Genomic DNA, 57671 nt, shown 5'->3' with positions numbered 1-57671 from the left:
GTCCGCGATGCAGGATGTATCCAGTCAGCTCGGCGAGCAGCTCGCCAGGGCCGGAGAACACCGGCACGTCGGGACCGACGAGTGCGACGGCCTCGTCGACGGTGCCCCCGAGGGCGAGCACCGAGCGGGGCTGATGCCCGGCACGCAGCGCCCGTTCGAGCACGAGCGCCGACTCAGCGAGGTACAGGCCGTGCTCGGTGCCACGCGCCTTCTTCAACGCAACATCGGTGAGATGCGAGTAGTCGGCCAGGCGCGGGTCACTGAGGTCAGAAATGTCGATCACGGGCATCCGTCAACCCTATCGACGGGCCGCCGCCTGCTCCTCGTTCTGCGTTGTGCCCTTGTCGGGGGCTGCACTAGTGCGACGCGATACGGAAGGATTACCCGAGAACGCGACAGGTCCACGTGTTCATAACTCAATACGAGAGGCCCCAATGCGCCATTCCAGCCGACGCCCACGCCCAGTGACGGCAGGAGGGGCATTGGCGCTTGCAGCGGCCATCGCCGTGCCGCTCGGATTCCTCGGCGCTGGGACGGCGACCGCTGCTCCAGGAACAGCTCTCTCGACGAGTGTGTCGACTACGGCCGTCGCATCGAATATCAACGTCAGGGCGCAGACGTCGCTGTGGGAGCTGCAGACCGGCTCCATCGACGCATCGCGCAACCGACTGTACGTGGGCATGGCGAGCCCCACGGCGCAGATGGCACAGATCGACCTCACCACAGGAGTGGCGACAGCAATTCCGCTCGGCGGCGCATATGCCGCGTCGGACACCGCGGTCTCTCCGCTCGACGGCACAGTGTATGTGTCCCACAACAGCTGGAACCAGGGCGTGTCGGTTCTCGACCCTGCACAGACGTACACCGCCACATCGCTGCCCCCGGTCATCACCAGCATGCCGGACAACCCTCAGCAGCTCGATGTCGGGAATGACGGCCGAGTCTACGCACTGCACTCATACGACGGCACCATCTCGGTGATTGGCGCGTCAACGGGAGCCGATCGGATGAACGTGGTGCAGAGCATCACCGGTCTGGCCAGCCGCGAGGGAGACATGGCAATCGACAAGGATCGTGATCGGCTGTACGTGGTGAGCCCGGTGTCTGGCACGCTCACAATCATTGATACCAAGGCCGTCCCTGCCGTCGAGCTTGGAGTGGTCACGCTCGCAGTCCCGCCCATGAGGATCGGCGTGGACGCCGCGACCGGCCAGGTACTGGTCACCAGCATCGTTACGAACTCCGTGTCCTGGCTCACTGTGGCCGGGGACTCGCGTTCTGCATCGGTGACCCGCACTGAGGCACTCTCCCCGCTGCCAGCCGGTGCCTCCGCTGAGTCACTGCCGTTGTCGCCCACCGTACGAGCTGATGGCACGACGTTCGTCGTGACCAGCGTTTACCCCTCAAATGTCATCAAATCGCAGGTAACGGTCATCCCGGCGGTCGTCTCCGCGACGCACCCGATCTCCACGATCCAGGTCAACTACGGAGCGAACGCGGGGATCCTCGACCCCCGCGCAGGCGGCACCCTGTACGTGACGAATGGCAGCTGGGGCACAGTCTCAGAGATCAGCGACGTCACCCTGACTGCGGATGCTACATCGACAGAGGTCGGCTCGACCGGAACGTTGCGGGCCACCCTCACCCGCTCAGACGCGCGCCCGATCGCGGGCACCGTCACGTTCTCAGACGCATCGACGAACGTACTCGGCGCAGTCCCCATCGATGCGTCAGGCACCGCCGAACTCGCGGGGGGCAACCGGCCCGTCGGAGACCTCGCCTTCACCGCGACCGTCACCACACCGAGCACCATTCCTCTTGCCACAACCGGCACGTTGACCACGAGGAAAGCGGCGTCGAAGACGACGCTCACTCTGGGGGCGGCAGCGGTCATCGAGGGCAGCTCAACGACGGCAAAGCTTGATGTCACAGGCGCGGCCGGCATCGCCGTGACCGGCAAGTTCACGATCGCCACGCGCACCGGCGACGTGCTGGCATCAGGGGCAGTTGCGGGTGGACAGGCCACAGCAACGTTCACCGTTCCGCCTGCGGGAACCACGCCGCTCGTTGCCCATTTCGACGGCGACGCCAACTACCGGGCATCCGTTTCGACGCCCGTTGACCTGGTCGTGACCGCACGCACTCCAGTAGCGACTGTGCCATCCGAATCCGGCACCATCGGCTCGAAGGGAAGCGTCTCCGTTTCCGGTTTCCTCCCTGGCGAGACGGTCACCGTCACGTTGCACTCCGATCCCGTTACCCTTGGCAAAATCCGGGCAGACAGCGCCGGCTCCGGCACCCTCAGTTTCACAATTCCAGTCGTGCCTGCCGGGGTGCACACGATCGTTGCAGTTGGCGCCACGTCAGGGCGCGAGTTCTCCATTCCTTTCCGTGTCACGGCCGCCGCAACACCTACGGCCGGTGAGACCGGCGATCTGGCCAGCGCCGGCGTCGACGCTCGTGGGGCCCTGTGGGCCTCTGGCCTTCTCCTGCTGCTCGGAGCCGGCGGGATCGTCACTGTGCGGGCGCGACGTGGTCGCCACCAGAGCAAGGTGATCAGCTAAGCCACGCGGTCGGGGCCCGGACGCACAGCACATCCGGGCCCCTGCGGCGACCTGCCCCACCCCTTGCCCGGACACGTTGGCCGATTCAGAATGAAATTTCTGGAAGGCGGCACACCATGGGTGAGCAATGGAACTATGCCTGGCGCACAATCGTCCCCGACCTGAATGACAAGCACGGCCCCCTCCCTCCTGTCATGCTGCTGCTGACCATCGTGACCGGGCTCGTTGATGCGTACAGCTACCTTCTACTGGGCCACGTCTTGGTCGCAAATATGACCGGCAATGTCGTCTTCCTGGCCTTCGCGCTTGCAGGGTCGACGGACTTCACCATCTGGGCGTCTGCCCTCGCACTGGTGGTGTTCTCGATTGGAGCCGTCATCGGCGGGCGAATCGCGCACGCACAGCACGCTCATCGTGGCCGGATGCTCCTGCTCGCTGTGAGCACGCAAACCGTGCTCCTGCTGGCCGCTCTCATTGTCTCGCTGGTTGTCGTCACTCCAACGGGCGCGGCCTCGCGTGCGGTTCTCATCACGATAATCGGCGTAGCAATGGGGATTCAGAATGCGATGGCGCGCGCTCTCGCCGTCACCGATCTGACAACGACGGTGCTGACACTCACGATCGCGGGGATCTCTGCGGACAGCCACCTGGCCAATGGGCCAAGCAGCCGCGCAGGGCGGCGGTTGCTCTCGGTGTTCAGCATGCTGCTCGGTGCATTGATCGGTGCCCTTTTCATCAACCTGGGCCTCGGTACCGTGACGCTCCTGCTGTCGGTCATCCTGATGGCCATCATCACTGCGATTGCAGCCGTGCTCGCTCGGTCGCAGCGACCGTGGGCCACGCCCTAGTCAAGAAAGGTCAGCGCGACCCGTTTGAACTCCCGCGACGTCAGCGCATTGATGTGCGTGCGCGCAGGCAGCTCAACATAGCTGGCGCCCGTTGCGGTCGCGAGCTCTTCGACGCCATCGGGGATGTGATCGGCGGCGCCTCTGACATATAGCGTCGGGATGCCAGGCGCAACGTCGAGGGCGGCCCCTCTCATGCCAAGGACGCAGGCTCCTAATGCCTCGCGGTCTTCGCCGGCAGCGATCGCGGCCGCCAACACGGCGGCAATCGTCGGGTCGTCCGGAAGCTGTCCATCGATCACGAAGCGATCGACAGACTCACCGTCCCATGTGGAGAAGTACTCGATTGGGCCAGCGCCGCCGAGCACCACCCGGCGCACCCTGGTCGGCGCCAGCTGGGTCAGCGCCGAAACGACTCGAACGCCCATCGAATAGCCGATCACGTCGACGGAGTCGAGTTCGCAGGCGTCGAGGACGGCCAGCAGGTCGCCCGCCAGTTCGGCCTGCGTATAAGCGCTCGCCTCGCGCGGTGCATCGCTCTGCCCGTGACCGCGGAGGTCTGGCGCAATGGAGCCGCGCCCCGCTTCCGAGATGGCGCGTACCCAACCGGTACCGCCCCAGGTGGCCGTGGCGCTCGACGCGAAGCCATGTACGAGAAGAATGGGTCGCTGCCCCTCAATGATGTCGCAAGCAATCCGTACGCCGCTATGTCCGGAGGCGACCAGCGTCACGCGTGGCCTGACCAGCCTGCATCGTCGTCTTCGGCGGCTCGCACGCCACCGACCGCCGCAGACGTTGCCAGGGTCGCCCCTGAGTGGGCGAGCTCTGCCAGTGCTGCGTCGCTCGAATCCGCGGCCACTCCTGCGATGAGGTCGGTGAGGATCCGCACGTGCTGCCCGTGCTCAAGCGCATCGAGGGCTGATGCGCGTACGCAGTGGTCGGTGGCAAGTCCCACGAGGTCGATCTCTGTCACGCCGTGCTCTGTGAGGAGGTCGCCCACCGTTTCACCGGCTTCGGTGTGTCCTTCGAAGATGGAGTACGCAGGTTTACCCTGGCCCTTCCGAATGTGGAAGGAGATGGCATCCGTCACCAGGGCGGGGTGGTACTCAGCACCGGTCGTGCCAGCCACGCAGTGCACCGGCCACGTGTCGACGTAGTCGGGGGCATCGTCCCGGGCGAAGTGGCCGCCATTGTCGTTGTCAATGTCGTGCCAGTCGCGTGAGGCGAAGACCCAGTCGTACGCATCTGGGTGGCCCGCAAGCAGGGCGCTCACGCCGGCGGCCACGCCGCGACCGCCGTCAACGGCCAGCGCACCTCCCTCGGTGAAGTCGTTCTGAACGTCGATGATGAACAGTGCGCGCGTCACGGATTCCCTCACTTAGTTGTTCGACAGGTTGTCTCCGCAGTTGAAGAAACCTGTGGTGATGGTGTCGATCGCTATCTTCGCATTGTCGCTCACATCATCGAGTGCGTAAACGGCAAAGGTGAGCGGGGTGCCGTCTGCGGCGTGAATGATGCCGGCGAGCGTGTAACCGGTGTCGATCCAGCCGGTCTTGGCGAAGACGGCGCCATCGGCAGCCGAGTTGGCCCCGGTGAATCGGTCGCTGTACGACAGCGAGCCGGAGTCGCCGCCGGCAACAGGGAGACCATCGAAAATGATGCCAAGGTCTCCCTCCCTGGCGTTGATCTTGACGAAGAGCTGGGTGAGGTACGACGGCGGCACAGCATTGTTGTCGCTCAGCCCTGAACCGTCGGCGATGACGATGCCCGTTGTGTCGATTCCGTATGGCTGGAGGCCGGCGACGGTGGACTGCTGCAGCGCGGCGAAGGTGTTCCCAGCGCCCGACTTCACCGCGACGAGTCTGGCCAGCATCTCCGCCAGCGCATTGTCGGAGACGAGCAGAGACTGCTTGATCAGCGTAGAGACGGGTTGCGATTGTGCGGCGGCGAGCGTGGGTGCGCCTGCGGGCGCCGTGCCGCGGGTCACCGTGACATCACCGCCCAGCTCGTCTGCGAATGCCTCACCGGCACGCCCAACGGGGTCGTCGCTCCGGGTCGAGGTGCTGCGCGCCGGATTGGCCCGGTCGCCGTCGACCTGGAGCGCCGTGATCTCCGGCATGTACCCGTCGTAGAGCTCCTTGGTGTTCCAGCTCGGCTCCCAGGCCGGGTCGCCGAACAGCGATGAATCGAGAACCAGGTTGGTGATCGGGTTGCCGGCATTGGCCGGGTCAGCGTCCCAGGCCGCAATCGTCTGGCTGGCCAGGGCGTCAAGGTGCGCCGCTCCCGCGTACGCAGAGTCTTCCCCTGATGGCAGTCGCGACAGCGTGATGTCGCCGCCGCCGACCAGCACGACGGTGCCGGGTTCTGCGCCCTTCACCACGGTGGTGATCGCCCGATAGTCGGGGCCAAGCACGCTGAGTGCTGCAGCGGATGTCAGGATCTTCAGCACGCTGGCTGTGCGGGCTGGCGTCGTGCCGCCGCGGTCGAAGAGCACCTCGCCCGTGTTCGCGTTGACGACCTGCGCCTGGAAACTGCCCAGCCGGCTGTCTGAGGCCAGCCCGGCAACGGAGCACGTGCGGAGACGGCTGGCCGCCGTGTCTGCCCCTGGCACTGGTCTGGCCGGGTCTGCTGTCGCATCCGGTGCCGCCGACGTCGACGTCGTCGCACCTGCGGCACCAGGAGCGGCCGTACTGCCGGCTGACGCGCCGGCGACAACGGCTCCGGTGCCGAGCAGGGCAAACGCCACCGCACCGCCGGTGATCAGCGCAGCGCGGCGGTGCCGGGAGAAGAACGATGCGATACCCGTCGCTGATCCGCCCTGTGGTTCGACGCCGGCGGCATCTGGCTCAGGGACAGTGCGGGGCGAATCATCGGAATCGTGCATTGGGGTATTTTAGCTGTCGCTGGTGAGAGAACCGCCGCGGTACCGGCTTATTCGCCCGGGTACACGAGGCCGATCTCGGCGCGAACAGCGTCGAGGGTCTTCATGATCGCGACAGACTGCGCCGGGCTCAGGATGTCGCTCACGATGTGTCCCTCACCGATGAGGCGCTCGGCCTCCGCGGCCTGGAAGTGCATGCCGCGGCCCCGAACGTTGGAGGCGTACGACTCAAGCACGTCACCCTCGCTCGAAACGACCCTGAACGACGTCGCTGAGTACCACACGGCGTCGATGTCGATCCTGGCATCCGTTCCCAGCACGGTCGCGGTGTTCGGCCCCTTGGTGTCGCTGGCCGACAGCGTCGAGGCGATCTGTCCACCGGCGTATCGGAAGATGGTGGCGACCTGCGCGTCGGCGCCGGTCTCCTTGAAAGTGGCGCTGGCAAGCACCGTCTCCGGGTCGCCGAACAGCTCGTGCGCGAAGGAGAGCGGGTAGATTCCGAGGTCGAGCAGCGCGCCGCCACCGAGCTCGAGGGCGTTGATGCGGTGAGCGGGGTCATCCGTCAGGTCCTGCGTGTGGTCGGCGATGAGCGTGTGAACGTTGCCGAGGGTGCCAGCGGCCAGGATCTCCCTGATGCGTACCATGTGGGGCAGGAACCTGGTCCACATGGCCTCCAGCACGAGCAGGCCCTTCTCGGCCGCCAGGTCGGCGATGACCTGAGCTTCGCCCGCGTTCACCGCGATCGGCTTTTCGATCAGGACATGCTTGCCGGCGTTGAGCATCAGCGCCGCATTGCTGGCATGCAGCGGATGCGGTGTTGAAATGTAGACGATGTCGACATCAGGGTCGTTCGCGAGCGCTTCATAGCTTGAGTGCGCGACCGGGATACCGAACTCGGCGGCGAACGCGTCGGCCGATTCTTGCGAACGGGAACCAACGGCCTGAACGGTGAAACCGTTCTCCAGGAGGTCGCTCGTGAATTGGTGGGCGATATTGCCCGTGGCCAGAATTCCCCATCGAAGTGCAGTCATGCAATGGAGCCTATCGGCTGCACACTGATGCCTCGGTCCTGAATGCAGAATGGCCACCAACCCTTTCGGGCTGGTGGCCAAGTGCGATGTGGGGCCGCCTATCAGAATCGAACTGATGACCTATTCATTACGAGTGAATCGCTCTACCGACTGAGCTAAGGCGGCGTGAGCGGTTCTTTTCAAAACCGCTCGGTGACACAGCAAACAAGCTTAGCGTGTCTCGAGAGCAATCTTGTACACATCACGGAATGAGCTCTTCACCCGATCGGCCAGTTTGGTCTCCCCCGCCGAATCCGCCCAGCATCTCCAGGCGTGCCGCATCGCGGCAACAGCGACCAAGGTGTAGAGCAATGCCTGTTCAGTCAGCAATTGTGAGTCTTCGGCCAGCTCTGGGTGATCGATGGCCAGGCGCCTCTCCAGCAGGTCTTGCATCCGACCTTCGAATCCTCGCAACGTCGACATTCTCATGCCGATCAACTGCGAATTGCCCAGCAACACCTCGTGCCTGAGCTGATGTAGTTCCTCGTCTTCTTCTAGGGGCTGGAGGTTGGTGATCAGGAGCTCCTCAAGCTGGACGAGGATTGGGCCGCCAGGCCCGGCATTCACGAATTTCTCCAGCGATTCTTCAGAGGCAAACCCGGGAATGTCTCCGACGAGGGCAGCATCTTTCGTCGGAAAGTAGTTGAAGAACGTGCGCGGGGAAATGTTCGCCATCCGACTGATCTCGTCGATCGTCGTGTGCTCGATACCGCGTTCCAGCACCAGCGACAATGCCGCATGCTGGATCTTCAGCTGTGTCGCCGCGCGTTTCCGCGCCCTCAGCCCGACTTCTGAATTATTCGACATGCTTTCATCTCACTGGCACATAGGCGTAGCTCGGCCCTACTGCCGGACCACGCCGCCCGCGCAGCCAACGATCAGCACATCGGGTCTTCAGCCGGAACCGTTCCCGAGAGCAGATAGTTGTCGACCGCGTCATTCACGCAGGCGTTTGATTTGTTGTAAGCAGTGTGCCCTTCACCGTCGAAGGTGACAAGGTGTCCGCTGTCGAGTTGGGCGGCCAAACTCTGCGCCCAGACGTAGGGTGTTGCGGGGTCATTCGTTGTGCCGATCACGAGAATGGGGGCAGCGCCTGCCGCGTGGATTTCTGAGCGCTCGCCCGTGAACGCGTACGGCCAGTTCGCGCAGCCGATGTCGCCAAAGCTCATATAGGTGCCGATCGTCGGCGCGGCGGCTTCAATCTCTGCCGCCTGCGCCCGCATGCTGGCCGGATCGTCGTTGTAGCTGTAGTCAACGCAGTTGATGGCGGTGAACGCTTCGGTGGAGTTGTCGAGGTACGTGCCGTCTGCATTCCGGCCGTTGTAGGCATCGGCGAACTGGAATGCGTACTCGGCATCGCCCTGCATCACGCTGGTCAGCATTTCGCTGAGGTAGCTCCAGGCATCCGCTTGGTAGAGCGGATAGATAATCGCCGTCAACAGGGCGCTTGAGCCGAGCTGGCGGCCATCCGCTGCACTGATCGGGTTCGCATCAACCGAGTCGAGCAGCGCCCGGATGGTGGCCATGGCGTCGTCGACCGTTCCGGAGAACGGGCATGACGTGCTGCTGAGGCAATCGGCCAGGTAGGCCCGCAATGCGCTCTCGAAGCCCTGGGCCTGGATGCGGGTCACGTCGAAGTTGCTGGTTGAGGGGTCGACGGCGCCATCGAGCACCATCCGACCGACCTTGTCGGGGTAGAGCTCTGCATAGGTGGCGCCCAGGAAGGTGCCGTACGAGTACCCGAGGTAGTTGAGCTGGGTGTCTCCGAGGATCGCGCGCATCAGGTCGAGGTCGTGTGCGGCATTCACCGTGTCAACGTGGCCGAGGAGGGGACCGGTCTCGTCCTGGCATGCCGCGCCGAATTCGGCCGCAGATGCCTCGAGCTCGCTGATCCACTCATCCGTTCCCCGCGCCGCGGTCGGGATGCCGTACAAGTAGTCATCCATCTGCTCTGCGTCGAAGCAGGCCACGGCACTGGACTTACCGACACCGCGCGGATCAAACCCGACGATGTCGTACGCCGCCTGCAGTTTCTCGTCTGTGGCGTAGTCGACGTTTTCCTTCACGAAGTCGTAGCCGGAGGCGCCGGGGCCGCCGGGATTCACGAGCAACGAACCGAGCCGGTCAGGCCCCGTGGCGGTATGCCGCACCATCGCCAGATCGATGTCTCCGGCGGCTGGGTCTGCCCAGTCGAGCGGCGCCGTCGCTGTCGCGCACTGCAGGTCGTCGCCGCAGTCGGCCCAGCTGAGCACCTGCTCGTAGAACGGTTGAAGCGCAGCATCAACCTTTTCGCCCGTCGGCACCGAAGTGGACAAGGGCTGCTGGGGCATGAACCACGACACGCACCCGCTCAATCCGATGGTCACGACGAGCGCTGCGGCGAGTGAAACGCCGGCCCTGGCTGATCTTCTGGGGCGAGTCGTGGTCACGGGTTCCTCTTTCGTAGCGGGGGCGTTCAGCGTCTGATCGCCGTGACGAGCATTGCCTCGAGAGCAAGGGCTGGGGCAACGTTTGATTCGATTCGCTGTCGGGCGAGGGTGATCGCGTCCATGGTGGCCAGCGACGCCGCCGGGCTGGTGGCTGCGGCGGCCGCTTCCAGCTCCGGAAGGAGTTCGAGATTGATCACCGTTGACGTTCTGCCGAGCTGCACCATCATGATGTCCCTGTACAGCGACACCAGGTCGACCAGGATGCGGTCGATGCCATCCCGCAGGCTTCGCGTTGCACGACGCTTCTGGTCGTCTTCCAGAGCTTTCAGCTGGCCCCGAAGCGCTGGTGGAATCGACTGGCCTGACGCAACGCCGAGCGAACGCAGCACGCCCTCTCGCTCCTGGGCATCGCGCTCAATCGTGATGGCCTTCGCGTCATCGCCGGCAATGGACAGCAACCGGGCGGCGGCCATCACGGCAGCAGACACCGAGCGGATGCCGAGGGCTGTACGCAGCGTCTCGTCGCGCCGGGTCCGTGCCTCAGCGTTGGTGGCAAGGCGGTGGGCCATACCGATGTGGCTCTGCGCCTCGCGCGCCGCGCGCAGGGCGATGTCGGCGTCGACCCCGTCGCGCGCCACCAGCAGGTCGGCGACGTCTTCGACGCTCGGGACTCGAAGGCGAACGGTGCGGACGCGCGAACGGATGGTGGGAAGCAGGTCGGCTTCGCTTGGCGCACAGAGAATCCAGACCGTGCGCTCCGGTGGTTCTTCGAGAGCCTTGAGCAGCACGTTCGACGTGCGCTCCACCATCCGGTCTGCGTCTTCAACGACGATGACTCGATAGCGACCAATGGAGGGCGAGTACTGTGACCTCGCCACAACCTCTTTCACCGACTCCATCTTGATGATGACGCCCTCTGTGGAGAGCACAGTGAGGTCTGGGTGGGTGCGCGCATCGACCTGTCGCCTGGCCGCTTCATCGCCCACCTCGTCGCCGGGGCTGAGCAGGGCCGTCGCGAAGGCGAATGCCAGGTTGGATCGACCTGACCCTGGCGGGCCCGTGATCAGCCAGGCATGGGTCATGGAGGCGCTGGAGGTCGACGTGGTGGCGCCGGCGGATGACGGTGAGACTGATCCGTCAGGAGCGGCAGGAAGCGCCACCCGTTCGGCTGCGGCACGGAAAATGGCGATGGCCTCCGCTTGACCCGTCAGTCCGTCCCAGATTCCCATTAGGCAAGGGTACCGTTCGCGTCCGACAGATCGCTGCGTGCCGCTAGCTGCGGGCAGCCAGCAGCGCGCTGACGCGTTCCCGAATGGCAGCGGCGATCGTTTCTGGCGCTGCATCAGCATCGAGCACGATGAATCTGTCGGGTTCCGCGGCCGCGAGGTCGAGGAAAGCCGCGCGCACCCTGGCGTGGAACTCGCCCTTTTCGGCCTCCAGGCGGTCGAACCGCTTGTTGGCCGCGTTCAGGCGTGACCGCGCTGCCGATTCGTCGAGATCGAGCAGGATGGTGAGGTCGGGCAGCAAGCCTTCAGCCGCCCACATGGACAGGTCGCGCACCTCGTCGGCACCGAGAACTCGGCCGGCGCCCTGGTAGGCGACGGATGAGTCGATGTAGCGATCCTGCACCACGATTTCACCGCGCGCGAGAGCCGGCCGAACCTTCGTGCTGATGTGGTGGGCGCGGTCAGCTGCATAGAGCAGGGCCTCAGCGCGCGGCGCGATGTCGCCGCGGTGATGCAGCACAATCTCGCGAATCGCGACGCCGACATCCGTTCCGCCTGGCTCGCGGGAGCGCAGCACGGTATGCCCCTGCTCCTCGAGCCAGTCGGTCAGTAGTTCGGCCTGGGTCGTCTTGCCTGAGCCGTCGCCGCCCTCAAGGGTGATGAACAAACCGGTCACGACGTCGCAGACTCCGCGGCTGCAGCGGCTGCCTTGTTCGCCGCCCTGGTTGCAGCGGCTTTCTTCGCTGCCGCCGAACGCGCAGCGCTGGTGGCCGTTGTCTTTGCCGCCGTCGTCTTCGCCGCAGTCGTCTTCTTGGCTGCGGGCTTCTTCGCTGCCGGCTTCTTGGCTACGGGCTTCTTCTTGGCTGGCGCCTTGGCGCGCGGCTTCGCCGGTCCCTTGGCACGCTTGTCGGCCAAAATCTGCACAGCACGGTCGAAGTCGATGTCTTCGATGCTCTCGGACTTCGGAATCGTCGCGTTGGTGACGCCGTCGGTCACGTATGCGCCGAAACGACCGTCCTTGATCTTGATCGCCTTGCCGCTCTCCGGGTCTGGGGCCTCGAATTCCTTGAGCGCGCTGGAAGCGCGACGTGCCCCGTACTTGGGCTGAGCGAACAGTTCGAGGGCGCCAGGCAGGTCAAGTTCGAAGATCTGGTCTTCGCTGGTGAGTGAACGAGTATCCGTTCCCTTTTTCAGGTACGGACCGAACTTGCCATTCTGCGCAAGGATCTCTTCGCCAGACTCAGGGTCAACGCCGACGGTGCGCGGCAGGTCGAGCAGGCGGAGCGCGGTGTCCAGGTCGATCGACGCGAGGTCCATCGATTTGAACAGTGAGGCGGTGCGAGCCTTGGGCAGCGCAGTCTTCTTGGCCGCGGCCTTCTTCTTCGGCTTCGTTTCCGTGACCTCACCGGTGGCAGCGTCGACGGTCTCTGTCACCGCGGGTGCGGCGGCAACGGATGCCGCAGCAGGATCGACTTCTGGCTCTGGATCGACCTCGGTCACGTACGGTCCGAATCGGCCGTCCTTGGCCACGACGTTCTTGCCGTTCTCCGGGTTCACGCCAATGACGCGGTCGGTGACGACGGGAGCCTCGATGAGCTCGCGTGCCTTTGCGGCGGTCAGTTCATCCGGAGCCAGTTCCGGCGGGATGTTGACGCGACGCGGAGGAGCGTCGGGGGCGGCATCCGGATCAATGGTCTCGAGGTAGGGACCGTACTTGCCGATGCGCAGCGTGATGTCGTCGGCGATCCTGACCGAGTTGACGGCCTTCGCGTCGATCTCACCCAGGTTGTCGATGACCTGGCGGAGGCCCTTGTGCTTGTCTGAGCCGAAGTAGAAGCTGGTCAGCCAGTCGACGCGCTCTGCTTCGCCGTCTGCGATGCGGTCGAGGTCGTTCTCCATTTCGGCGGTGAAGTCGTATTCGACCAGGTCACCGAAGTAGTCCTCGAGCAACCGCACCACGGAGAAGGCGATCCAGTTCGGGATGAGTGCCTGGCCGCGCGGGGTGACGTAACCGCGGTCGGTGATCGTTGAAATGATCGACGCGTACGTCGACGGACGGCCGATGCCGAGCTCTTCGAGCTTCTTCACCAGGCTGGCCTCTGTGTAGCGGGCGGCCGGCGTGGTCTCGTGTCCCTTGGCTTCCACGTCGACGAGGTTCAGAACCTGGCCCTCCGTGAGCGGCGGGAGCTTCGATTCGGTCGGGTCTGACGCGGCGTTTCGCTCTTCGTCACGCGATTCCTCGTACGCGAGCATGAAGCCGCGGAACGTGATGACGGTTCCACTCGCCGCGAACTCGGCGACGACACCGGATGCCGATGGCTGGTCAGACGGGCCGGTCGGGCCCGCAGAGATGGTGACGGATGCCGTCGAACCGGTGGCGTCGGCCATCTGCGAGGCGACGGTGCGCTTCCAGATCAGTTCATAGAGCTTGTAGTCGTTGCCACGGAGGCTGGATGAGAGGGATGCCGGGGTGCGGAAGGTGTCACCAGACGGGCGGATCGCCTCGTGCGCCTCCTGCGCGTTCTTGCTCTTGCCCTTGTACAGGCGCGGCGATTCCGGCACGGTTTCGGGCCCGTAAAGGGCTGCAGCCTGCGTGCGCGCAGCGCCGATCGCCTGCTGCGAGAGCGACGGTGAGTCGGTTCGCATATAGGTGATGTAGCCGTTTTCGTAGAGCGACTGGGCAACGCTCATGGTCTGGCGCGCGGTGAAGCGCAGCTTGCGGGCGGCTTCCTGCTGCAGCGTCGAGGTCGTGAATGGCGCGGCGGGGCTGCGGCGGTACGGCTTCGATGCCACCTTGGTGACCGTGAGGTCGACGTCGGGCTTCCGCAGCGCCTCTGCCAGGGCGAGGGCCCCGGCCTCATCGAGCACGGCGGCCTGCACCTTGGGCTTCAGCTTGCCGGTGTCATCGAAGTCTGCCCCGGTGGCGATGCGGTCACCGTTGATGCGCACGAGCTTGGCGTCGAAGCCGGCAGCATCGCTGTCAGCGGATGCCGCGAGCTGCGCAATCAGGTCCCAGTAGCTGGCAGAGACGAACGCCAGGCGTTCGCGTTCGCGGTCGACGACGAGTCGGGTGGCAGCGGACTGCACCCGTCCGGCGGACAGACCAGGGCCGACCTTGCGCCACAGCACGGGCGAGATCTCGTATCCATACAGGCGGTCAAGGATGCGGCGGGTTTCCTGGGCATCCACGAGTGCTGTGTCGAGTTCGCGAGTGTTGTCCTTGGCCGCCAGGATGGCGTCTTTCGTGATCTCGTGGAACACCATGCGACGAACGGGAACCTTGGGTGCCAGCACCTGCAGCAGGTGCCACGCGATGGCTTCTCCCTCGCGGTCCTCATCAGTTGCGAGCAGGAGTTCGTCGGCGTTCTTCAGCGCGCGCTTCAGCTCGGCGACTGTCTTTTTCTTGGAGTCAGACACGACGTAGTACGGTTCGAACCCGTTGTCGACGTCGACAGAGAACTTGCCCAGCCCACCCTTTTTGAGCTCAGGTGGCAGGTTCTTGGGTTCGACCAGGTCGCGAATGTGACCGACGGAGGACAGTACCTCGTAGCCATCGCCCAGATACTGCGCGATTGACTTCATCTTGGTCGGCGACTCAACGATGACCAGCTTCTTAGTGCCTGGCACCAGACTCCTCTTATATGTGATGGGAACAAGGCACACCATACACATAGGAGTGGAAAGTGTGCCTCATTCAGTGTGCTGCACGTTTGTTCAGCGTTTGCCGTGAGCCCCGCGGGCGGGACTCTGACCCACGCCTCTGCGATGAGACCCGTGCCCCCTTGCCCCTCAACGGTTCCTGAGGACAATGGAAGCATGGCTACAGCATCAATGGGCACGTACACGGCCAAGCTGACGGACGGCCCCCTTGAGGGCAAAACCATCACCGTGGAGTTCCTGCAATCAGGTGATCCGCAACCGCAGCTGAAGATCCCCGTCAACGCGAGTAACAAGCGGTACTTGTACGCACGCGGCGCCGGACTGGAATTCGAAGGTTCTGAAAATCCAGATCGGCCGAGCGCCGTTGACTATCGCTACCTTGAAGCTGTATTCGAATAGTACAGCCCCGTCAGGCCGCGCTTCCCCTCTCTACTCTTCGGCTGGGCCAGGCGGACCGGCTCGCGACCTGGACCGCACTGTAAAAGGACCGGCTGCACGTTCGACCACCACGTCGGAGACGAGGCCGTCGATGGTGCACGAGGCCAGCATTGCCCCGTTGAGAACGGCCGCATGAGCCGCGGCATCGCAGGGGATGCCGGCAACCGCACCTGATGCTGTGTCTGCTGCCGCGAGCGCGGCCGCATCCGCCGCATTCAGCACCGTTTGGTGGGTGGCCAACACTGCGAATGTCGTGACGACCAGCGCCGTGACGAGCATGGTCGCGGCGATGACGGCCACGCCGAGGATGGTGCCGGATCCCTCGTCATGCTCGCCGGTCGCGCCGCTCTGCCAGCGGTTCCAGCGGCCACGGCGCCAGCGGTTCACAGCCCTCCCGCCAGCGCGCACGACGATGCCTCGACGACAAGTCCGAGCGCCGCGAACGGGCCGATCGCCGCCGGAGCACGCAGCGTCGCACACGTGAACTCTCCCTGGCGCTCGGTGACCAGCGTCACACCAGCGCCGGCGCGAGCGGCCAGGCCAGCAGCCCTCCCCTCGTCGTCACCCCTGGCGAGCGACCTGGCAGCGTCAGCCGCGGCGTCCGCGAGCCGCACCTGTTGCCCCAGCATGGCGACCGCCCCCAGGCAGCACCCGAGCACCAGGACCACTGCAGGCAATACGGTGGCGAACTCTGCTGTCACACTGCCCGTCTCGCGCTGCGGGTCACCCCACCGACAACGCATTCCGCACCAGGTCCGTCAGGATCCCCCGCACCTCGTCGCCCCGCAGGATGACGATGAGCAGGCCGGCAAACCCGACAGCGGCCATCGTGGCCACGGCATACTCAGCTGTCGCGGCGCCCGTGTCTCCCGCCAGCCTCCGCGCTCTGGCCAGCCTCCGCACTCCGGCCAGCCTTGCGCTCAGGAACGAGCGGATGCCGCGCCTCCGGAGCCCTCGCGCCCGCCCACCGGATTGTTCAGTCGTCATTCGCACTGTTGGCATGGGTTCTTCTCCTTGTGTTTGCGCCCGGACGAACCTCTCGGCGTCCCGGGTGTCAATTGGATCGGCACGGGCATAATCAGCATCCGCCAGCAACCGAGTACCCAGGCGCGCAGCCGGGGATCCGTGGAGAACGTCAGAGCGAACCGAATGTGGAGGACACGATCGAGATCAGCAGCGGCGCAACGCCGACGAGCATGAACGACGGCAGGATGCAGAGTCCTAGTGGCAGCATCAGGGTCACCGCCAGGGTTGCAGCCTGCCGCTGACCCTCGGTACTTTCCACGAGACGCAGGTGTGCGGCCTCGCTCCGTAAGAGCTCCGCCGCAGGCACCCCTGCGCGCTCCGACAGCTCGAGGACGGATTGGATCACAGCGTCGGAGTGCGCCGTCGCAATCCCAAAGCGGGTTGCCGCGCGGTGTGCGAGTTCTCTGGCGCCCGCCAGGGAACCGCCGCCTGACATGGCGATGGCCATCAGGTCGCATTCCAACCCCGGGGTCGCGGTTCGCCGTCCGGCGGCCCGCACGAGCCTGCGGTTCCAGCCCGCACCTCCGAGCATCAGCGCTCCCCCCGCCGCCAGGCAGAGCAAGCCAGGGGCGGTCGTCAACAGGGTGCCCAGCGTGTCGAATCCCATCAGCAGGCCAAGCAGGATCCCGACAGCGGGAAGCCACATCACCATTCGTGCCGTCGATTGCGGACCAGCCAATGCCACCTCAAGCTCGCGCTGCCCCTGACCGAGCTCCCTGAACGAGGAGGCAAGGCTCCGCAAGCAGGTCGACAGCGGCGCACCCGCCTCAGTTGCCACCTGCCAGGCTGCCGCGATTCCATTCCAGGCCGCCGCTGACTGCTCATCCAGCGGCCTGGCAGCCACGGCGATGGCGTCGGCGACGCTCTCCCCGCGTGGCCCAGCCCGGGCCGCGGCCTGCACCACACTGTCTTCGCCGACGCTGTCGTCACCCGCTTGGCCATCGGCCACGCCGAGGTAGCCCCAGACGGCAACAGGCGAGACGCCGGCGCTCAGCAACACAGCGATTCGTTGGACGAGCGATGCGACCCGTTCAATCGGCAGCTCACCGGTGCGGCGCGCTCGGCGCAATGTCATCAAGCTCCGGGTCAACCGCGTCGTCGTCCGCACTGTCATTCGCGCCGTCATCCGCTCGCCACAGCCAGCCGGCCGCGCCCATCAAGCTCGAATCGGGCAATCGTGCGCACCCGCCGGACACCCTCAGCCCGCTCCAGGTGCACGACCCAGCTCAACGCACTGACTGTTTGACGCGCAATCGCCTCCTGGCTCATTCCCGCGAGCGCGCCCAGGGCCTCGAGTCGGGCGGGGACGTCGTCCACCGAGTTCGCGTGCAGCGTTCCAGCCCCGCCGTCATGCCCGGTGTTCAGTGCGGCCAACAGTTCCCGCACCTCGCTGCCGCGGCACTCCCCCAACACCAGCCGATCAGGCCGCATTCGCAGCGCCTCACGCACCAGTCGCTCAAGCCCCACCTGGCCAGCACCCTCCAGGTTTGCCTGTCGCCCTTCAAGACCGACGACGTGCGGATGCTCGATCCGCAGCTCAGCGACGTCTTCGATGACCACGATGCGCTCCCCCGCCGGAACCTCACCCAGCATCGCGGCCAGGAGAGTGGTCTTGCCGCTCCCTGCCGCGCCGGTGATCAGGAAGTTTTCGCGGGCTGCCACGATCGCGCGGAGACGCGGCAGCACGGCGTCGTCATCGGTTGCACCAATTCGGGCTTCGGTTCCGCACAGGCCGGCATCGGCCAGCGCCGCCAAGCTCAGCCGGGTGCGGCTGGGCAGGCGTATCGACAGCAGCGTTCCCGTGCTTGAAATGGGTGGCAAGACCGCATGAACGCGGATGCCGTCTCCCAATCGCACATCAACACAGGGACTTGCTTCATCGATATGTCGCCCGCCGAGCGCGATGAGCTTGACGGCCAGAGCGCGAACGCTCGGTTCATCGAGTCGCCAGAGCGGTTGCCAGGCCAGACCTCGCCCGTCGTCAGTCCAAAGGCCTGACTCCCCGTTCACGCACAGGTCAGTGACGCCGGGGGCGCTCGCAAAATCTGCCAGGGGACCGAGCGCCGAGATGTCGAGTGCTGCGTCGTCGCTGGTCGCTGTCGCCCGCGGCGGCAGCTCGGGATCATCGCGTGTAGCGCCAGAGCCCGTAGCGCCAGAGCTCAGAGGGCCAGCGAGCGTAGCGCCAGGTCTCGCGGCTCCAACGGCTACGGGGCCGGGGCTCGCTGCGCGATCACGCGGCGACACAGCCACAAAACGGTCCTGGCTGGTGAACGGCGCACTCGCGGCCACCGCATTGCCGAACGGAACATCGTCGAAGGGAGCGAACATGCCAGCACGATACGTACCCAGCAGGGCGCGCGACTGTGGCGGACGCGAGGCTGTGGACGGATCAGCAGATCGTCCACCGGTGCAGGACGTGCCGGACGTGGGCGCCGGGCCTCACCGCCGGGCTCACAAGCCGGGGCTTAAAAAAAGGGGGGCGGCACCTATTGGGGGGAACAGGTGCCGCCTCGGCAATGCGCTAGTTGGGGGGAACATCACGCACTGCAGGTGAGGACTTTCATCCACACAGGTCTAATAGTACGCGCTCAGCCGATATTCGCAAGTCCCAATGCCCTCAAAACTGGGGGCAAGGCTGCTGCACGGCAAAAACATTGGAAATCCCAAGGTTTCGCTGTGTTTACAGGGGCATTCCCCGGATTGTTCCGCGGCGAATTGCTCGACCGCAGAGCGTGTCAGCTCTCCTCGACGCCCCAATGACACTCGGCGCGTGCTGCCGGGTCGCTCCGGCATGCTAGGCGGAGGTTTCGTCCTATTTCGCTGCCGATCTGCGGCAACCCGCGAAAGAGTAAGGTTCTTCACGGGCAGGCAGCACGCCCACCGGAACGTAGCGCAAAGGAGCGACACAGAACAATGAGCGTCCAGATTGATCACCTGCTCGACGAAACTCGTCAGTTCCCACCCACCCCTGACTTTCAGGAACACGCCGTCGCCACGCCCGCGCTGTATGCAGCGGCGGCCGATGATCGGCTGGGCTTTTGGGCGGAGCAGGCACGTGACCTGATTCATTGGCACAGGCCATTCACCCGCACCCTTGACTGGTCGAATCCCCCCTTCGCGAAGTGGTTCGAGGACGGCCGCCTCAATGTGGCGTACAACTGCCTCGACCGCCATGTGCTGGCTGGTAATGGCGACCGCGTCGCCCTGCATTTCGAGGGTGAACCAGGCGACTCGCGCTCACTCACGTACGCCGAGCTCACCGCAGAGGTGAAGCGGGCCGCGAACGTGCTCGCCAGCCTCGGCATCAAGGCAGGCGACAGGGTCGCCATCTACCTTCCGATGATTCCTGAGGCCGTCATTGCCATGCTCGCCGTGGCACGCCTCGGTGCGGTGCACTCTGTGATCTTCGGCGGCTTCAGCGCAGAGAGCCTGCGCTCCCGCATCGACGACGCCAGCGCTGTGCTCGTGATCACCGCTGACGGCGGCTACCGCAAGGGCCGCGCCTCCGCCCTGAAGCCCGCTGTTGACGCAGCGCTGCAGAGCGGCGACTCGACGGTGCGCAACGTTCTCGTCGTCAAGCGCACCGGCCAGGACGTCGAATGGAACGACCGCGACATCTGGTGGCACGATGCGCTGGGCGCTGCCGACCTCGACCACACGGCGGAGGCATTCCCCGCCGAGAATCCGCTGTTCATCCTGTACACGTCAGGGACGACGGGCAAGCCGAAGGGCATCCTGCACACCAGCGGCGGATACCTCACCCAGGCGGCCTTCACCCACAGGAACGTGTTCGACCTGCACCCTGAGACGGATGTCTACTGGTGCACCGCCGACGTCGGCTGGATCACCGGCCACACCTACGTGGCATACGGCCCGCTCGCCAATGGCGCGACGCAGGTGCTGTACGAAGGAACCCCCGACAGCCCGCACCCCGGTCGCTGGTGGGAGATCATCGAGAAGTACAAGGTGAGCATCCTGTACACCGCGCCGACCGCCATCCGCACCTTCATGAAGCTGGGCAGGCAGATCCCGCAGGAATTCGACCTGACCAGCCTGCGCGTGCTCGGTTCGGTGGGTGAACCCATCAACCCTGAGGCATGGATGTGGTACCGAGAGGTCATCGGAAACAACATCACGCCCGTGGTCGACACCTGGTGGCAGACCGAGACCGGCGGCATCATGATCTCCGCGCTTGCCGGGGTCACCTCGACCAAGCCAGGCGCCGCACAGGTGCCGATTCCCGGCATCAGCATCGACGTCGTCGACGATGGGGGCACGCACGTCGGAAACGGCAATGGCGGGCTCCTCGTGGTCAAGGAACCGTGGCCGGCCATGCTGCGCGGCATCTGGGGCGACCCTGAACGCTTCAAGGAGACGTACTGGGACAAATTCAACGGCACCCCGATCGCGCCCGCCTACTTCGCGGGCGACGGAGCGCGCCTCGACGACGACGGCGACATCTGGCTGCTCGGTCGTGTCGACGACGTGATGAACGTCTCTGGCCACCGCCTCTCGACGGCAGAAATTGAGTCGTCGCTGGTCGCGCATCCGCTCACTGCAGAGGCAGCGGTTGTCGGAGCGGCCGACGAGACAACAGGCCAGGCTGTCGTGGCGTTCGTCATCATCAAGGCCAGTCAAACGGATGCCGCATCACACGAAGACGTCGCAGAGGTTTTGCGGGCTCACGTTGCACAGCAGATCGGGGCCATTGCCAGGCCGCGGCAGATCTTTGTTGTGAACGAACTGCCGAAGACGCGATCAGGAAAGATCATGCGCCGCCTGCTGCGCGATGTTGCCGAAGGCCGTGAGATCGGCGACACGACGACTCTCGCAGACACGTCGGTGATGCAGATCATCGCCGACAAAATGAAGAGGTAGCACGCAGCAGGCGCCAGTCACCGAGTGACGGGCACCACGTGCCAGGCAGTCACTCAGCCGGCGTACTGATCGCCGCCATCTGGCGCCGTGCAGTATGGAACGTCTCGAGGTCGATGGGGAACTCCCCGTCGACCTCGCGGACATGCCGAAGCACCTCGTCTCCGAGCGCGATCGAGAGCCCAACCGTCAGACGGGCTTCGGTGGCGTGGTCAGCGTCGCCCAATCGGGCGAATTCCGGATGCTCGTCGAGCCACGCAGTGATCACGGCGACCAAGCGCTCACGGCTCTCGTCGCTCGACCACGAGACAGAACTAGCGGTTCCCGGCTCTCGCGCGAAGAGCGCGAACCGCCGCTGGGTCAATGTGTCATCGGCTTGACCGCGGACGGACTCCATCACGATCAGGCTCGCCGCGACCACCAGGTCACGGGGATGCCGCATGAGGATGTCAGCGGTGAGGCTCGGATCAAAGACCAGCGCGGATCCGAAGATGGCCTGGTCGAGAGAGGAGAAATAGTTGAAGAAGGTGCTGCGGGACACCATCGCCGCCGCGCACACCCGATCAACCGTGACCGCCCGAACGCCTTCGTCATAGGCGAGATCGACCGCAGCGTGCTCCATCGCTCGTCGAGCAGCGCGCATCTTGAGCTCTCTGAGTCCCTCAGACACGCTTTCTCCCTCGCTCGACCCCTCCACCCACAATACTGAGTATAGTTTTGGATTGCATCCAAGTTTGGACTGAGTCCATGCTTGGCGGCGTCTCCACTACTGAAAGGTTCCACATGCATCGTCCGCTCCGGGATCGCACAACATTGCCGACGCACGCCAGAGTTACTGCGAGGCGGGCACGAATCGCCGGCGCGATCACCGCCGTGATGGGGCTGGCCATGGTGACGGTGCCGCTGGCCGCAAACGCGGTCGAGACGGCCGTGCACCCCGTTTCTGTCACGGTGAGCATCAACAACGGGACGGATGCCGCGGCGCTCGCGGGCGTGCACATCGCTGTGCGTCAGGCGGAGGGCGACGACACGGTCGTCGCGACGGGCACTACCGACGCCGATGGCATCCTTGAGCTTGCAGTCGAGGGTGTCGAGACCAGCTATGTGGCGGATGCCGAATGGCCGGGAGCCCCCGGCGACCTCAATCCCACGACGACGCGAACGGAGTTCAGACTCGGCAGCGGGACTCCCGTCAACATCACCCTGTGGGGAACGTACGGCACGGTGTCCGGTTCGATGACCGCGACCGCCGATGGGGCACCACTGACCGATCTCAGCGGCGCCGCCGCCGTCATCACCAGCGGCGCAACGGCCGTGCAGCAGATCTCGCTCGCCGCCGATGGCACGTTCGTCTCCGGTGCGCTGCCCACGAGCGGATCTGCGGACTACCGCGTGTCCTTCGCTCCGCCGACGGGGTACGACATCGCCGCGGAGCAATCCACGGCCAACCCGCCGTTCGCGCTGCCGGCAGACGGAACGAGCCCGGCCGCGCTCGCGATCCAGCGTCAGTTCGACGTCGTGTCGCACGGCACCACACCATCACCGACGCCGACGCCGACTCCCACACCCACGCCCACACCCACGCCAACATCCACACCAACCGTGCCGGCCACACCGACCCCGACCGCCACGCCGACCGCTGGCCCACCGCTGCCTGTGGTGCCGACGGCATCCGTCACGTTCGGTGACGCCGGCAGTCTGGGTGCTGCACTCGACGGAAGCAGTGAGGCGCAGCTGAATGCGCTTCTGGCCGCGACGTCCGCCGGTGGCTACCAGAGCACCGCGGTGAACAACAGGTTGAATCAGCTGCTCGGTTTCGCGCAGCAGCCCACACCACAGCAGGTGCAGCAGCTGATGGGGCTCGTGTCGCCCATCACGGCTAGCGCGCCAGGGCTCACCGTCAATCAGATTTCGTTCGTGGCGACGGACCTCCAATCACTCCTCATGTCGGTCCAGAAAGAGCGAGCCTCGCTGCTGAACACCCAACTCGCCGCGCAGCTCACTGAGGTGCAGGCGCGCAACGCGCGCATCGCGACGCTGAACACCGCGCTGTCCGCCGTCACCGCGTACCTCGCGTCGCCGACCGAGGCTGCTTTCACGGCGGCCAGCAACGCAGTGAAGGCAGCCGGCGTCGAGCATGTGTTCCTGTCCGCTTCCGCTGGCACCGGATCTGCGTCCGCGTCTGCGCTTGCCACGAACCTGCGTGGTCAGATTGACTCGGCGTCCAACAGCCAGCAGATGGACATGCTCCGCCTGCAATCCCTGACCAACAAGTACAACGACGCGTTCGACCTCATGACGAACTTCGTCAAAAAGATGCAGGACTCACGCTCAAGCGCTATCGGAAACATGCGCTCCGCCCCGGTGGCGCTTGGCACGGTGCAGTGGGACAGCGGCACCGTGACCGGCAACCTCGACCTGACAAACGTGCCGAACGGTGAGCACCACCTCATCCTGACATTCGCCGAGGCTGGTGTCACCGTCGTTTCGAGCGTTACCGTGCAGCACGGTGAACTCGCCGCGACCGGTGGGCAGCTGACTCCCGCGATGGGGCTGGGTGTTGGTCTGCTGGTGCTCGGGTGTGCTGCCGTCATCGGCGCGCCGCTGCTGCGACGCCGTGATGTGACCGCAATGCGTCCATAAGGTACGAAATCCGGCCCTTCAATCAAGAAGGGCCGGATTCTTGCGCAGTGGGGTTCTCAGCCCTGGCACGTCATGGCGTCAGGTCACCCGGCCTGCGGGGCAGGCGCACGCCACCGGTCGCCGGCAGTTCGAGGGCAGGAAGCGACGAGCGCGCCACGTCGCCGCTCATGCCCGTCGCCCTGAGTCCATCGACGATGATCTGGCGGAACATCGCCAGCAGTCCCTGGTCGGCTGATGCGTGGGTCGATGCTTCTTCAAGAACCGCAATCGCCGTCTCGAACCGCTCTGCGGCCTTGGCGGAATCAACGTCTCGATGCCCGAGCACGAGCAGGTCAATACCGATGGCAATTTCCCTGGCAACCGCGGCCACCCGCGGCTGGGACCGACCAGACGCCGTGATCACCTGGGTGCGGCGAGCAACCATGCGCAGGCTGCGCGAGGCACTCTCCAACCCATCGTGCATGGCCATCCGCGCCAACCATGCATCCCGGCTGCTTCGAGACAGCGGAGAGAACGTGGCGACTGCACGAGCGGACTCCAGGGTCACCCGCCATGCGTCGAGGCGCGGCTGAAGGGGCACCAACTGGCTCGCAGCGCGACGAGAGGGCTCTGCGTCGCCCGTCTCAAGCGACAGGGCTATCAGATGGGCTGAGTCTGCGAGATCCCTGATGACCGAGTTGCCTGCGCTCAACGCCCGTCGAATCGGAGCGGCCGGAATCAGCGCTGTCATGAGCAGCGCGACACAACCGCCGACAACGCCGTCGAGTGCACGCAGATATGGGCCACCGGTGGGATCAGGAAGCACGGCGACAAGCATGGACTGGGTGGCGGCGCTGAGTGCGAACGCCGGGTTCCGTGACACCAGGGTTGCGAGTGACAGCACGAGCAGCAGCGTCACCGCGATCTGAACCGGTCCCCGGCCAAACAGCGAGACCACCGTGGCGCTCAGAGTGATGCCCATCACCATGGCACAGGCCGTCTCTGCGACCGTGCGCGGGCGCGCATCCCGGTTGAGGCTGAGACTTGACAAGGCCACGGTGCACGCAAGCGCCGGTGACGTGTGGCCGAGCGCGTAGTGTGCGACCGCGAATGCGATCGTGGCGGTGACCGCGAGTTGGATGATTGTCGGCAACGTCGTTCGCAGCCGCTGAAGCCTTCCGTTGGTGTGAGACGACAGGGCCGCGAGCGAGGCGCTGGTTGGCCACGCGGAAGCCAATGCTCGTCGGATCATCATGAGTGGTCACGATAGTCCGGCCGTATTTCTACGAGATTTCCGGGAGCGCAACCGAGAGTTCGAGCGGCCAGCGCACAACGCACGTGCCGGGTCAGGAAATCATGACCACGACACGTGCGTCAGGGTGTTGCGGGGAGAACGGCAGTCCAGCCCATTCTCGGCAAACGGATGACTACGCGAATGACACGATCAGTTCGACCTCGACCGGCGAGTCAAGGGGAAGCACGGCGACGCCCACAGCGGAACGCGCGTGGATGCCGATGTCGCCGAAGATCTCGCCGAGGACTTCGGACGCACCGTTGATCACGCCGGGCTGGCCGGTGAACGAGGGATCGCTCGCGACGAATCCAACGACCTTGACGACCTGCGTGATGCGGTCGAGCGATCCAATGACGGACTTGATGGCCGCGAGTGCGTTCAGCGCAGAGATGCGGGCATAGTCCTTCGCATCCTCAGCCGGCACCAGGCCGTGCCCGTCGCCGACCTTGCCTGTTGCAGGCAAGGCCCCGGCCACCATCGGGAGCTGGCCAGAGGTGTAGACGAGAGAGCCGGATACCACTGCGGGCACGTACACCGCAACGGGTGGGACGACCGTGGGCAACTCGATACCGAGTTCGGCGAGGCGTGCTTCGATGAGCGACATGACTAGGCTCCTTCGGTCGGGTTGATCGGGCGCTTGAGGTAGGCGACAAGGCCACCCTCCGGGCCCGTGACAACCTGCACGAGCTCCCAGCCGTCAGCCCCCCAGTTGTTCAGGATAGCCGCGGTATTATGGATCATCAGCGGGGTCGTGAGGTATTCCCAGGCAGGCATGTGGCTCCGATTCAGGTGGTTTTTCAGCTTTGTCCCTTACGCTCAATTGTATGTCTGCCAAAAAACGAACGGCGAGAGGAACCCTCGGAGGTTTCCTTGGCTTGATCGGGATGAGCGCCGTTGCCGGTGTCCTCGTAACAGCCGCCGTAACCCCTGCGTTGGCCGTGAGCGGTATGGCCGCGAGCAACACCATCGGTATCTTCGAGAACCTGCCTGAGTACCTCGCTGTTGACCAGCTCTCCCAGAAGAGCAACATCTACGCGATGAACTCCGAGGGTGCGCCAGTACTGCTGGCCTCCTTCTACGACCAGAACCGGGTTGAGGTCGCCTCTGACCAGATCAGCCAGTTCGTGAAGGACGCAGCGGTGTCCGGTGAGGACCCGCGCTTCTTCGAGCACGGCGGTGTCGACCTCGAAGGAACCGTCAAGGGAGCTGTGAGCACTCTCACCAGCGGCTCCGCGCGTGGTGGATCGTCGATCACCCAGCAGTACGTGAAGAACGTCCTGGTGCAGAAGTGCGAGTTGCTGACCGACGAGGTCGCACGCGACGATTGCTACGACGACGCCACCAGAACGAGCGCCGACCGCAAGCTCAAGGAAATGCGCTGGGCTATCGGCGTTGAGAAGAAGTACTCCAAAGACGACATCCTGCGCGGCTACCTGAACATTGCCGGCTTCGGCGGCAGTGTCTATGGCATCGAATCGGCCGCGAACTACTACTACAACACGACTGCCGCGAACCTGACGCTGCCCCAGGCCGCCAGCCTCGTCGCAATCGTGAACAACCCGGTCAAGTTCCAGCTCGACAACCCGGAGAGCGAGACGAACGGCGCGGCCAACGGCTATGCAGCCAACAAGGACCGTCGCGACTATATTCTCGGCGAGATGCTGAAGTACGGCACCATCGCCAAGGCCGACTACGACGCTGCCATTGCAACGCCGATCGAGCCTGTCATCACAGAGCCGAGCACCGGATGCCAGACCGCCGGCGGCAGCGCCTACTTCTGTGACTACGTCACCTCGATTCTGAAGACCGACCCCACATTCGGTGAAGACGAAGACACCAGGTTCGCCAACTTCAAGCGCGGCGGATACGACGTGTACACGTCACTCGACCTCGAGCTCCAGGTCGCGGCCGAGAACACCATGCGCGAGAACGTGCCGCAGACCTACGAGGACTGGGATGTCGGAAGCGTGATCTCCAGCGTCGAGGTCGGCACCGGGCGCGTACTGGCCATGGCCCAGAACAAGGAGTACAGCCAGGACCCGGCCGTGCTCGAGAGCGGCCCGCAGTACACCAGCATCAACTACAACACCGACATTGACCAGGGTGGATCGAGCGGATTCCAGCCCGGATCAACCTACAAGGTATTCACGCTCGCTGACTGGCTGAAGGAAGGCCACTCGTTGAACGAGCGAGTCGACTCCAAGCGCAAGTCAGACTGGGGAACCTTCAAGGACAGCTGCCTCGGCAACCAGTCATTCCCCGGCTACAACCCGAAGAACGACTCCAACGAGAGCGGATCCAACTACAGCGCCCTCGAGTCGACGGTGGGCTCCATCAACACCGGCTTCATCGGCATGGCCAAGAAGCTTGACCTGTGCGGCATCCGCAAGACAGCTGAAGCGTTCGGCGTGCACCGGGCAGACGGAGACGACCTCCAACAGGGAGTCAGCTCCGTGCTCGGCACCAACGAGATCGCACCGCTGACGATGGCGGCCGCATTCGCCGGCATCGCGAACAACGGCAACACCTGCTCACCCGTCGCGATCGACAAGATCATCGGCCCTGATGACACCGAAATCGCGATCCCGAAGTCCACGTGTGTGCAGTCCGTCGACCCGTCGGTCGCGGCCGGCATGACCTATGCCATGCAAAAGGTCATGACGTCCGGTACGGCGACCTCGTCGTACAGCAGAACTTCTCCCCGCGTTCCCATGATCGGCAAGACCGGTACCACGGATGGCAACAAGGACACGTGGATGACCGGAGCCAGCTCCAAGGTCGCCACCGTCGTCGGCGTCGTCAGCGTCACCGGCGACATCAACCAGCGCAATGTGTCATTCGACAGCGGTTCGGCCGCAACGGCACGTCACCGCATGTGGCCAGACGTGATGTCGGTCGCGAACGCGAAATACGGCGGAGACGATTTCGCTGAGGCATCGTCCAGCGTGATCCAGGCCGTTCAGGTTCCCGTTCCCGATCTCCGCGGCAAGTCGATGTCTGAAGCCCAGTCCACGCTTGAGTCTGCCGGATTCAGCTTCGTCGACGGCGGCGTCACCGACTCAGAGATGCCGGTCGGAACTGTCGCAGGGACTGACCCAGCCGGCGGAACGAACGCGAGCAGGGGATCGACTATCACCGTCCACTCCAGCAACGGTTCACTTAAGTTGCTGCCCAACGTTGTTGGGATGGACGAGAACGGAGCCAAGTCAGCGCTCGGCGGATACTCGATCGACAAGAGCGAGCAGAATGTGACCGACAGGTCGCAGGACGGCAAGGTCATCTTCATGGAGCCCGGCGCGGGAAGCGCGGTCAAGTCCGGCAGCAAGATCGCCCTCGTCTTCGGTAAGTTCGCAGAAGGCGGCGGCGGCAACGGCGCCCCCGGAAATGGCAACAACGGGAACGGCAACGGATGACGTCCGTACGGGGTGGCAGCAGGGGCCTAGGCACCGTTGCCACCGCTCTCGGTGCCGTAGGACTCGCCGCCCTGGCGTGGGGATCACTCGTGGAACGAAATCGATTCACGCTGCGAGAGGTGACGGTTCCTGTGCTGCCGCAGGGGGCTGCCCCCATCCGCATCCTGCACCTGTCTGACCTGCACATGGCACCGTGGCAGACGGCCAAGCAGGAGTGGGTGCGCTCACTCGCCGATCTGGAACCAGACCTCATCGTCGACACCGGAGACAATCTGGGACACGAGGACGGGGTCTCAGGGATCGCGTACGCCTTTGAACGGTTCAGCGGCATCCCTGGCGTCTTCGTGAACGGCTCGAACGACTACTACGGCCCGACGATGAAGAACCCCTTCAGGTACTTCACCGGTCCATCACATCGCCCCACCCCGTCGGCACCCCGGTTGGATACCGACGCCCTGCTCCAGGTCTTTGCAGACCTCGGCTGGCTCGACCTCAACAACGCGGCAGCGGCGCTCGATGTCAACGGCACCCACCTGGAGATGTTCGGCGTCGACGACCCGCATATCGGCCGCGACAGGCTGGAACTCATCACCGCAGCCATCGATGACCTGCGAGCAAACGATCCGCTCTCCGACGAGACCTGGCCAGACCCCGAACAGTCAGCCGAACCTCGCTCAACCCTGACTCTTGGAGTGGCCCACGCGCCGTACCAGCGGGTGCTGAACTCCTTCGTCAACCACGGGGCAGAACTCATCCTCGCCGGCCACACGCACGGTGGACAGGTGTGCGTTCCCGCCTTCGGCGCCCTGGTCACCAACTGCGACATCCCACGCGACCAGGTCAGTGGCTTGAGCCTGTGGCACGCGGGACTCCGGTCTGCGTTCCTCAACGTCTCTGCAGGACTTGGCACATCCATCTATGCTCCCGTGCGGTTCGCCTGCCCACCAGAAGCAACGTTGCTCACCCTCATTGCCGCGTAGGCGTGCACCAATAGGCGGGAATACTCTGGGGAAATCAGTACGGGCGCCGAAAGGGTCACGAGCACCCCTCGGAAGCGTCTATACTTATTGAGGCCCAACAGCCATCGGGGTATGGCGCAGCTTGGTAGCGCGCGTCGTTCGGGACGACGAGGTCGCAGGTTCAAATCCTGTTACCCCGACCAGATAAAAGGTTCCCACTCTTCGGAGTGGGAACCTTTTTCGGTTAACAATTCTGGTCGCCGATCACGGTCGCCAATCTCCGTCACCATCTTTTGCCGCGCTGTCCGCTGACCTAGTCTTGTCGCACTGCGAGACTCGCAGCACGCACGCGAAACCATCGGATGGCACTGTGACCGACGAACGACCCGACACATTGTTCACTGCCACACAACCCACCGAGCTGCGGATCCTCCGCCGGGTCACGCTGTGGAGCACCGCCGTCTACGTGGTGCTGCTGGCGCTGATCGCCTTCTGGGCGACATCCGTCGACGGCTCTGTGCACGACCTGCTCGCGGACAGGCTCGTGCTGTGGCGCAGCCACGGTGCCCCTGAGTGGCTGCGGTACGGCGCGATCGAGTTCGCAGCAAACGTGCTGCTGTTCGTCCCACTCGGCGTGTGCATTGTTGTGCTTCTCGGCGCACGACGGTGGTGGCTGGCCATCGCGTGTGGCGGCGTGCTGAGCGCGGCCATAGAACTCACGCAGCTGCTCTTCCTCCCAGACAGGTCGGCCTCTGTTCGAGATGTCCTCGCGAACACCACAGGGACCGCGCTCGGAGTCACCATCGGCCTGCTGCTGGTCTACGGCGTCGCTCGAGTGTCAGCCAGACGATCGGCTGCCACTCGAGCGACGAGCGGTTAGATCAGGGCCAGAGCCAGGGCTAGGCGAGGACCAGACGCGGGTAGTCGGTGTATCCGACCGCACTGGGGCCGTAGAAGGTTGAGTAGTCTGGCTCGTTCTCGGGGTGCTCACCCATCCAGCGCTCCAACAGGTCGGGGTTGGCGATAGCAGCGCGCCCAACGGCCACGGCGTCAGCATGCCCGGCCTCGAGCACGGCCTCGGCCTCCAGGCGCGTCGTCGGTGAGGCGAAACCGGTGTTGACGACAATCGGTCCGGCAAAGCGACGACGCAGATCCTGCACGAGGCTGCCAGCCGGTTCTGCGTGCAGGACGTCGAGGAACGCGAGGTTCAGCGGGGCAAGACCATCGACAAGCGCGCCATACGTGGCGGCCACGTCGGCGGCATCCGTTTCAGCAATGTCCTGGATGTTGTGCTCAGGAGAGATGCGCACCCCCACAACACCAGAACCCAGCGCCGCTACGACGGCAGTCGCCACCTCAATGCCGAACCGGGCACGATTCTCGGGGCTGCCCCCATAGTTGTCGTCGCGAATGTTCGCCGCAGGGGAAAGGAACTCGTGCAGAAGGTAGCCATTGGCGAAGTGAAGCTGCACACCATCGAGCCCGGCCCGCATAGCGTTCACTGCCGCCTCGACGATCTCGGCCTGCACCGCTGGCAGTTCCTCTGTGCTCAGCGCGTGGGGAACGGGGTATGCCTCCTTGCCATTCGGGGTGTGGAGCTCGCCCACAATGGCGATCGCACTCGGTGCGACGATTCGGCTGGTGCCCGTGATGGATGTGTGTGAGACCCGACCTGAGTGCATCACCTGCATCACGATCTTTCCGCCGGCCGCGTGAACGGCATCCGCGACGCGCGCCCACCCAGCGATCTGCTCCTCGGTGTGGATACCAGGCTGGCCCGAATACGCCCTCGATTCAGGACTCGGGTACACACCCTCCGTCACGATGAGCCCCAGTGAGGCGCGCTGTGCGTAGTGCTCAACCATCAGGTCGGTCGGTACGCCGTCGGCGCTGGCCCGCAGGCGAGTCAGCGGCGCCATGACCAGGCGGTTGGACAGTTCAATGTCGCCGAAGGCGACGGGAGAATACAGGTTCACGAGAGTGAGGCCTTTCGCATTTCAGAAGTGGCGTGCAGGCCGCTGGATGGCGACAGCGGAGGTCACGGCCGCCATCGACTCCGCGTGCGAGACTTCCGCGCACCTTTTATCCAACCCGATGAAGCGCCACCGCATTCCTCAGCAGGCACGTAACCCGCGTGGCGCAGTCTTGAGTACCCGCTACGGGCGCCCGAGGCCGTAGTACGACCAGCCGGCGGCGCGCCAGGCCGCTGGGTCATATGAGTTGCGGCCATCGACCACGACAGGGGTGCGCACGAGTGACGCGACCCACACCGGGTCAAGCGCCCGATACTCGGGCCATTCCGTCACCAGTACGACAACGTCTGCGTCGCGCAGCGCGTCGTCGAGTGACGCCGTGTAGCCGAGTTGCGGATGCCTGGCGCGGGCATTCTCAATGGCTTCAGGGTCGGTCGCCACTACGTCAACGCCGAGGCCGTGCAGCTGCACGGCAACATCGAGCGCCGGCGAGTCACGCACGTCATCGGAGTGCGGCTTGAAGCTGAGGCCGAGTACCGCCACCTTGGACGTGTGCAGGTGGTCGCCAAGGGCAGACACCGTGAGTTCGACGACGCGCTGTCGCCTGCGCAGATTGATGTTGTCGACTTCCCTGAGGAACGCGACGGAGTCCCCCCTGCCCAGTTCCTCAGCGCGCGCCGTGAATGCCCGAATGTCCTTGGGGAGGCATCCGCCGCCAAACCCGACGCCGGCGCCCAGGAACTTGCGGCCGATCCGGTCGTCGTAGCCGATGGCATCCGCGAGCTGAGTGACGTCGGCTCCGGTCGCCTCGGCGATTTCCGCCATGGCGTTGATGAAGCTGATCTTGGTGGCGAGGAAGGCGTTCGCCGACACCTTGACGAGCTCCGCGGTGGCGTAGTCGGTGATGACCAACGGCGTCTCGGCCGCGATGGCCGACGCGTAGACCTCATTCAGGAGGGCAGTCGCGTGGTCGCCGGTCTCGCCGGATGGAACGCCATAGACCAGGCGATCAGGGGTGAGCGTGTCCTGCACGGCGAATCCTTCGCGCAAGAACTCCGGGTTCCAGGCCAGTGACGCGCCACGACCGGATGCCTCAACCAACTCGGCAAGGCGGGCGGCGGTTCCGACCGGTACAGTGCTCTTCCCCACAACCAGTGACCCCACAGCGAGGTGAGGGATCAACGCTGTCACTGCGGCGTCGACATAGGTGAGGTCGGCGGCGTAGCTGCCGGCCTTCTGCGGAGTTCCGACGGCGACGAAGTGCACCTGGGCATCGGCAACAGCCGCGATGTCGGTGCTGAAACGCAAGCGGCCAGTGCTCAATGCTGAGGCAAGAACCTCTGGCAGGCCAGGCTCGAAGAACGGAGCTTGTCCCGCGGAGAGCTGTGCGATCTTGTGCGCGTCGACATCGACGCCGACGACGTCGTGCCCCAACTCGGCCATCGCCGCAGCGTGCACCGCGCCCAAATAACCACAACCAATAACCGACAGCTTCACTCGATGCACCTCACCCTTGAAGTGTATCGGGCGGGTATCTGCGTCTGCGGCGAGGCCATAGTGGCGCGCTATCCCGCCGTTGGTTCAGCGGGTGAGCACTGTGCCGTTTCGAAGCACAGAGATCATCGTGTGTTCGTCGGCCTCGATGACCAGGGTCGCAGCTTCCGCGCGCCCTGCAGGCAAGACCCTGGCCGTCAACCGACCAGAGCGCAGCCTGTCCAGCTCGGCTGCCACCATTTGTGCGAGAGAGTCGACGTCGAATGATGGATGGTCCCCGCCATCGTCGAGCAGGATGACTTCGATGCCTCGCGCTCGCGCCCGTCGCGCTGCGTCGGTCAGCGGCTCACGGCAGAGCGAACGAGCCCTCATCGCGTCGCGCAATCCGGCCTCGACCAGCAGGCAGTCCGCCCGCTCTGCATCGCCGGGCTCATGCTGGTTGGCGAGCCGTTCAAGGGCCGGACGCGCCAGCGCGTTGATTCGATCCAGCTGGGCCTTGCGCTCCATGATGGCGGCAGTCTGGGTGGCCTCCACTTCCGCTCGGCGAAAACGTGCGATATTCAGCGCTGCCAACGTGCGTGCAGTGCGCTGGACGCTCACCGCGACCAGCGTTCCGGCCAGCAGTGTTCCCGCATGTCGAATCACGAGATTGACGCCGACAGAGACGCCCAGATCGTTCACGGAGGCCCAATAGATCGTGATCGCAGCCATGGCGGCGTACCCGAACCATGCCAACCCCCCACGACCGCGGAGCGCCATCACGAGGAGCACCATGGTGATAGCACCGAGATGCCACTGCGAAAACGGATTGCTGGTGCTGGTCGGCAGCTGGAAGAACCTGAGCAGCATCGTGACGGCGCAGAGTGCCAGGATGACCCACGCACGTTTCACGGGCATCCGGATGCCCACATCTCCCATCAGCCCATATGCAGCCAGGGCCGCCGCAATGAAGGCGGGGATTTCCAGCACCAGCCCAGCGCGCGGATCGTCGTCGGTAAACGCCAGTACCGCGTGCACCGCGATGAAGAAGACCAGGATCACTCGCGCCGTCGGCAGCGAGATGCCCAGCATCTCAAAGGTCGAGCTGGGCTCAGTACCAGCGGATGCCTCGGCGCTGGCAGCTGGTCCCTCGGCGTGAGGCGCGGCCTTCTGGCCTGCTGATCTCAGCTTGCTGCCGACCATGAGACCTCCACCTCAGTGCCCTGTCCCGGTTGCGTGCGCACCAGAGCAGCTCCCCCGTTCACGCGCTGCATGCGACCAATAATGCTCTGGGCGATTCCGAGACGCTCAGCCGGAACTGCCGACAGGTCGAAACCGACACCGTCGTCGCTGACCGTGATGCGCAGCCCTGAACCGGACATCTGTGCCACGATCGTGCGCCGTACCGGACGGCTCAGCGTTCCCTGGGCGCTGGCGAGCGAATTACGGATGGCCTCACTGACCGCGCCGAGCATCGCGGTGGCAGCCGCGGAGGGAATCACGCTCGAATCGACGATGTCGTGGCGGAGGACACTCTCCTCGTCGAGGTCTTTCACCGCTGTCACCAGCCGAGCAACGAAGTCATCCCCGCGCACTGTCCGGTCAAGGTGCGGCACACCGAGCGCGTCGAGCTGGGCGAGCGTTGAGGAGGCATGCCTCGACAGCACATCGCTCGGCACGGCACTGCGCCCCGCGAGCAGCAGGGTGGAGATGACGCTGTCGTGCACGATGGCATCGATATTCAGGCGTTCCTGTTTGCGCGACACCCTGGCAGCTCGTTCCGCATAATCACGGCGCGCGGCAACAACCGCGGCGTCGAGCCGTGCAGCCGCAAGCTTGGTCGACAGCGCGAGTCCAACGACGACGGAGACCAGGAGCAGCGAATAGAGAGCATCCTCGAAACCGGTGAGCGCAGCATTCGGCTGCGCCGACGCTCGCCCCCTGATCACCCCACCGAGTGCGCACATGATGCCGGCGTAGCCCCAGATGATCCGTGTATCGCGGGTGACGGCCACAACGCAGAGCGCCGGCAGCCCCGTGAACGTGATGATCCACGGCACGTCGGCATCGGCCGGAAACCGCCCGCCCGGAAACGCGAACGCGGCAACAACGGCGAAGAAGAAGGTGCTGGCGCTCACCATGGCCAGTGTCCGCATCACGGAAATCGGCGCCCACTGTGACATCACGCCAAGGGCGAGAGGAATACCGAGTACCAGCAACCACACGGCGATCGCCGTCGCAGCCGGGTACACGCTGAACTGCGCGAAGACCGATGTCACGGAGAGACCGCCGAACACCAGGGCGATCAAGCCGATCGCGGCGTATAGCGTGCGCGTCATCCGCTCTGTTGCTGTTCCCGTCACCCGCCGGGCTCGACGCTGGCGGCCAGATCGACGCGGTCGACGATATGAAGCGGCCGCAGCCGGGCCGGTCACCGCTGGCCAGGCATGGGCAGGATGCCGTCCTCCAGCGCTCGCTTATACAGGTCGATCTTGGTACTCGCCGGCCGACCGACCCGCTCGTACTTTGACCGGACGCGACGAATGTAGTCAACAACGGTCAGCTCTGACAGCCCGGTGCGGCTGGCAACCAGCGGAGCTTTCGCCCCCGCCGCGTACAGCGACAGGACTTCCCGCTCTCGGGGGCTCAATGCGGCATCCGCCAGGTCGGGATCTCCGTCCAGGGCTGCGGCCCACTCCGTGGACAGGATGGGCTCCCCCGATGCCGCCCTGGCCACGGCGTCAAGCAGCACGGCTGTCGGCTCAGATTTGCGCACGACGCCCAGTACCCCGCCCCGCGCAGCAGCACGCATCAGGTTCGCGTCGTCTCCGCCCGTGAACGCCAGCACCTGGGCACCGCTCGCGCGGAGTCGCTCTACGTTGTCGGACACCATCGACCCGTCGGACAGACGAAGATCAAGGATGACGAGGTCAACGCCTTCCATGGCAGCCCTGGACTCAAGCAGGTTCGTCACACTGTCCGTTGTCGCCACCACGACGATGTCGGGGATGGTCGAAAACAGATCCGCGAAACCTCTCACCACTATCTCGTGGTCGTCGATCAGAGCCACACGGAAACTGGCCATCAGGTCTTCCCTCCTGCGCGTCGTGACACCCACATGCCACGGATGCGACACTCCGTTGCACTCAACCTAGGGCACGATGGCCACCAGCTCACAGCGGGAGACGGAGAATGTCTGGGCAGGAGACGACGTGTCGGCCCTACGACGCCCGGCGGCGATCGTTCAGGATGCCGCCGCTCTCTTCGAGATAACAGGCTCCACAGAGCGATTCGTACGTGACCATGTCGCCGTCGATCGCAACCTGGTTGCCGTCGAAAACGAATCGTTCGTTGATCTTCCGGCCGTTGAACACAGCCTTACGCCCGCAGCGGCAGATCGTCTTCAGCTCTTCGAGGCTGTGCGCGATCTCCAGGAGACGGCGGCTGCCAGGGAATGCGACAGTCTGGAAATCGGTGCGGATGCCGTAGGCAAGCACCGGAACATTCTCCAGGATTGCGATTCGCAGCAGGTCGTCGACCTGTTGCTCTGTAAAGAACTGGGCCTCGTCGACGAGCAATGCGCTGACGTCGAGCCCCGTGGTCGCGAGCACACCCTGGCGGTGAGTCTGAAACAGGGCGTAGACGTTGGCGGTCGGCGACATGAGGAAATCGACGTCGCGAGTCACTCCGAGGCGAGACACGATATGGGTATCACCCCTGGTGTCGATCGACGGCTTTGCGAGCAGCACGCGATGACCACGTTCTTCGTAGTTATATGCGGCCTGCAGCATGGAAGTGCTCTTCCCGCTGTTCATCGCTCCGTATCGGAAATAGAGTTTCGCCATTTGCGAATGCTGTCCGTTCTGGGTTGTGGGTGCTCGCGCGCGCCGCCGGTGCCAGGCAGCCCGTTTTACATTACTCGATCCCCCTTGAGCTCACCTTGCTTAAGATTCGAAGATGTGTTCGAATTGGACAATGAGATGGAGCAGCCAGGAACTACAGACAGAGCAGGCGGGCACCCTGCCGGGTCTTGCCAGGCTCAACAACCTGGTGCGCAGCGTTCAGACGCCGGAGTTTGCCGGCATCACTTTTCACGAGGTGCTCGCGAAGTCTGCGCTCAATCGGGTGCCAGGGCAGAGCGCCATGCCCTTCGGCTGGACGATCAATCCATATCGCGGCTGTTCGCACGCCTGCACATACTGTTTCGCGCGTCCAACACACACGTACCTTGATCTGGACTCAGGGGCCGACTTCGACAACGAGATCATCGTCAAGGTCAACGTCGCTGAGGTGCTCCGCACCGAGCTGGCCAAGCAGTCGTGGGGCAGACAGGGCGTGGCTCTCGGCACCAACACGGATCCGTACCAGCGCGCAGAGGGCCGCTACCGGCTCATGCCGGGCATCATCGCGGCCCTTGCCCACTCGGGGACGCCATTCAGCATCCTGACCAAGGGCACATTGCTCCGCCGCGACCTCGACCTGATCGCTGAGGCCGCAGAGCATGTTCCGGTGGATCTCGCCATGTCGATCGCCATCTACGACGACGAGCTGCAGCAGTCGGTAGAGCCAGGCACGCCAACGACCAAGGCCAGGCTTGCGACGGTGACCGCCGTCAGGGAGCGAGGGCTCGAGTGCTCGGTGTTCCTCATGCCGATCCTGCCGTTCCTCACCGACACCAAGGCGCATCTCGACGACGCCCTGCGCCAGGCGAAGGCCGCGGGAGCAACATCGGTGGTCTACACCGCGCTGCACCTGCGGAGCGGCGTCAAGGACTGGTACATGAGCTGGCTGGCGCGCGAGCACCCTGAACTGGTCACCCGCTATCAGGAGCTGTACCGCACGGGAGCGTACGCCCCCAAGGACTACCGCACCTGGCTGGCCGCACGCATCAAGCCGCTCATTCGCGCCAACGGGCTTGAGCGCAGGCACGAGCAGCGGATGCCTGACGTTCGGTCGTCAGCGCTCGGCGGGATGCGAGACGCCAACGGTGAGCGTCGCGCAGCGTTGCTGAACTCGATGTCGCCGAACTCAGTGTCGCTCATTGCGGAGGAGTTGCCCCCAGAGCTATCGCCGACGCTGTTCTGAGATTATGCGGGCAGGTGCAGCGCTGCTGCGGTTGCGGCCAGCGACGCCGCTGCCGCCTCCGGATTGCGGGACAGCGTCGTACCGAGGCTCGGCACCATCTCCTTCAGCTGCAGCTCCCACTCGACGTACTCCTCAGGGAAGCACCGCTTGAGCAGGTCGACCATGATCGGGGCGGCTGTTGATGCTCCCGGCGATGCCCCAAGCAGACCGGCAATGCTTCCGTCGGACGCCGTGATGACCTCGGTGCCGAACTGCAGCACGCCCCCCTGCTTGGCATCCTTCTTCATGACCTGCACACGCTGGCCGGCCGTGATCAGTTCCCAGTCGGCGAGCTTGGCCGTCGGCATGAATTCCTGCAGGGCCTTCAGCTTCTTCTGGCGCGTGGCGACGAGTTCTCCGGCGAGATACTTCATCAGGTCGAAATTGTGCCTGGCGACCGCGAGCATCGGACCGATGTTGTGGGCGCGAATGGAGAACGGCAGATCGAACCAGGTGCTGGTTTTCAGGAACTTGGGCGTGAAACCGGCGTACGGACCGAACAACAGCGATGCCTCGCCGTTCACGACACGGGTGTCGAGGTGCGGAACAGACATGGGCGGGGCGCCAACGGCCGCCTTGCCGTAGACCTTTGCCTGGTGCTTCGCCACGATGTCTGGGTTGCTGGTTTTCAAGAACTGACCACTGATGGGGAACCCACCGAAGCCCTTGATCTCGGGGATTCCGCTCTGCTGGAGCAGGGCGAGCGCGCCGCCCCCTGCACCGACGAACACGAACCGGGCGTTGACCGTCTTCTTGTAGCGGCCGACGAGGTTCATCAGCTTGACGCGCCAGGTGCCGTCGCTCTGCTTCTTGAGCCCGGTGACCTGGTGGTTGAGGTGAAGGGCGGCACCGCGCTTGGTCAGGTCGTCGAACATAAAGCGAGTGAGCGCACCGAAATCGACGTCGGTGCCTGACTCGATCCGCGTGGCTGCGATCTTCTGCTTCGGGTTGCGCTTCTTGGTGAGGAGCGGCGTCCATTCGCCGATCTTCGCCGGGTCGTCACTGAACTCCATGCCCTGGAACAGCGGCTGGTCTTTCAGCACATCAACGCGCTTCTTCAGGTACTCGATGTTCGCCTTGCCGTGCACGAAGGTCATATGCGGCGTCGCATTGATGAACTTCTCCGGTTCGGGCAGCGCGCCGATTGAGACGAGGTGCGCCCACAGCTGACGGCTGATCTGGAACTGCTCGTTGATGCTGACAGCCTTGTCAGCGCTCACCGTGCCATCCGCCGATTCCGGCATGTAGTTCAGCTCGCAGAGCGCGGCGTGGCCGGTACCTGCGTTGTTCCATGGGTTCGAGCTCTCCTGGGCAACAGCGCCCAGTCGCTCGTAGACCTCAATGGTCCAATCTGGCTGCAATTGCTTGAGGAGAGTGCCAAGCGTGGCACTCATGATTCCGCCGCCAATGAGGACGACGTCGACGGGGGCCTGAGAATTCACGCTTTTCAGTCTATCGAGGCAAAGCTGTGCGGCCGCACGAACGCGCGGTCAGCGCGGTCGCTGCCGCTCGTACTGGGCGATGAAGTCGTCGACGGAGACGGATGCCACGGTGCGGGCGATGATGTCAAGGTCAAGATCGGCCAGTGTCCTGAAGCGCAGGCAGCTCTTGCCCATGTCGAGCGTGAGCCCGGTTGCGGCCCACTCAGCTTTGAATGCGGCATCCGCTTCTGGATAGCTGTGAAGACCCATCAGGTACAGGGAGTTGTAGTTCTTCTGGGCAGCGAGGCTGACGTAGGCCAGTGGCTGTGTGTTGTACGTGTTCGGAAAGCGCGCCAGCGGGACGACGAAGCCCGGCATTCCCCAGTACATGCCGAGTTCGTACCCAGCGGGCATCGCATCCCACAGCGTCTCGATGACCGGATACAGGACCGCACGACGGTCTGAAGTGAGGTCGGCAAAGTAATGCTCAACCTCGGCAGGCACGTGCGTTTTCTTCATTCCTCCAGCGTACTCGCGAGCCCCAGGGCGCCCGCCGGCACGAGGGCGAGGCCGCCGTGGGTGTTCAGGCGCTCAAGGGTCTGGCTCAGACTCTGGGGAACGCCGTAGTGGAAGCCCTGCGCATTCCGGATGCCGAGCGCCGTCAGGTGTTCGGCCATCGCCTGGTTCTCCACCCCTTCGACGATCATCGAGTACTCAAGCTTGTCGCCGAACCCCTGCAGTGCCGTGAGCACCTCTCGCTGCCGGATGTCGTCGAGGTCGTCGATGAGGCTCTTGTCGATCTTCAGGATGTCCATCGGGATTCGGACCAGCGAGTCAACGGATGAATCCTGCGATCCGTAGTCATCCACTGCGATCATGATGCCGAGATCGCGAAGATATTCGGTGTGGGCGCGAACAGGCTCAGACACCATCGCCAGCGATCCCTCGTTCAGCTCGAGACAGATGGTGATGTCGGAGTAGCGCTCGGCCAGTTCTTCGATGAAGGTGCCCACTCGCCCCGCCAGCACCTGGGGCGCGTCGATATTGATCGTCATGCAGGCAATGTGGCGATCAATCGCCCTGAACTGGGCGGCGGCGGCCATCGCCTTCTCTGATACCTGCACCGTGAGCGCATCCATACGGCCGAGGGCCTTGGCCTTCTCGATCAACATCGACGGCGAGATCGAACCCAACTGCGGGTGCGTGTACCGCACCAGGGCCTCGAACGCCCAGATTCGGCCGGTGAGCAGATTGACGATGGGCTGGAATGCGACCTCAAGCAGGTCTTCCTCGATTGCCCTGACCACAATGTCGTTCACCTCGAACGAGCGGTGGTTCGCGATGTTCAGGCTGCTTGACTTCGTGGTGCCACCCTGCCGGGTTGAACGGCGATTGCGCTTGATGGCGAGCATCGCATTGTCGGCGTCAGCCACGAGTTGCTTGAGGTCGGTCTCCCTGTGGGCAGAGTACGCGAGCCCGACACTGAGCACGGGAGTGACTTCCAGCTCTCCGATAGTGAGGGGAGCGCACGCCTCTGCGATGATCTCTTCAGCCAGCAACCTGGCATCCGCCAACGATGACAGCTGGGTGAGGGTGATGACGAATTCGTCGCCGCCGACCCTGGCCACAACGTCACGGGCCCGCACTGCTCGTGTCAGCCGCGCGCCAATGTTGCGGAGAAGCTCGTCGCCCACCTGGTGGCCGTGCTGGTCATTCATCCGCTTGAAATTGTCGAGGTCGATGAACATGACGGCAATGGCCTCCGCGTATTCGCGGTTGTCATTGATGTTGGCCAGCGCCTCCTGGAACGCGCCATAGTTCGGCAGCGTCGTCAGCGAGTCGGTTTGTGCGCGCAGCGTGAGTCCGCCGATGTTGTGCCTGCCCTCTGTCACGACGTCCGCTGTGCGGGCGAGCGCGATGAGAGCATGGCGGTCATCGATGGTGAATGCGCCATCCATGGCGTCGCGGCGCGCAACGACGTATTGGCGCCTGCCCATGGTCAGGACGACGGGCACCCCGATCTCGCCTGATCGCGGAGGTTCGTCCCGCACTTCGACCAGTTCGGCGCCGATGGCGTCCGCCGCGACCCTGCATAGTTTTCGTGCCAGGCGCGCGGATGCCTCAGCTTCGGAGATCGCCGCGAAACCGACCATGTTGTTCGCCCTGGCGGTGAGCCTGTTGCTGGAACTGAGGGCGCTCGTCCCCGCGATCAAGCCGTTGAGACGACGGCGCATGATGTTCATCGAGACCGGGAGCTTGATCGCCACGGCCGTCGCCGTCAGCGCAAGGAGCACGACGACGGTGTTGATTGCCGTTGCCCCTTCCCCGTTGTTCAGGAGGACGACGCCGTACTCACTCCGAGATGCGATAACGCCTCCAGCCAGCGCACACCCGATGAACGCCAACGCCGTACGGGTCGGCGAGAGCAGCGACCGCCCGTCGAGATCCGGTGTGTTCTTCGTGAGTCGCATACGCAACACCTCGATGATCGTGATGAAGAGGACGTAGTCGCTACACGCGATGGCCATCGCCCAGAAGACGTCCATTCCGTGGTTCTGAAGCACGAAGGCGAGGCCGGCGGTCATCGCAGTTCCGATACCCGCAAGGCCAGCGCTGTAGAGCGCCACAGACACATGACGCGTCCTCACGAGAATGATCGCCATCACGCCAATGACGATGACACCAATGCTGATGAGCTCAGGTACAACCGCCACCAGAGCGGGGAACGCCAACACCGGCAGGCTGAGCACCGGGGTACGGTGCCTGACGCTGCCGACCCTGATCCACAGAACCTCCAGCGTCGCTGCGCACACCGCGCCCACAAATGCGACCAGCCACTGCCAGGATGGCCCCGCGACCAGCAGGACGAGTGACGCAGCCACCATGATCACGGCCAGTCCAGCGACAATGCTGAAGGCGACGCGCTTCACGCCTCGCGCCTGGGAATACCCATTGACGGGCATGGGATGCTGCTAGACCGCGAGCAGGTCGGCTGCGACAAGTTCTGCGATCTGCACGGCATTCAGAGCCGCGCCCTTTCGCAGGTTGTCATTGCTGATGAACAATGCGAGACCGCGGTTGTTCGGCACGCCGGGATCTTGCCGGATGCGGCCGACGAACGACGGATCCTGGCCTGCGGCCTCAAGGGGGGTTGGCACGTCAGTGAGCACGACGCCAGCCGCGTCGGAAAGGAGTTCCTGGGCGCGAGCAACAGAGAGCGGATTGGCGAACTCAACGTTGATCGACAGTGAGTGGCCCGTGAACACCGGGACGCGCACGCACGTACCGCTGACCAGCAGGTCGGGGAGCTCAAGGATTTTGCGGCTCTCGTTGCGCAGCTTCTGCTCTTCGTCTGTCTCGAACGAGCCGTCGTCGACAATGTTGCCCGCCAGCGGGATCACGTCGAACGCAATGGGGCGCACGTACTTGACGGGCTCTGGCATGGTGACGGCACTGCCGTCGTGCACGAGCTGCAACAGGTTGGTGTCTTCTGCGGCGACGCGCACCTGCGTGGCGAGTTCTTCGGCACCGGCGAGGCCACTGCCGGAGACAGCCTGATATGTGCTCACGATCAGGCGCTCGAGGCCGGCCTCGTCGTGCAGTACCTTGAGCACCGGCATGGCAGCCATGGTGGTGCAGTTCGGGTTGGCGATAATGCCCTTGACCGCCTGCTTGATGGCGTCCGGGTTCACCTCGCTGACGACGAGCGGAACCTCGGGGTCCATGCGCCAGCCGGAGGAGTTGTCGATGACTGTCACTCCGGCTGCGGCAAAGCGCGGAGCCTGCGCCTTCGACAGGGTGGCACCGGCCGAGAAGATGGCAACGTCGAGTCCAGTCGGGTCGGCGATCATGGCGTCTTCAACCACGATCTGCTCGCCCTTCCAGGGCAGCGTCGTTCCGGCAGACCTGGCCGACGCAAAGTAGCGGATGCTGGCAACCGGGAAGTCGCGCTCCTCAAGCAGGCGACGCACGACGGCACCGACCTGTCCGGTGGCTCCGACGACGCCGATGTTGATTCCTGCGGAGTTGCTCACTTCGTTCCTCACTCTGTCGCTATGCATAACTCCTGCAATTTTGCCGGTTCGGGATCGCAATTGGGGTATTGCGCCGACTTTGGCAGTAAATGCAGGAGTTATGCGCGCTAGTTGTCGCTGGGGTAGGCCGGGAGACTGGCCGGGTAGCCGATGGCCGGCGATTGAGCTGGCTAGCTATCTGGCTGGTTATTGGCTGCGGATGCAGTTAGCGGCCGGTGCCACCGTGGACTGTTGCCTCGTCGTCACCGTCGAGACCGAAAGCGGTGTGCACGACGCGCAACGCCTCGTTGATTGTGTCAGCGCGGGTCACGACAGAGATGCGAATCTCGCTCGTCGAGATCATTTCAATGTTGATGCCCGCTTCGAACAGCGCCTCGAACAGCTTGGCCGAGACGCCGGTGTTGGTGCGCATGCCGGCGCCGACGAGTGCCAACTTGCCGATCTGGTCGTCGTACTGCAGGCCGACGAAGCCCACGTTGTCCTTCTCGTTCGTGAGGGCGGTGAGTACCTGCTGCCCCTCCGACTTCGGCAGGGTGAACGAGATGTCGGTGAGGCCAGTTGCTGCAGCTGACACGTTCTGCACGATCATGTCGACGTTCGCGTTCGTCTTGGCGACGATCTTGAAGATCTGCGCTGCCATGCCTGGAATGTCGGGAACGCCCACGACGGTGACCTTGGCCTCGCTGAGGTCCGCGGCAACTCCGGCGATTATTGGCTCTTCCACTGTGTCTCCATTCACGACTGACGCACTGTTGTTGTAGACGATGGTTCCGTCGTTGTTGTTAAAGGACGATCGCACGTGCAGCGTCACACCGTGGCGACGGGCATATTCCACAGCGCGAATGTACAGCACCTTGGCGCCGGCTGCCGCGAGCTCCAGCATCTCTTCGCTGGAAATACGGTCGAGTTTGTGCGCGCGCGGTACCACGCGGGGGTCGGCGGTGAAGATGCCGTCGACGTCGGTGTAGATCTCGCAGATATCTGCGCCGAGAGCGGCGGCCAGTGCGACGGCCGTCGTGTCTGATCCACCGCGACCAAGGGTCGTGATGTCTTTCGTGTCGCGGCTGAAGCCCTGGAATCCCGCAACGATGGCGACGGCGCCTTCATCGAGCGCGTCGCGGATGCGGCCGGGCGTCACATCGACGATGCGCGCGGCGCCGTGACGGGCATCCGTGATCATGCCGGCCTGGCTCCCCGTGAACGATCGGGCGTCGTAGCCCATGCTCTTGATCGCCATAGCGAGCAGCGCCATCGAAATGCGCTCACCAGCGGTGAGCAGCATGTCCAATTCCCGGGGCGCGGGAATCGGGGTTACCTCGTGCGCGAGGTCAAGCAGTTCGTCGGTGGAATCGCCCATTGCTGAGACGGCGACGACGACTTCGTTGCCTGCCTTGCGGGTGTCCACGATGCGCTTGGCCACGCGCTTGATGCTTTCGGCGTCGGCGACGGATGATCCGCCGAACTTCTGCACAATCAAGCTCACGTGACGCTCCTGAGGGTTGGGTAGCACGGGCACGGCCCGGGACTCACAGTCTAATTGTTTTGATATTCCACACTCGCCATGTGACGGGGCACCGCCGCGGTGGTGGATGGTGGAACCGGGCACTGCAGGCGCTGACGCAGCAGCACTGCTTGGTTACGCGGCCCCGACCAGTGCAGCCCTGATGATGTCTGCGTGCAGGGCGAGCAGGCCAGCGGTGCGTTCGGCCGGACCACGGCCGAATCCACACTCCGTGCCGATGCCGAACTCGTCGATGCCCGCTGCGGCAAGAGCCGGCCCGGCGGCGACAATGCGACTGGTGGCGCCGGCGACACCGTCTTCGTGATGCACGAGGCCCAGAAACAGCGAGGTGCCTGCGGCCAGGGTGAGATCGGCCAGCGGCGCAAAGTACTCGTCGTCGTTCCGCTCAATCGGCACCGGCAGGTGAATCCAATCGATCGGCCTGGTGGTTTTGTTCGTCAGACCGTTGGCCACGGCCACAAGCGCGCCGGCATCCGTTGGGTCAAAGAAGTGCCTCTCCCCCACGTCGCCGTAGCAGAGGTGGAATCCGAGCTGGACATCCGCGGGAACAGCGCTGGCGAGTGCGGCCGCGAGCTGAACGCATCCGTCGATGATGGATTCACGGGACGGATCCGCCGCGAGCCAGGGATCCAGCGGACCGCCACCCAGCGATGCGCCTTCGATGTAGGCGAACTCGGTGGCCAGGTCGATTTGAATGGCAAGGTCTGCCGCGGGAATGGCGGCGGCAATTGCAGCGATCTCACGCACCAGGGCAGCCTCATACGCCGGGTACACGCTGGGACGGTCGATATTCGCAATGAACGTTGTGACAGGAGCGAGCGCTGAGGGCAGGGTGACCTGGAAGCGGGTGTGCTCCCCGATGATCCCCTCTGCGCGAAGACTGAGGAACGCGGCATAGCTGTCGATGGCGGCCTCTGCATAGCCGAGTGCGCCGATGACGAGGTCTGCCGGCGCCACTGAGCCGTCGATGGTCAGCGGGCGCATGTCGAACCCGGCGTGCATGATCGGCTCAATCGGGAGGCGTGACAATCCAGGCGTGGCATCGAAGACCTTGCCCTGGAAGAGCATCCAGTGGAAACGTTCTCCAGCTTCGCCGTCTGGGATGCGCGCCAGATCCGAACCGAGGTTTTCAGCGACGACGCGGAATGTGTCGGTTGCCGTCGGCTGATTGATGGATCCAACGAGGTGCGCACCGCGCACGCGAGGAGTTGCAGTCATTGGCCAATGCTAGTGCGCACGACTGGCGTACGGCTGCGGGCCGACGGGCCGCAGCATCAGACGGGGTCTGACCTAGCTCGTGACGACCCGCCGACCCTCGAATGCGCGACCGAGGGTGACCTCATCGGCGTACTCCAGGTCGCCACCAACGGGCAGGCCGGAGGCCAGCCGGGTGACTCGGATTTCGAGGGTGGTCAACAGGCGCGACAGGTATGTCGCTGTCGCTTCGCCTTCGAGGTTGGGGTCGGTCGCGATGATGACTTCCTGCACCACGCCGTCGGCCAGGCGCTGCATGAGCTGGCGAATGCTCAGGTCGTCGGGCCCGACGCCGTCGATCGGGCTGATCGCGCCACCCAGCACGTGATAGAGGCCACGGAATTCGCGGGTGCGCTCAATCGCCACGACGTCCTTGGCTTCTTCGACCACGCAAATGGATGCCGGGTTGCGGCGTGGATCGCGACAGATCGAGCAGGTCTGCTGCTCTGACACGTTGCCGCAGATGTCGCAGAAACGCACCTTGTCACGCACCTCAAGCAGCACATTGGCCAGCTTGCTCACGTCGAACGTCTGGGTCTGCAGGATGTGGAACGCGATGCGCTGCGCCGACTTCGGTCCGATGCCTGGCAGGCGGCCCAACTCGTCGATCAGTTCCTGAACGATTCCTTCATACATGGATTACAACCCTCTCTATCGCTGTGCCGGGTTGTACGGCTGCTCTTCGAGGAAGGTGGCACCTAGTATTTCGCGCACGACGGATTCGCCGTATCGCTGCTTCTCTTCAAACGCCGGGGCATTGGCAGAACGCTCTGCTGCCGGCGGGGTGGCGCGGGCAGGCGCGGCAACGGATGCCGATGCGGTCGACGGGGCCGAAGGCGCCGCAGGGGCCGATGCCGGCTGGCCGTGCGACTCATACGGGTCGAACGGCGGTTCTGTCTCAGGCGGCACATCGTCGTCGAATGGCGGCGGTTCTTCGTCGGGCGCTTCCTGGTCACGGGGCGCAGGTGCCGACGATGGGTCAAGCACCGCAACCGGCGCTGAGGAGGCTGAGGTCGACGCAGCGTCCGCGGTGTGAGCCGGCTCCGCTGAGCCTGCAGTAGCGGCCGAGCCTGAACCGGGGATGGCAACAGTGGCCCAGCCCGTTGCCGACGCAGCGGGCGCTGGCACGACTGCGGCTGCGCTCGAGGCGGCAGCCGCGGGGGCCCCGGCCTTCGAACTGGGTGCGGATGGCTTCGATGCTGGCGCCGCCGGTGAGCTGGACGCGGCGACCGATCCGGTATCCCCTGCCGAGCTCTGCGGCTGCGAGGACGTCGGAGCGCTCGGCGCTGCGGTTGCCCCGGTCGCGCTGCCGGCTGGGCCGTCTGCGGAGGCTGAGCGTGCGATGTCGCCGCCGTGGGCGGCATCCGTTCTGGCAATCAACTTGGCCCGGATGCCGAGCACCTGGAAGACAGCTTCCTTGAGGTAGTCACCGATGCCCTGCCCTGGGGCAGCCTTCTGCTTGAGGCTGTCGACATCTTTCTGGCTGGGGAATGAGAGCACTAGGACGTCGCCGTCACGCAATTCACGAACGCGCGCGGTGAAGAGCACGAGCCAGGCGTTCATCTTGGTGGCCTTGACCACGTCGAGAACCTGCGGCCAGGCGTCCTTCACCTGCTGGAGCGTGACGGGGCCGACCGGCGTGCTGGGCGTCGCTGGCTCTGTCTTTGCCTGTGTCGCTGGCTCCGCCTGTGTCGCTGGCTCCGCCTGTGTCGCTGGCACTGCTTCTGTCTGTGCCTCTGGTGCTGCCTGTGTTGCCGGTGTCACCGACACAGGAGGGACCGACGTGGTGGCGCTTGAAACAGGAGGAATCGAACTGTGTGCGTTGTCCGTTCCTGTTTTTGCGGCGGGCGCGGGCGGCGTCGGCTGAGCCGGCTTCTGGGCCGGAGCGGAAACAGCCGGAGCGGAAAGCCGCGGAGCAGCAGCGGGGACGGATGCCGCGGCCGGCGCGGCTTCGGCGGCAACGCCATCCACTCCGATGCGGCGTTCGAGCCGCTCTACCCTGGCGAGTGCGCCGCGGGTGGTGTCGTCGCTGGCTGGAATCAACGCGCGCGCGATCATCAGTTCGAGGTGGAGGCGGGGCGAGGTCGCGCCGGTCATCTCGGTGAGGGCGGCGTTCAGAATGTCGGCGGTGCGAGACAACTCGGCCGGACCGAATTGCGAAGCCTGCACAGCCATGTGGTCGAGCTCGTCTTGTGGGACGCCGCGCAGCACGGCTGCGGCACCCTCAGCGGATGTCGCGGCCACGATGATCAGGTCGCGCATGCGTTCGAGCAGGTCTTCGACGAATCGACGCGGGTCTTGCCCGGTCTGGATCACGCGGTCGACGGCGTCGAATGCCGCTGCGGAGTCGCGCGCCGCGATGGCGTCGATCGCTTCGTCGAGCAGGGCGCCATGCGTGTAGCCGAGCAGCGCAACGGCGCGCTCGTACTCGACGTTCGACCCGTCTGAGCCGGCCATCAGCTGGTCGAGCAGCGACAGGGTGTCGCGGGGTGATCCGCCGCCGGCGCGCACCACGAGCGGGAGCACGCCTGGAGCGACCTGCATCTTCTCGCTCTCGCAGAGCGTCTGCACGTACTCCAGCATCTGCGCGGGCGGAACCAGCCGGAATGGATAGTGGTGGGTGCGCGACCTGATGGTGCCGATGACCTTTTCGGGCTCGGTCGTCGCGAAGATGAACTTGACGTGCTCCGGCGGCTCTTCGACGATCTTCAGCAGCGCGTTGAAGCCCTGCGGGGTCACCATATGCGCCTCGTCGAGGATGAAGATCTTGTAGCGGTCGCGAGCGGGGGCGAAGATCGCACGCTCACGGATGTCGCGGGCATCGTCGACACCGTTGTGGCTGGCGGCGTCAATCTCGACCACGTCGAGTGAGCCGCTGCCATCGCGCGCGAGCTCAACGCAGCTCGGGCAGACGCCGCACGGGGTATCCGTTGGGCCCTCTGCACAGTTGAGGCAGCGCGCCAGAATGCGGGCAGACGTCGTCTTGCCACACCCGCGCGGACCGCTGAACAGGTAGGCGTGATTGACACGGTTGGTGCGAAGCGCCGTCATGAGCGGATCGGTCACCTGTGACTGACCGATCATCTCGGCGAATGTCTCTGGCCGGTACCGGCGATATAAGGCTGTGACCACGGGTCAATCGTAGTCGGGGCCGCTGACAGAACGCCCGGCGTGCGCCAGATGAGGCCGTTTTGGGGGCAGCGGCTGCTCGGAAAACGACACGCTCATCGCTAAGCTGATGGCGATCGACTCTTGACGCTATGGAGACAACTGAATGGCTGATTGGACGACGAATCCGTTCCGGTTCGCCGACCGTCGCCAACACGTTCACACCGCGTCCCGCGCCGAAGCGGCTCCCCTCAGGGCGGCCGCTGCGCTGGCCGTGGTGACGGGCCTCATCCTCTGCCTCGCATCCGTTCTCGTGCCAGCGAGTCCAGCCAGTGCCGAAACGCTCACGCAGACAACGCTCGCCCAGGCATCTCCTGAGGTGTCTCCCCTTGCTGCACCTGCTGCTGCTGCTGCTGCTGCTGCTGCTGCTGCTGCTGCGCCAACATCATCGACGCCTTCCCCGACAGCCGTGACCACCGCAGCTCAGTTGACGGATGCCGTCGCAGCGTCAACCAGCTCCGGTTCAGCTATTCGGTTGGACGCCGACATCATCGGTGGTGCCCTGTTCGTGCCGCAGGATGCATCCGTTGTCGTTGACCTGAACGGCCACAGTCTTACTGCCAGTGGCGACTCTGGCCAGGCCGCCATCGGCGTTCCAGCCGGCGCAACGCTCAGCCTGTCAGGGGCTGGCACCCTGGTCATTCCGCACGGCGATGCCCTGGTCGTTTCGCAGGGGGCGACCGTCGTGAACACCGCGAGCATCTCGCTGGGCGGCGGCATCCAGAACGCCGGTGTTTTCGACAACCGTGGGCGCCTTACGCCCGTCGCCGCTGTCGGCGCTGTCGGCGCTGTCGGCGCTGTCGGCACTGCCGGCACTGTTGGCGCCGGCGTTGTGCAGAATGCCGGCGTGCTCCTGAACTCGGGAACGATCGACCCAGGCATCACGCTGGCCGGCGACAACGCAGTTCTCCGATTTCACGCTGTCGGCCTCGATGACGTCCCTGCGCTCCTGACGCTCTATGCCGAGCGGGCGGCAGCGGCTGTGCTGCCGACATCCGTTCAGGATGCCGCGCGCACCGGATTCGTCTTCGCCCGCGTCGGACACTCGGCGAGTTGGCGCACCACATCCGACGGCGTTGGTTCCGGGAGCAGCGGCGGAGTCGGCGGCGGACTCGGTGGCGGGCCACTCTGGGACCCGGGTGCTCCGGTCGCCGGCGATCTGGACCTCTACGCCGAGTGGACGCTGGACAACCACACCGTCACCTTTATCGGTCTGGGCAGCGCTGCCATCGCGACGCTGATTGTCGACTACGGCAGTACAGCGCCCCTGCCGGCCGACCCAACGCGGGCGGGCTTCGTCTTCGCGGGTTGGAGCATCCGCTCGGCCGACGGAACTGACGTGGCCTGGGATCCAACCACTGCTGTCACCGGAGACCTCACCCTGCGGGCCATCTGGGCGCCGGCCACTCACACCGTCAGCTTCGACAGCCGCGGCGGCAGCGCCATCCAGGCGCAGATCGTTGGCTACGGCGAGCGCGTCCGGATCCCGGTGGATCCCACCCTGATAGGCCACACATTTGCCGGTTGGTACACGTCGGTGACTGCTGGGCAGGACACTCGGTGGGATGCCGCTTCGCCCGTGCTCGGCAACCTCGCTCTCTTCGCCCACTGGGAGCCGGGGCAGAGCGCCCTGCCGAGCGCGCTCATCACCACGCGCTCGTGGCCGGCCAGCGCCAGCGCTGACGACTCGCCAGCCCTCGCCGCGCCTGAGGTGGTCGTGACGCCTGCCGGATCCCTCGACGCGGGTTTTCCGTGGTGGGCGATCGGCCTGGTAGCCGCGGGTGCCGTCGGCATGAGCCTGATCCCGCGTCGCAACGAGAGCTAACCGCCGCGAGCTGCTGCCCGAACATGACGCCATGCGACAAGAAAATTCTCGCGTGGCGGCATCCGCTGGGCGTATTCTCTGCAACACGCTGCGCTACCCACGCCGCGCCTTATCGTTCTGCGCCACCTGAGAGAACAGAGGACAAGAATGAGCTCCACCGAACCAGCTCCCGTCCTCGCCGACTGGGAGCTCACCGAAATTGAGAAGGCGAACGCGTCAGGGCTGGTTCCTGTCGTTTTCGTTCATGGATTGTGGCTGCTCTCCAGCAGCTGGAAGAAGTGGCGGGACCTGTTCGAAGAGAACGGATACGCCACTCTGGCTCCCGGTTGGCCGGATGACCCAGACACCGTCGCGGAAGCGCGCGAACACCCCGAGGTTTTCGCCCACAAGATGGTGCAGCAGGTGACCGACCACTACCTGGCCGCGATCCGGCTGCTCGATCAGGCCCCGGTCGTGATCGGACACTCCTTCGGCGGACTCATCGCCCAGAAGATTGCGGGCGAAGGAGTCGCGGCCGCCACCGTGTCGATCAACAATGCCCCGTTCAAGGGCGTCTTGCCGCTGCCGCTCTCTGCCCTGAAATCGTCATCGCCGATTCTCGGCAACCCGACGAACATCGGCAAGGGCGTCGCCTTGACCTTCGACCAGTTCACGTACGGCTGGGCGAACAACCTGGACGAAGACGAGGCCCGCGAGCTGTTCGACACGTACCACGTGCCAGCGGCGGGAGCCCCGCTGTTCCAGGCGGCAACGGCGAATTTCAATCCGTTCGGCGGTGAAACCAGGGTCGACTCCAAGAACCCCGACCGCGGACCTTTGCTGATCATCGGCAGCGAGAACGACAACACGGTGCCACCGGCAATCACGAATGCCAGCTACAAGATCCAGGCCAAGAATCCCGGCGTCACCGTCGAGATCATCATTCCAGGACGCGGTCACTCGCTCACCATCGACAGCGGCTGGAAGGAAGTCGCCGACGAGGCGCTGGCCTTCGTGCAGGAGTACGCTCCGGCCGAGCAGATCACGACGTAGTTCTCCGTGAACCCGGTGCTGCGGGTGCAGTTGCACCCGCAGCACCGGAACCAGCAGCAGCAGCGCCAGCAGCAGTTCGAGCGGAGTTTTTTGCGAAACGCCGGTCAGATGTGGCAGAAACACCCGGCGTTTCACATTTTCTCCGCCTGAACGGATGCTCGTTCTCCACCTGAGCGGATGCGCGCGCAGCCTCGACCGTCTCGTGGCATATCCCGACCGGTGCACACCGCGTCCTCCCCCGCACCTGCTCCTCGTCCCTTCTCCCCCGTTCTTCGGTCGTCACGCTGTCGCGAGCCACGATGGCCGAACGTTGCCAGATGTTTCCAGTCACCCGTGCGCTCTGCGCAAACGGTCATGTTGCATCCACCAGCGAGCTGTTTCGAGTTGGAATTCCGGTGGAACATCTTCGTGCCGCGGTAGATGCTGGGGTCATCATCCGGGCCGTTCGGGGCCACTATGTCTGCGCGCACGCGGATGCGAACCGGCGGCTGGCGGCATCCGTCCCTGCCAGGATTACCTGCGTCAGCGCCCTCGCAATGGCGGGGGTCTGGGCCGGAACCGACAGGACGCTGCACCTGCAACGAACGCCGCACGGGCATGTAGCCGCCGAGCTGGCCAGCGCCCAGACGATTCACTGGTCTGAACCGCGATTCCGCGATCGCCGGGAGCGCTCCTGGCTCGTGAGCCCGATGGGCGCGGTCTGGCAGAGCATCCATTGCCTCGACGAAGAGCATGCCATCGCATGTCTGGAATCCGCCGTGAGCGAGGGGTTTCTTACGCGCCGTGAAGTGAATCAGATCTGCAGGGTGGCGCCTCGACGACTCGCGGCAGGCATCCGCGAACTGGAGTTCACGTCGGACTCTGGGCAGGAGACCATCGTGCGGCGACGCCTCAGACACCGGGGATTTCGCGTCATGGCTCAGGTTCCCGTCGGCCCGTATGTCGAGGATCTCATCGTGGAAGATTGCGTTGCCATCGAGACTGATGGAAAAAAGTGGCATGGCGCTGATCGATTCCATCCGGATCGCAATCGCGACGCATTCTGTGAACGGCTGGGGCTCCGTACGCTTCGGCTGACCCAGCAGATGATCCTGCACGACTGGGGCGCCACGCTCAGCACCATTGAGCGGATGGTTCAGGATGCCGGGTCTGAGCGCAATCGCCGAGGGCTGTGACCGCTCGCGCCAAGACTGCCGCATCCGTTCGCCGAAGGTCGCCGCATCCGCTCTATCGCGCTCGCCGGATCGCGCTCCTTGGCAAGCGTTCAGGCGGAGTTTTTTGCGACTCGCCGCCTCTAAGCGCCACTCAAGCGCGGCGTGTTGCATTTTCTCCGCTCGAACCGATCGCAGCAGCTCATCCTGCAATCCGCCGGGCTGCCCAAGCGCCTGCGCGCCTGAGCGCCTGAATGCCGGGCCGCCAGCCAGCCCGCCCGCGCTACGCCGTCACCGACAGCGTCTGCCTCGCGATTTCCAGCTCTTCGTTCGTCGGAATCACCATCACCGTGACGGGCGCCCCGTCTGGCGAGATGATCCGCTCCTTCTTCGAGGCGAGTTCGTTGCGGTCTGGGTCGATGAAGATGCCGAGGTGCTCGAGTCCTGCGAGCGCGCGGCGGCGCAGCAGCGCGTTGTTCTCACCGACACCAGCCGTGAAGACCAGCGCGTCGAGCCCGCCCAGCTGCGCGTAGTAGGCGCCGATGTAGTGACGGATGCGATGACGCCAGACCCGCAAAGCCAGCTCGGCATTCTCGTCACCGTCGTTGGCAGCCCCCTGCACATCGCGCATATCGCCCGTGCCGGTGAGGCCGAGGAGGCCGCTGCGGCGGTTCAGCATGGTGTCGATCTCATTGACGGTCATACCGGCCGCGCGGCTGAGGTGGGCGACGACGGCGGGGTCGATGTCACCGGAGCGCGTGCCCATCACGAGCCCCTGCAGCGGGGTCAACCCCATGGAGGTGTCGATCGACTTTCCACCGTCCACCGCCGTCGCCGATGCACCGTTGCCGAGGTGCAGCACGATCGTGCGCACGTCAGCGAGCGGCTTCTTCAGGAGCGTGGCGGCCAACTCTGACACGTACTTGACCGACGTGCCGTGGAAGCCATAGCGGCGCACCTTGTACTGCTCGGCGAGTTCGCGGTCGATGGCATACGTGTAGGCATCCGGTGCCAGGGTCTGGTGGAATGCGGTGTCGAACACGGCGACGTGCGGCACATCGGGCAGGGCCTTCTTCGCCGCACGGATGCCGAGCAGGTTGGCCGGGTTGTGCAGGGGCGCGAGCCGCGAGAGCGCGTCGATCTCCGACTCGACCTCCGGCGTGATGAGCGTTGGCCCGTCGAACTCGCTGCCGCCATGCACAACGCGATGCCCGACGGCCACGATGTCGCGGCTCAGGTCACCCAGCTTGGCCAGCACGATGCTCATGCCGAACTCATGGTCGGGGATCGACGAGCCCGGCTCGCCGATCCGCTCGATCAAGCCGCTCAGGAGCGGCTTCTGTGCCCGGGGATTGATCAGCTGGTACTTGATCGACGACGAACCTGAGTTGACGACGAATACAGCCTTCACGCCTGGTCCTCGCTCGCGGCCTGGATCGCGGTGATCGCAACGGTGTTGACGATGTCCTGCACCAGCGCTCCGCGCGACAGGTCGTTGATGGGCTTGCGGAGACCCTGCAGGATCGGTCCGATCGCCACGGCGCCCGCCGACCGCTGCACAGCCTTGTACGTGTTGTTCCCGGTGTTCAGGTCGGGGAAGATGAAGACCGTTGCGCGGCCGGCGACCTTGGAATCTGGCATCTTCGTGGCGGCGACCGCGGCATCCGCTGCCGCGTCGTACTGGATCGGGCCTTCGACGAGCAGGTCTGGGCGGCGAGAGCGCACCAGGGCGGTGGCCTCCCGCACCTTTTCGACGTCGGCGCCCGTGCCGGACTCCCCCGTCGAATACGACAGCATGGCCACGCGCGGCTCGATGCCGAACTGTTCGGCCGTTGCGCTCGACGAGATGGCGATGTCGGCGAGCTCTGATGCGTTGGGCGTCGGGATGACCGCGCAGTCGCCGTAGACCAGCACCCGGTCTTGCAATGCCATGAGGAAGACACTCGACACGACATCGACGTGTGGCTTGGTCTTGATGATCTCGAAGGCCGGACGGATGGTGTGCGCCGTGGTGTGCACAGCGCCTGACACCATGCCGTCGGCGAGGCCAAGGTGCACCATCATCGTGCCGAAGTACGACACGTCGCTCACCTGGTCGCGCGCCTGCTCTATCGTGACGCCCTTGTGGGCGCGGAGCCGCGCGTACTCCACCGCGAACTTGTGGCTGAGCACCGCGTCGTACGGCGACAGCACCTGGGCGCGGCTGATATCGAGCCCCAGTTCGATGGCACGCGAGTGCACCTCGAACGGCTCGCCGAGAATCGTCAGCTGGGCGACCTCGCGGGCGAGCAGCGTGTGAGCGGCGCGCAACACGCGGTCGTCGTCGCCCTCCGGCAGCACAATGTGCTTGTCGGCGGCTCGAGCGCGCTCGAGCAGCCCGTGCTCGAACATGAGCGGCGTGACAACATCGGTGCGGGCCAGGTGCAACAGGTCCAGCAATTCGGATGCGTTCACGTGCTTCTCGAAGAGCGCCAGCGCTGCATCGTATTTGCGCTGCGAGTCGGCGGCGAGGCGCCCGCGCGTGCGCGTGATCGCGACAATGGTTTCGTAGGTGCCGAGCTCGGTGCGGATGATCGGCAGCGACTGTGGCAGCCCGTCGAGCAGGCGTTCAACCGGCTCTGGCAGGTCGAAGCCGCCGTTCAGGATGACGCCGGCGATCGACGGGAACGTGCCTGAGCTCTGCGCCATCATGACGGCGAGCAGCACCTCTGTGCGGTCGCCGGCCACGACGAGAACCGCGCCCTGGATGAGTCGGGGCAGCACGTTGACCATGCTCATGCCGGCCACCACAACGCCAAGCGCCTCACGGGTGAGCAGCGCCGGGTCACCCTTCAGCAGGCTTCCGTTCGTGGCCCGCATGATCGAGTCCATGCTTGGTGCGATCAGGTACGGGTCTTCGGGAATCACCCAGACCGGCACACCTGGCTTGGCGTCGAGAATGGCAGAGCGGATGCCGTCAAGTTGCGTCGCTTCGACGCGGTTCGCGATGACGGCCACGAGTGTGGCGTGGGCTGAACGCAGCTCAAGCAGCGCCAGCTCGGCGATGTCGTTCATCTGGGTGGCGCTGCGCGGGTCGGCCTGGCCGAGGCGTTCGCCTGAACCCTGCTCAGCGCGTCCGCCGAGCACCAGCAGCACAGGGGCGCCGAGGTTGGCCGCGATGCGGGCGTTGTAGCCGAGCTCTGTCGGGCTGCCGACATCCGTGTAATCAGACCCGACGATCACGACGGCGTCGCACTGGGCCTCGACGAGCTTGTAGCGCTCGACGATACGCGACAGCGCAGCCTCAGCGTCATGGTGCACGTCGTCATAGCTGACGCCGATGCACTCGTCGTACTCGAGGTGAACACTGTCGTGGCCGAGCAACAGCTCGACCACGTAGTCCGGTTCGGCGGTGGATCGCGCGATCGGCCGGAACACTCCCACCCGCTTAACCTGATGCGCAAGCGTGTCGAGAGTTCCGAGCGCGATGGTTGACTTGCCGGTGTGCCCCTCAGCGGAGGTGATGTAGATGCTACGTGCCACAGCTATACGTTATCGCCGCCGGTCGAATCGAAGCTGAGCGCGCCGCGCGCCGTCGGATCCCATGCCCAATCTGCGACCTCCGGAATGTCTTCGCCGTGGTCGCGGGTGTACTGCCTGGCGCGCAGCCGAGCATCCTGCATCTCCTGGCGGAGCGCTCCGGTGCGGGTGGCGAGGCCAGGCACCCGATCGATCACGTCGATCACCAGGTGGTACCGGTCGAGGTCGTTCAGCATCACCATGTCGAACGGCGTTGTCGTCGTGCCGTTCTCCTTGTACCCGCGGGCGTGGATGTTCGCGTGCCCGTTGCGCTTGTACGTGAGGCGATGGATGAGCCACGGGTAGCCGTGGTACGCGAAAATGATGGGCGAATCCGTCGTGAAGACCGCGTCGAACTCATGGTCGGTCATGCCGTGCGGGTGATCGTCGTTCGACTGCAGCCGCATGAGGTCGACCACGTTCACCACGCGCACCAGCAGGTCGGGGATCCGCTCACGCAGGATCGAGGCAGCGGCCAGCACCTCATAGGTCGGGACGTCGCCTGCTGCCGCGAGCACGACATCCGGTTCGAGCCCTGGCATCTCTGTGCCAGCCCAGTCGAAGATGCCGACGCCGCGCGTGCAGTGCGCGATCGCCTCGTCCATGGTGAGCCAGTTCGGGGCTGGCTGCTTGCCGGCGACGACAACGTTGACGTAGTCGACGGAGCGCAGGCAGTGATCGTAGGTCGACAGCAGCGTGTTGGCGTCGAACGGCAGGTACACCCGCACGACCTCTGCGCTCTTGTTGACGACGTGGTCGATGAAGCCGGGGTCCTGGTGGCTGAAGCCGTTGTGGTCCTGCCGCCAGACATGCGAACTCAGCAGGTAGTTGAGG

General features: G+C 64.7%; 48 protein-coding genes and 2 tRNA genes (2 of these 50 running past the window's edge). 13 read left to right on the top strand and 37 right to left on the bottom strand.

Translation table 11 applies throughout. From position 1 onward, the window contains the following. Window positions 1-289, bottom strand: partial view of a TrmH family RNA methyltransferase gene (locus tag AC25Y4_RS07885; RefSeq protein ID WP_488119841.1) — the beginning only. It extends 509 nt beyond the left edge of the window; the window shows 289 of its 798 coding nt (coding positions 1-289); the start codon lies at window positions 287-289; its stop codon lies beyond the left edge, outside the window. A gap of 193 nt (window positions 290-482) precedes the next feature. Between AC25Y4_RS07885 and AC25Y4_RS07880 the strand changes: the two genes are divergently transcribed. Continuing rightward, window positions 483-2564, top strand: a complete 2082-nt coding sequence (locus AC25Y4_RS07880; protein ID WP_488119840.1) for a YncE family protein — start codon at window positions 483-485, stop codon at window positions 2562-2564. Between the two features lie 116 nt (window positions 2565-2680). After that, complete coding sequence (locus AC25Y4_RS07875) at window positions 2681-3412, top strand: YoaK family protein (protein WP_488119839.1); 732 nt, start codon at window positions 2681-2683, stop codon at window positions 3410-3412. Here the strand turns inward: AC25Y4_RS07875 and AC25Y4_RS07870 are convergent. From AC25Y4_RS07870 to topA, 10 genes are all read right to left on the bottom strand, one after another. Further along, window positions 3409-4140: an alpha/beta fold hydrolase gene (locus AC25Y4_RS07870; protein ID WP_488119838.1), complete on the bottom strand. Its 732-nt coding sequence runs from the start codon at window positions 4138-4140 to the stop codon at window positions 3409-3411. The genes AC25Y4_RS07875 and AC25Y4_RS07870 overlap by 4 nt on opposite strands. Further along, a complete protein-coding gene (locus AC25Y4_RS07865) occupies window positions 4137-4775 on the bottom strand; it encodes an isochorismatase family protein (RefSeq protein ID WP_488120448.1) in 639 nt (212 codons plus the stop codon). The genes AC25Y4_RS07870 and AC25Y4_RS07865 overlap by 4 nt, the downstream gene beginning before the upstream one ends. A 12-nt stretch (window positions 4776-4787) precedes the next feature. Beyond that, a complete protein-coding gene (gene dacB / locus AC25Y4_RS07860; RefSeq protein ID WP_488119837.1) occupies window positions 4788-6293 on the bottom strand; it encodes a D-alanyl-D-alanine carboxypeptidase/D-alanyl-D-alanine endopeptidase in 1506 nt (501 codons plus the stop codon). A 47-nt stretch (window positions 6294-6340) separates the two neighbouring features. Further along, window positions 6341-7321 (bottom strand): Gfo/Idh/MocA family protein, encoded by a 981-nt coding sequence (locus AC25Y4_RS07855; RefSeq protein WP_488119836.1) that lies wholly within the window; start codon window positions 7319-7321, stop codon window positions 6341-6343. Window positions 7322-7410: 89 nt separating this feature from the next. Next, window positions 7411-7486, bottom strand: a tRNA-Thr gene (locus AC25Y4_RS07850). Window positions 7487-7531: 45 nt separating this feature from the next. Further along, window positions 7532-8167 carry a TetR family transcriptional regulator gene (locus tag AC25Y4_RS07845; protein WP_488119835.1) on the bottom strand — a complete coding sequence of 212 codons (636 nt, stop codon included), beginning with the start codon at window positions 8165-8167 and terminating at the stop codon, window positions 7532-7534. Between the two features lie 71 nt (window positions 8168-8238). Further along, on the bottom strand, window positions 8239-9789 hold the full coding sequence (locus AC25Y4_RS07840) for an alpha/beta hydrolase (protein ID WP_488119834.1): 1551 nt from the start codon (window positions 9787-9789) through the stop codon (window positions 8239-8241). A gap of 26 nt (window positions 9790-9815) precedes the next feature. Continuing rightward, the gene (locus AC25Y4_RS07835; RefSeq protein WP_488119833.1) at window positions 9816-11018 is read right to left on the bottom strand and encodes a DNA polymerase III subunit delta'; all 1203 of its coding nucleotides are present in this window, start codon (window positions 11016-11018) and stop codon (window positions 9816-9818) included. A gap of 43 nt (window positions 11019-11061) precedes the next feature. Next, window positions 11062-11691, bottom strand: a complete 630-nt coding sequence (tmk, locus tag AC25Y4_RS07830; RefSeq protein WP_488119832.1) for a dTMP kinase — start codon at window positions 11689-11691, stop codon at window positions 11062-11064. Continuing rightward, window positions 11688-14642, bottom strand: coding sequence for a type I DNA topoisomerase (topA, locus tag AC25Y4_RS07825; protein WP_488119831.1), 2955 nt, complete (start codon window positions 14640-14642; stop codon window positions 11688-11690). The genes tmk and topA overlap by 4 nt, the downstream gene beginning before the upstream one ends. A gap of 189 nt (window positions 14643-14831) precedes the next feature. On the opposite strand from topA, the gene AC25Y4_RS07820 reads away from it, so the two are divergent. Beyond that, a complete protein-coding gene (locus AC25Y4_RS07820) occupies window positions 14832-15074 on the top strand; it encodes a hypothetical protein (RefSeq protein WP_488119830.1) in 243 nt (80 codons plus the stop codon). Window positions 15075-15104: 30 nt separating this feature from the next. Here the strand turns inward: AC25Y4_RS07820 and AC25Y4_RS07815 are convergent, their stop codons facing one another. From AC25Y4_RS07815 to AC25Y4_RS07795, 5 genes are all read right to left on the bottom strand, one after another. Further along, window positions 15105-15500: an Rv3654c family TadE-like protein gene (locus AC25Y4_RS07815; RefSeq protein ID WP_488119829.1), complete on the bottom strand. Its 396-nt coding sequence runs from the start codon at window positions 15498-15500 to the stop codon at window positions 15105-15107. Further along, a complete protein-coding gene (locus tag AC25Y4_RS07810) occupies window positions 15497-15814 on the bottom strand; it encodes a TadE family type IV pilus minor pilin (RefSeq protein ID WP_488119828.1) in 318 nt (105 codons plus the stop codon). The genes AC25Y4_RS07815 and AC25Y4_RS07810 overlap by 4 nt, the downstream gene beginning before the upstream one ends. Window positions 15815-15836: 22 nt before the next feature. After that, window positions 15837-16100 carry a DUF4244 domain-containing protein gene (locus tag AC25Y4_RS07805; protein ID WP_488120447.1) on the bottom strand — a complete coding sequence of 88 codons (264 nt, stop codon included), beginning with the start codon at window positions 16098-16100 and terminating at the stop codon, window positions 15837-15839. Window positions 16101-16248: 148 nt separating this feature from the next. After that, window positions 16249-17214, bottom strand: coding sequence for a type II secretion system F family protein (locus AC25Y4_RS07800; protein WP_488119827.1), 966 nt, complete (start codon window positions 17212-17214; stop codon window positions 16249-16251). Between the two features lie 47 nt (window positions 17215-17261). Further along, window positions 17262-18467 (bottom strand): TadA family conjugal transfer-associated ATPase, encoded by a 1206-nt coding sequence (locus AC25Y4_RS07795; protein WP_488119826.1) that lies wholly within the window; start codon window positions 18465-18467, stop codon window positions 17262-17264. 585 nt (window positions 18468-19052) lie between these two features. Here AC25Y4_RS07795 and acs point away from each other — a divergent pair. After that, window positions 19053-21017 (top strand): acetate--CoA ligase, encoded by a 1965-nt coding sequence (gene acs / locus AC25Y4_RS07790; protein WP_488119825.1) that lies wholly within the window; start codon window positions 19053-19055, stop codon window positions 21015-21017. 49 nt (window positions 21018-21066) lie between these two features. On the opposite strand, the gene AC25Y4_RS07785 is transcribed toward acs, so the two are convergent. Beyond that, the gene (locus AC25Y4_RS07785) at window positions 21067-21684 is read right to left on the bottom strand and encodes a TetR family transcriptional regulator (RefSeq protein WP_488119824.1); all 618 of its coding nucleotides are present in this window, start codon (window positions 21682-21684) and stop codon (window positions 21067-21069) included. A gap of 113 nt (window positions 21685-21797) precedes the next feature. Here AC25Y4_RS07785 and AC25Y4_RS07780 point away from each other — a divergent pair, with 113 nt between their 5' ends. Next, window positions 21798-23657 carry a hypothetical protein gene (locus AC25Y4_RS07780; RefSeq protein ID WP_488119823.1) on the top strand — a complete coding sequence of 620 codons (1860 nt, stop codon included), beginning with the start codon at window positions 21798-21800 and terminating at the stop codon, window positions 23655-23657. A gap of 70 nt (window positions 23658-23727) precedes the next feature. Here the strand turns inward: AC25Y4_RS07780 and AC25Y4_RS07775 are convergent, their stop codons facing one another. The 3 genes from AC25Y4_RS07775 to sp36 all read right to left on the bottom strand — a co-directional run bounded on the left by AC25Y4_RS07775 (window position 23728) and on the right by sp36 (window position 25704). Continuing rightward, window positions 23728-24891, bottom strand: coding sequence for an FUSC family protein (locus tag AC25Y4_RS07775; protein WP_488119822.1), 1164 nt, complete (start codon window positions 24889-24891; stop codon window positions 23728-23730). Window positions 24892-25063: 172 nt separating this feature from the next. After that, window positions 25064-25534, bottom strand: coding sequence for a RidA family protein (locus tag AC25Y4_RS07770; protein ID WP_488119821.1), 471 nt, complete (start codon window positions 25532-25534; stop codon window positions 25064-25066). A 2-nt stretch (window positions 25535-25536) separates the two neighbouring features. Next, complete coding sequence (gene sp36, locus AC25Y4_RS07765) at window positions 25537-25704, bottom strand: Sp36 family protein (protein WP_488119820.1); 168 nt, start codon at window positions 25702-25704, stop codon at window positions 25537-25539. A 50-nt stretch (window positions 25705-25754) separates the two neighbouring features. Between sp36 and AC25Y4_RS07760 the strand changes: the two genes are divergently transcribed. The 4 genes from AC25Y4_RS07760 (at window position 25755) to AC25Y4_RS07745 (ending at window position 30182) form a co-directional block, all read left to right on the top strand. Then, on the top strand, window positions 25755-28343 hold the full coding sequence (locus AC25Y4_RS07760) for a transglycosylase domain-containing protein (protein ID WP_488119819.1): 2589 nt from the start codon (window positions 25755-25757) through the stop codon (window positions 28341-28343). Then, window positions 28340-29323, top strand: a complete 984-nt coding sequence (locus AC25Y4_RS07755; RefSeq protein WP_488119818.1) for a metallophosphoesterase — start codon at window positions 28340-28342, stop codon at window positions 29321-29323. The genes AC25Y4_RS07760 and AC25Y4_RS07755 overlap by 4 nt, the downstream gene beginning before the upstream one ends. 105 nt (window positions 29324-29428) lie before the next feature. Next, window positions 29429-29505, top strand: a tRNA-Pro gene (locus tag AC25Y4_RS07750). Window positions 29506-29672: 167 nt separating this feature from the next. Next, window positions 29673-30182 (top strand): VanZ family protein, encoded by a 510-nt coding sequence (locus tag AC25Y4_RS07745; RefSeq protein WP_488119817.1) that lies wholly within the window; start codon window positions 29673-29675, stop codon window positions 30180-30182. Window positions 30183-30201: 19 nt separating this feature from the next. Here AC25Y4_RS07745 and AC25Y4_RS07740 read toward each other — a convergent pair whose 3' ends face one another. The 6 genes from AC25Y4_RS07740 to AC25Y4_RS07715 all read right to left on the bottom strand — a co-directional run bounded on the left by AC25Y4_RS07740 (window position 30202) and on the right by AC25Y4_RS07715 (window position 36593). After that, entirely contained in the window at window positions 30202-31278 is a 1077-nt protein-coding gene (locus tag AC25Y4_RS07740; protein ID WP_488119816.1) for an alkene reductase, read from the bottom strand. 180 nt (window positions 31279-31458) lie between these two features. Then, window positions 31459-32772: a UDP-glucose dehydrogenase family protein gene (locus AC25Y4_RS07735; RefSeq protein ID WP_488119815.1), complete on the bottom strand. Its 1314-nt coding sequence runs from the start codon at window positions 32770-32772 to the stop codon at window positions 31459-31461. Window positions 32773-32856: 84 nt separating this feature from the next. Next, window positions 32857-33951, bottom strand: a complete 1095-nt coding sequence (locus AC25Y4_RS07730) for a hypothetical protein (protein ID WP_488119814.1) — start codon at window positions 33949-33951, stop codon at window positions 32857-32859. Next, a complete protein-coding gene (locus AC25Y4_RS07725; RefSeq protein WP_488119813.1) occupies window positions 33933-35111 on the bottom strand; it encodes a sensor histidine kinase in 1179 nt (392 codons plus the stop codon). The genes AC25Y4_RS07730 and AC25Y4_RS07725 overlap by 19 nt, the downstream gene beginning before the upstream one ends. 68 nt (window positions 35112-35179) lie before the next feature. Next, a complete protein-coding gene (locus AC25Y4_RS07720) occupies window positions 35180-35833 on the bottom strand; it encodes a response regulator (RefSeq protein ID WP_488119812.1) in 654 nt (217 codons plus the stop codon). A gap of 136 nt (window positions 35834-35969) precedes the next feature. Beyond that, window positions 35970-36593 (bottom strand): thymidine kinase, encoded by a 624-nt coding sequence (locus AC25Y4_RS07715; protein ID WP_488119811.1) that lies wholly within the window; start codon window positions 36591-36593, stop codon window positions 35970-35972. Window positions 36594-36723: 130 nt separating this feature from the next. On the opposite strand from AC25Y4_RS07715, the gene AC25Y4_RS07710 reads away from it, so the two are divergent. Beyond that, the gene (locus tag AC25Y4_RS07710) at window positions 36724-37833 is read left to right on the top strand and encodes an Rv2578c family radical SAM protein (RefSeq protein WP_488119810.1); all 1110 of its coding nucleotides are present in this window, start codon (window positions 36724-36726) and stop codon (window positions 37831-37833) included. A 2-nt stretch (window positions 37834-37835) separates the two neighbouring features. Here AC25Y4_RS07710 and AC25Y4_RS07705 read toward each other — a convergent pair whose 3' ends face one another. The 8 genes from AC25Y4_RS07705 to AC25Y4_RS07670 all read right to left on the bottom strand — a co-directional run bounded on the left by AC25Y4_RS07705 (window position 37836) and on the right by AC25Y4_RS07670 (window position 49235). After that, window positions 37836-39323, bottom strand: a complete 1488-nt coding sequence (locus tag AC25Y4_RS07705) for a malate:quinone oxidoreductase (protein WP_488120446.1) — start codon at window positions 39321-39323, stop codon at window positions 37836-37838. A 39-nt stretch (window positions 39324-39362) separates the two neighbouring features. Continuing rightward, the gene (locus AC25Y4_RS07700; RefSeq protein WP_488119809.1) at window positions 39363-39812 is read right to left on the bottom strand and encodes a DUF1801 domain-containing protein; all 450 of its coding nucleotides are present in this window, start codon (window positions 39810-39812) and stop codon (window positions 39363-39365) included. Next, window positions 39809-42256, bottom strand: a complete 2448-nt coding sequence (locus tag AC25Y4_RS07695) for an EAL domain-containing protein (RefSeq protein WP_488119808.1) — start codon at window positions 42254-42256, stop codon at window positions 39809-39811. The genes AC25Y4_RS07700 and AC25Y4_RS07695 overlap by 4 nt, the downstream gene beginning before the upstream one ends. Before the next feature lie 9 nt (window positions 42257-42265). Beyond that, complete coding sequence (locus AC25Y4_RS07690; RefSeq protein WP_488119807.1) at window positions 42266-43327, bottom strand: aspartate-semialdehyde dehydrogenase; 1062 nt, start codon at window positions 43325-43327, stop codon at window positions 42266-42268. A gap of 205 nt (window positions 43328-43532) precedes the next feature. Then, a complete protein-coding gene (locus AC25Y4_RS07685; RefSeq protein ID WP_488119806.1) occupies window positions 43533-44810 on the bottom strand; it encodes an aspartate kinase in 1278 nt (425 codons plus the stop codon). A gap of 153 nt (window positions 44811-44963) precedes the next feature. Then, on the bottom strand, window positions 44964-46067 hold the full coding sequence (locus AC25Y4_RS07680) for a hypothetical protein (protein ID WP_488119805.1): 1104 nt from the start codon (window positions 46065-46067) through the stop codon (window positions 44964-44966). 72 nt (window positions 46068-46139) lie between these two features. Beyond that, window positions 46140-46739, bottom strand: coding sequence for a recombination mediator RecR (gene recR / locus AC25Y4_RS07675; protein ID WP_488119804.1), 600 nt, complete (start codon window positions 46737-46739; stop codon window positions 46140-46142). Between the two features lie 15 nt (window positions 46740-46754). Further along, entirely contained in the window at window positions 46755-49235 is a 2481-nt protein-coding gene (locus AC25Y4_RS07670) for a DNA polymerase III subunit gamma and tau (protein ID WP_488119803.1), read from the bottom strand. Window positions 49236-49377: 142 nt separating this feature from the next. Between AC25Y4_RS07670 and AC25Y4_RS07665 the strand changes: the two genes are divergently transcribed. From AC25Y4_RS07665 to AC25Y4_RS07655, 3 genes are all read left to right on the top strand, one after another. Beyond that, on the top strand, window positions 49378-51096 hold the full coding sequence (locus tag AC25Y4_RS07665; protein WP_488119802.1) for an InlB B-repeat-containing protein: 1719 nt from the start codon (window positions 49378-49380) through the stop codon (window positions 51094-51096). A gap of 147 nt (window positions 51097-51243) precedes the next feature. Beyond that, window positions 51244-52128 (top strand): alpha/beta hydrolase, encoded by an 885-nt coding sequence (locus tag AC25Y4_RS07660; protein ID WP_488119801.1) that lies wholly within the window; start codon window positions 51244-51246, stop codon window positions 52126-52128. 395 nt (window positions 52129-52523) lie between these two features. Continuing rightward, window positions 52524-53303: an endonuclease domain-containing protein gene (locus AC25Y4_RS07655; RefSeq protein WP_488119800.1), complete on the top strand. Its 780-nt coding sequence runs from the start codon at window positions 52524-52526 to the stop codon at window positions 53301-53303. A 259-nt stretch (window positions 53304-53562) separates the two neighbouring features. Here AC25Y4_RS07655 and AC25Y4_RS07650 read toward each other — a convergent pair whose 3' ends face one another. The 3 genes in view from AC25Y4_RS07650 to AC25Y4_RS07640 are tightly spaced (at most 2 nt apart) and all read right to left on the bottom strand, a layout consistent with a single transcriptional unit that may run on beyond the window. Further along, a complete protein-coding gene (locus tag AC25Y4_RS07650; RefSeq protein ID WP_488119799.1) occupies window positions 53563-54690 on the bottom strand; it encodes an acetate/propionate family kinase in 1128 nt (375 codons plus the stop codon). Further along, complete coding sequence (pta, locus tag AC25Y4_RS07645) at window positions 54687-56801, bottom strand: phosphate acetyltransferase (protein ID WP_488119798.1); 2115 nt, start codon at window positions 56799-56801, stop codon at window positions 54687-54689. Before pta ends, AC25Y4_RS07650 begins: the two co-directional genes overlap by 4 nt. Before the next feature lie 2 nt (window positions 56802-56803). After that, window positions 56804-57671, bottom strand: the final stretch of a protein-coding gene (locus AC25Y4_RS07640; protein WP_488119797.1) for a phosphoketolase family protein. It continues 1661 nt past the right edge of the window; only the last 868 of its 2529 coding nucleotides appear in the window; the start codon falls outside the window, past its right edge; it ends in the stop codon at window positions 56804-56806.

Source organism: Leifsonia sp. Y878 (genome assembly GCF_057669685.1).
Note: the sequence above shows the minus strand (reverse complement) of the source record. Positions and strands in the feature narration are given on the sequence as shown.

Coding starts and splice junctions, on each gene's coding strand:
- AC25Y4_RS07715 (WP_488119811.1), bottom strand. CDS start 36,593: ATGGCGAAACTCTATTTCCGATACGGAGCGATGAACAGCGGGAAGAGC.
- dacB (WP_488119837.1), bottom strand. CDS start 6,293: ATGCACGATTCCGATGATTCGCCCCGCACTGTCCCTGAGCCAGATGCC.
- AC25Y4_RS07760 (WP_488119819.1), top strand. CDS start 25,755: ATGTCTGCCAAAAAACGAACGGCGAGAGGAACCCTCGGAGGTTTCCTT.
- AC25Y4_RS07660 (WP_488119801.1), top strand. CDS start 51,244: ATGAGCTCCACCGAACCAGCTCCCGTCCTCGCCGACTGGGAGCTCACC.
- AC25Y4_RS07835 (WP_488119833.1), bottom strand. CDS start 11,018: ATGGGAATCTGGGACGGACTGACGGGTCAAGCGGAGGCCATCGCCATT.
- AC25Y4_RS07720 (WP_488119812.1), bottom strand. CDS start 35,833: ATGGCCAGTTTCCGTGTGGCTCTGATCGACGACCACGAGATAGTGGTG.
- AC25Y4_RS07770 (WP_488119821.1), bottom strand. CDS start 25,534: ATGTCGCTCATCGAAGCACGCCTCGCCGAACTCGGTATCGAGTTGCCC.
- AC25Y4_RS07680 (WP_488119805.1), bottom strand. CDS start 46,067: ATGACTGCAACTCCTCGCGTGCGCGGTGCGCACCTCGTTGGATCCATC.
- AC25Y4_RS07665 (WP_488119802.1), top strand. CDS start 49,378: ATGGCTGATTGGACGACGAATCCGTTCCGGTTCGCCGACCGTCGCCAA.
- AC25Y4_RS07775 (WP_488119822.1), bottom strand. CDS start 24,891: ATGATGATCCGACGAGCATTGGCTTCCGCGTGGCCAACCAGCGCCTCG.
- AC25Y4_RS07695 (WP_488119808.1), bottom strand. CDS start 42,256: ATGCCCGTCAATGGGTATTCCCAGGCGCGAGGCGTGAAGCGCGTCGCC.
- AC25Y4_RS07820 (WP_488119830.1), top strand. CDS start 14,832: ATGGCTACAGCATCAATGGGCACGTACACGGCCAAGCTGACGGACGGC.
- AC25Y4_RS07755 (WP_488119818.1), top strand. CDS start 28,340: ATGACGTCCGTACGGGGTGGCAGCAGGGGCCTAGGCACCGTTGCCACC.
- AC25Y4_RS07795 (WP_488119826.1), bottom strand. CDS start 18,467: ATGTTCGCTCCCTTCGACGATGTTCCGTTCGGCAATGCGGTGGCCGCG.
- AC25Y4_RS07700 (WP_488119809.1), bottom strand. CDS start 39,812: ATGAAGAAAACGCACGTGCCTGCCGAGGTTGAGCATTACTTTGCCGAC.
- AC25Y4_RS07845 (WP_488119835.1), bottom strand. CDS start 8,167: ATGTCGAATAATTCAGAAGTCGGGCTGAGGGCGCGGAAACGCGCGGCG.
- AC25Y4_RS07875 (WP_488119839.1), top strand. CDS start 2,681: ATGGGTGAGCAATGGAACTATGCCTGGCGCACAATCGTCCCCGACCTG.
- AC25Y4_RS07805 (WP_488120447.1), bottom strand. CDS start 16,100: ATGACGACTGAACAATCCGGTGGGCGGGCGCGAGGGCTCCGGAGGCGC.
- AC25Y4_RS07710 (WP_488119810.1), top strand. CDS start 36,724: ATGAGATGGAGCAGCCAGGAACTACAGACAGAGCAGGCGGGCACCCTG.
- AC25Y4_RS07730 (WP_488119814.1), bottom strand. CDS start 33,951: ATGGTCGGCAGCAAGCTGAGATCAGCAGGCCAGAAGGCCGCGCCTCAC.
- acs (WP_488119825.1), top strand. CDS start 19,053: ATGAGCGTCCAGATTGATCACCTGCTCGACGAAACTCGTCAGTTCCCA.
- sp36 (WP_488119820.1), bottom strand. CDS start 25,704: ATGCCTGCCTGGGAATACCTCACGACCCCGCTGATGATCCATAATACC.
- AC25Y4_RS07780 (WP_488119823.1), top strand. CDS start 21,798: ATGCATCGTCCGCTCCGGGATCGCACAACATTGCCGACGCACGCCAGA.
- recR (WP_488119804.1), bottom strand. CDS start 46,739: ATGTATGAAGGAATCGTTCAGGAACTGATCGACGAGTTGGGCCGCCTG.
- AC25Y4_RS07855 (WP_488119836.1), bottom strand. CDS start 7,321: ATGACTGCACTTCGATGGGGAATTCTGGCCACGGGCAATATCGCCCAC.
- AC25Y4_RS07800 (WP_488119827.1), bottom strand. CDS start 17,214: ATGACATTGCGCCGAGCGCGCCGCACCGGTGAGCTGCCGATTGAACGG.